General features: G+C 62.1%; 40 protein-coding genes and 1 pseudogene (1 of these 41 running past the window's edge). 30 read left to right on the plus strand and 11 right to left on the minus strand.

Translation table 11 applies throughout. The annotated features are described in order from the left end of the window. The 3 genes from DIE17_RS29060 to groL all read left to right on the plus strand — a co-directional run. Positions 1 to 324, plus strand: partial view of an SRPBCC family protein gene (locus tag DIE17_RS29060; RefSeq protein ID WP_124488740.1) — the 3' portion only. 186 nt of this gene lie to the left of the window's left edge; 324 of the gene's 510 nt are visible here — the last part of the coding sequence; its start codon lies beyond the left edge, outside the window; its stop codon occupies positions 322 to 324. A gap of 373 nt (positions 325 to 697) precedes the next feature. Then, entirely contained in the window at positions 698 to 991 is a 294-nt protein-coding gene (groES, locus tag DIE17_RS29065; protein WP_014897904.1) for a co-chaperone GroES, read from the plus strand. 46 nt (positions 992 to 1,037) lie between these two features. Then, positions 1,038 to 2,678: a chaperonin GroEL gene (groL, locus tag DIE17_RS29070; protein WP_044846298.1), complete on the plus strand. Its 1,641-nt coding sequence runs from the start codon at positions 1,038 to 1,040 to the stop codon at positions 2,676 to 2,678. A gap of 184 nt (positions 2,679 to 2,862) precedes the next feature. Here groL and DIE17_RS29075 read toward each other — a convergent pair whose 3' ends face one another. Continuing rightward, complete coding sequence (locus tag DIE17_RS29075; RefSeq protein WP_044846297.1) at positions 2,863 to 3,729, minus strand: hydroxymethylpyrimidine/phosphomethylpyrimidine kinase; 867 nt, start codon at positions 3,727 to 3,729, stop codon at positions 2,863 to 2,865. Between the two features lie 254 nt (positions 3,730 to 3,983). Between DIE17_RS29075 and DIE17_RS29080 the strand changes: the two genes are divergently transcribed. The 8 genes from DIE17_RS29080 (at position 3,984) to DIE17_RS29115 (ending at position 10,591) form a co-directional block, all read left to right on the plus strand. Then, a complete protein-coding gene (locus DIE17_RS29080; protein ID WP_004186709.1) occupies positions 3,984 to 4,154 on the plus strand; it encodes a rubredoxin in 171 nt (56 codons plus the stop codon). Between the two features lie 104 nt (positions 4,155 to 4,258). After that, positions 4,259 to 5,560: a hypothetical protein gene (locus DIE17_RS29085; protein ID WP_124573021.1), complete on the plus strand. Its 1,302-nt coding sequence runs from the start codon at positions 4,259 to 4,261 to the stop codon at positions 5,558 to 5,560. 182 nt (positions 5,561 to 5,742) lie between these two features. Further along, complete coding sequence (locus DIE17_RS29090; protein WP_044846295.1) at positions 5,743 to 6,321, plus strand: YqgE/AlgH family protein; 579 nt, start codon at positions 5,743 to 5,745, stop codon at positions 6,319 to 6,321. Beyond that, positions 6,318 to 6,767, plus strand: a complete 450-nt coding sequence (ruvX, locus tag DIE17_RS29095; RefSeq protein ID WP_124488742.1) for a Holliday junction resolvase RuvX — start codon at positions 6,318 to 6,320, stop codon at positions 6,765 to 6,767. The genes DIE17_RS29090 and ruvX overlap by 4 nt, the downstream gene beginning before the upstream one ends. Further along, the gene (gene pyrR, locus DIE17_RS29100) at positions 6,754 to 7,269 is read left to right on the plus strand and encodes a bifunctional pyr operon transcriptional regulator/uracil phosphoribosyltransferase PyrR (RefSeq protein ID WP_124573019.1); all 516 of its coding nucleotides are present in this window, start codon (positions 6,754 to 6,756) and stop codon (positions 7,267 to 7,269) included. Before ruvX ends, pyrR begins: the two co-directional genes overlap by 14 nt. Positions 7,270 to 7,343: 74 nt before the next feature. Continuing rightward, positions 7,344 to 8,375, plus strand: a complete 1,032-nt coding sequence (locus DIE17_RS29105; RefSeq protein WP_044846292.1) for an aspartate carbamoyltransferase catalytic subunit — start codon at positions 7,344 to 7,346, stop codon at positions 8,373 to 8,375. Positions 8,376 to 8,427: 52 nt separating this feature from the next. Beyond that, positions 8,428 to 9,714, plus strand: a complete 1,287-nt coding sequence (locus DIE17_RS29110) for a dihydroorotase (protein WP_124573017.1) — start codon at positions 8,428 to 8,430, stop codon at positions 9,712 to 9,714. A 19-nt stretch (positions 9,715 to 9,733) separates the two neighbouring features. Continuing rightward, positions 9,734 to 10,591 (plus strand): lysophospholipid acyltransferase family protein, encoded by an 858-nt coding sequence (locus tag DIE17_RS29115; protein WP_124488744.1) that lies wholly within the window; start codon positions 9,734 to 9,736, stop codon positions 10,589 to 10,591. A 33-nt stretch (positions 10,592 to 10,624) separates the two neighbouring features. On the opposite strand, the gene DIE17_RS29120 is transcribed toward DIE17_RS29115, so the two are convergent. Further along, positions 10,625 to 11,464: a symmetrical bis(5'-nucleosyl)-tetraphosphatase gene (locus tag DIE17_RS29120; RefSeq protein ID WP_124529009.1), complete on the minus strand. Its 840-nt coding sequence runs from the start codon at positions 11,462 to 11,464 to the stop codon at positions 10,625 to 10,627. Positions 11,465 to 11,806: 342 nt separating this feature from the next. On the opposite strand from DIE17_RS29120, the gene rfbB reads away from it, so the two are divergent. The 15 genes and pseudogenes from rfbB (at position 11,807) to DIE17_RS29195 (ending at position 30,556) form a co-directional block, all read left to right on the plus strand. Beyond that, positions 11,807 to 12,868, plus strand: coding sequence for a dTDP-glucose 4,6-dehydratase (rfbB, locus tag DIE17_RS29125; RefSeq protein ID WP_124573015.1), 1,062 nt, complete (start codon positions 11,807 to 11,809; stop codon positions 12,866 to 12,868). A gap of 11 nt (positions 12,869 to 12,879) precedes the next feature. Next, complete coding sequence (gene rfbA / locus DIE17_RS29130; protein ID WP_124529013.1) at positions 12,880 to 13,773, plus strand: glucose-1-phosphate thymidylyltransferase RfbA; 894 nt, start codon at positions 12,880 to 12,882, stop codon at positions 13,771 to 13,773. Further along, on the plus strand, positions 13,758 to 14,309 hold the full coding sequence (gene rfbC, locus DIE17_RS29135) for a dTDP-4-dehydrorhamnose 3,5-epimerase (protein WP_124529015.1): 552 nt from the start codon (positions 13,758 to 13,760) through the stop codon (positions 14,307 to 14,309). Before rfbA ends, rfbC begins: the two co-directional genes overlap by 16 nt. Then, positions 14,302 to 15,201: a dTDP-4-dehydrorhamnose reductase gene (gene rfbD / locus DIE17_RS29140; protein ID WP_124529017.1), complete on the plus strand. Its 900-nt coding sequence runs from the start codon at positions 14,302 to 14,304 to the stop codon at positions 15,199 to 15,201. The genes rfbC and rfbD overlap by 8 nt, the downstream gene beginning before the upstream one ends. Before the next feature lie 173 nt (positions 15,202 to 15,374). Continuing rightward, a complete protein-coding gene (locus DIE17_RS29145; RefSeq protein ID WP_124646482.1) occupies positions 15,375 to 16,070 on the plus strand; it encodes a hypothetical protein in 696 nt (231 codons plus the stop codon). Between the two features lie 86 nt (positions 16,071 to 16,156). Further along, positions 16,157 to 19,567, plus strand: a complete 3,411-nt coding sequence (locus tag DIE17_RS29150) for a glycosyltransferase (RefSeq protein WP_185500342.1) — start codon at positions 16,157 to 16,159, stop codon at positions 19,565 to 19,567. A gap of 188 nt (positions 19,568 to 19,755) precedes the next feature. Then, positions 19,756 to 20,568 (plus strand): ABC transporter permease, encoded by an 813-nt coding sequence (locus tag DIE17_RS29155; RefSeq protein WP_124529023.1) that lies wholly within the window; start codon positions 19,756 to 19,758, stop codon positions 20,566 to 20,568. 17 nt (positions 20,569 to 20,585) lie between these two features. Next, positions 20,586 to 21,968, plus strand: a complete 1,383-nt coding sequence (locus tag DIE17_RS29160) for an ABC transporter ATP-binding protein (RefSeq protein ID WP_124921429.1) — start codon at positions 20,586 to 20,588, stop codon at positions 21,966 to 21,968. A gap of 31 nt (positions 21,969 to 21,999) precedes the next feature. Further along, positions 22,000 to 22,605, plus strand: coding sequence for an acyltransferase (locus DIE17_RS29165; protein WP_185500341.1), 606 nt, complete (start codon positions 22,000 to 22,002; stop codon positions 22,603 to 22,605). A gap of 134 nt (positions 22,606 to 22,739) precedes the next feature. Beyond that, the gene (locus DIE17_RS29170; protein ID WP_124529029.1) at positions 22,740 to 23,807 is read left to right on the plus strand and encodes a hypothetical protein; all 1,068 of its coding nucleotides are present in this window, start codon (positions 22,740 to 22,742) and stop codon (positions 23,805 to 23,807) included. Positions 23,808 to 23,973: 166 nt separating this feature from the next. Further along, a complete protein-coding gene (locus tag DIE17_RS29175) occupies positions 23,974 to 26,196 on the plus strand; it encodes a glycosyltransferase (RefSeq protein WP_124573012.1) in 2,223 nt (740 codons plus the stop codon). Between the two features lie 29 nt (positions 26,197 to 26,225). Then, complete coding sequence (locus DIE17_RS29180; protein ID WP_185500340.1) at positions 26,226 to 27,308, plus strand: glycosyltransferase family 4 protein; 1,083 nt, start codon at positions 26,226 to 26,228, stop codon at positions 27,306 to 27,308. A gap of 73 nt (positions 27,309 to 27,381) precedes the next feature. After that, positions 27,382 to 29,447 (plus strand): annotated as a pseudogene (locus DIE17_RS29185) (acyltransferase family protein). A 95-nt stretch (positions 29,448 to 29,542) separates the two neighbouring features. Next, entirely contained in the window at positions 29,543 to 29,905 is a 363-nt protein-coding gene (locus DIE17_RS29190) for an acyltransferase (protein WP_124573010.1), read from the plus strand. A gap of 333 nt (positions 29,906 to 30,238) precedes the next feature. Continuing rightward, entirely contained in the window at positions 30,239 to 30,556 is a 318-nt protein-coding gene (locus DIE17_RS29195) for a hypothetical protein (RefSeq protein ID WP_124573008.1), read from the plus strand. 189 nt (positions 30,557 to 30,745) lie between these two features. Here the strand turns inward: DIE17_RS29195 and DIE17_RS29200 are convergent, their stop codons facing one another. The 3 genes from DIE17_RS29200 to DIE17_RS29210 all read right to left on the minus strand — a co-directional run bounded on the left by DIE17_RS29200 (position 30,746) and on the right by DIE17_RS29210 (position 34,329). Continuing rightward, positions 30,746 to 31,618, minus strand: coding sequence for a Stf0 family sulfotransferase (locus tag DIE17_RS29200; protein WP_124573006.1), 873 nt, complete (start codon positions 31,616 to 31,618; stop codon positions 30,746 to 30,748). Positions 31,619 to 31,693: 75 nt separating this feature from the next. Then, a complete protein-coding gene (locus DIE17_RS29205; protein ID WP_124529043.1) occupies positions 31,694 to 32,800 on the minus strand; it encodes a glycosyltransferase family 4 protein in 1,107 nt (368 codons plus the stop codon). A gap of 80 nt (positions 32,801 to 32,880) precedes the next feature. Then, entirely contained in the window at positions 32,881 to 34,329 is a 1,449-nt protein-coding gene (locus DIE17_RS29210) for a mannose-1-phosphate guanylyltransferase/mannose-6-phosphate isomerase (RefSeq protein WP_124529045.1), read from the minus strand. 464 nt (positions 34,330 to 34,793) lie between these two features. Here DIE17_RS29210 and DIE17_RS29215 point away from each other — a divergent pair, with 464 nt between their 5' ends. From DIE17_RS29215 to DIE17_RS29230, 4 genes are read left to right on the plus strand one after another with little or no spacing between them, the layout of a single operon-like run. Then, positions 34,794 to 36,089 (plus strand): glycosyltransferase family 1 protein, encoded by a 1,296-nt coding sequence (locus DIE17_RS29215; RefSeq protein ID WP_124573004.1) that lies wholly within the window; start codon positions 34,794 to 34,796, stop codon positions 36,087 to 36,089. Positions 36,090 to 36,138: 49 nt separating this feature from the next. Further along, a complete protein-coding gene (locus tag DIE17_RS29220) occupies positions 36,139 to 37,104 on the plus strand; it encodes an NAD-dependent epimerase/dehydratase family protein (RefSeq protein ID WP_124573002.1) in 966 nt (321 codons plus the stop codon). A gap of 4 nt (positions 37,105 to 37,108) precedes the next feature. Beyond that, positions 37,109 to 38,125 (plus strand): MraY family glycosyltransferase, encoded by a 1,017-nt coding sequence (locus DIE17_RS29225; protein ID WP_124573000.1) that lies wholly within the window; start codon positions 37,109 to 37,111, stop codon positions 38,123 to 38,125. Between the two features lie 12 nt (positions 38,126 to 38,137). After that, positions 38,138 to 40,021: a nucleoside-diphosphate sugar epimerase/dehydratase gene (locus tag DIE17_RS29230; protein ID WP_124572998.1), complete on the plus strand. Its 1,884-nt coding sequence runs from the start codon at positions 38,138 to 38,140 to the stop codon at positions 40,019 to 40,021. Positions 40,022 to 40,103: 82 nt separating this feature from the next. Here DIE17_RS29230 and DIE17_RS29235 read toward each other — a convergent pair whose 3' ends face one another. The 6 genes from DIE17_RS29235 to DIE17_RS37740 form a co-directional block, all read right to left on the minus strand. After that, complete coding sequence (locus DIE17_RS29235; RefSeq protein WP_044846277.1) at positions 40,104 to 41,210, minus strand: MraY family glycosyltransferase; 1,107 nt, start codon at positions 41,208 to 41,210, stop codon at positions 40,104 to 40,106. Between the two features lie 27 nt (positions 41,211 to 41,237). After that, the gene (gene galE / locus DIE17_RS29240; RefSeq protein WP_044846276.1) at positions 41,238 to 42,260 is read right to left on the minus strand and encodes a UDP-glucose 4-epimerase GalE; all 1,023 of its coding nucleotides are present in this window, start codon (positions 42,258 to 42,260) and stop codon (positions 41,238 to 41,240) included. A 14-nt stretch (positions 42,261 to 42,274) separates the two neighbouring features. After that, the gene (locus DIE17_RS29245; RefSeq protein ID WP_124523347.1) at positions 42,275 to 43,411 is read right to left on the minus strand and encodes a glycosyltransferase family 4 protein; all 1,137 of its coding nucleotides are present in this window, start codon (positions 43,409 to 43,411) and stop codon (positions 42,275 to 42,277) included. Between the two features lie 43 nt (positions 43,412 to 43,454). Further along, entirely contained in the window at positions 43,455 to 44,279 is an 825-nt protein-coding gene (locus DIE17_RS29250; protein ID WP_044846274.1) for a glycosyltransferase, read from the minus strand. Then, complete coding sequence (locus tag DIE17_RS29255) at positions 44,276 to 45,532, minus strand: oligosaccharide flippase family protein (RefSeq protein WP_124523345.1); 1,257 nt, start codon at positions 45,530 to 45,532, stop codon at positions 44,276 to 44,278. Before DIE17_RS29255 ends, DIE17_RS29250 begins: the two co-directional genes overlap by 4 nt. Before the next feature lie 103 nt (positions 45,533 to 45,635). Next, on the minus strand, positions 45,636 to 45,828 hold a 193-nt coding region (locus DIE17_RS37740), incomplete at its 5' end, for a hypothetical protein (protein ID WP_221622538.1).

The following is a 45,828-nucleotide window of genomic DNA, read 5'->3' on the forward strand; positions in this document are numbered from 1 at the left end:
CCGTACCGGCTGACCTTCGACATGCGCGTGCTGCGCGTCGAGCGGCTGCATGCGCTCGAAGGCCGCGCGAGCGGCGCGATCGAAGGCGACGGCTGCTGGTCGTTCGCCGGCGACGGCACGCGCACCGTCGTGCGTTACGACTGGCACATCCGCACGCGCGAGCGCTGGATGAACTGGCTGGAGCCGGTCGCGCGCCCGCTGTTCGCCTGGAATCACGACGTCGTGATGCGCGAAGGCGCGAAAGGGCTCGCGCGCCGGCTGGGCGCGACGGTCGAGACCGACGGCCGGACGTTCCAGCCGGTCGCCGGCTGTCCGGACATGTGACGATCTCGCGGTCTGTCCCGGCCTCGTTGGCGTCCGAGCGGCCCTTTTCATGCGATACCGGACGACCGCGGGAACTCGGTGCCTGCCCCGTGTCAAATTGGGGCGATGGTCGGGATATCCCGTATCCTCGTCCGCTCCCGGTGTGCGAGGTTGATGTGTATGTGATTGTTTTGAATGGCCTTTTTTGATTTATCCCCGTTTTTCCGCCGTTCCGCCCCGCACGAAAAAACCTCCCGCTCCCCTTCTTGAATTTGTCAAAACCCGTCCATATAATTAGCACTCGCTGCACGAGAGTGCTAACAATTCTCTGCCGGGCGACCCGCCGGGCAGATTCCCTAAGCGTTCTTCAATCTCAGTCAAGAGAGGAGTGAATATGAACCTTCGTCCTTTGCACGATCGCGTGATCGTCAAGCGCCTGGATCAGGAAACCAAGACCGCCTCGGGCATCGTGATCCCCGAAGCTGCTGCTGAGAAGCCGGATCAAGGCGAGATCCTCGCGGTCGGCCCGGGCAAGCGCGACGACAAGGGCGCGGCGATCGCGCTCGACGTGAAGGTCGGCGATCGCGTGCTGTTCGGCAAGTACGCTGGTCAGACCGTCAAGGTCGACGGCCAGGAACTGCTGGTCATGCGCGAAGAAGACATCATGGCCGTGGTCAACGCGCAGTAAGCGTCCACCGACGGTACATATTCCCAAGAATTCAAGGAGTTAGAAGATGGCAGCTAAAGACGTCGTATTCGGCGATTCCGCCCGTTCGAAGATGGTCGAAGGCGTGAACATTCTCGCCAACGCAGTCAAGGTCACGCTGGGTCCGAAGGGCCGCAACGTCGTGCTCGAGCGCAGCTTCGGCGGCCCGACGGTCACCAAGGACGGTGTGTCGGTCGCGAAGGAAATCGAGCTGAAGGACAAGCTCCAGAACATGGGCGCGCAAATGGTCAAGGAAGTCGCTTCCAAGACCAGCGACAACGCAGGCGACGGCACGACGACGGCAACCGTCCTCGCGCAATCGATCGTTCGCGAAGGCATGAAGTACGTCGCATCGGGCATGAACCCGATGGACCTGAAGCGCGGCATCGACAAGGCAGTCGCAGCGGCTGTCGAAGAGCTGAAGAAGATCAGCAAGCCGTGCACGACGAACAAGGAAATCGCACAGGTCGGCTCGATCTCGGCGAACAGCGACACGTCGATCGGCGATCGCATCGCTGAAGCGATGGACAAGGTCGGCAAGGAAGGCGTGATCACCGTCGAAGACGGCAAGTCGCTGGCTGACGAACTCGACGTCGTCGAAGGCATGCAGTTCGACCGCGGCTACCTGTCGCCGTACTTCATCAACAACCCGGACAAGCAAGTCGCCGTCCTCGACAACCCGTTCGTGCTGCTGCACGACAAGAAGGTGTCGAACATCCGTGATCTGCTGCCGGTGCTCGAGCAAGTCGCGAAGGCTGGCCGTCCGCTGCTGATCATCGCAGAAGACGTCGAAGGCGAAGCGCTCGCAACGCTGGTCGTCAACAACATCCGCGGCATCCTGAAGACCGTTGCGGTCAAGGCGCCGGGCTTCGGCGATCGTCGCAAGGCGATGCTGGAAGACATCGCGATCCTGACCGGCGGTCAAGTCGTCGCGGAAGAAACCGGCCTGACGCTCGAGAAGGCAACGCTGGCAGAACTGGGCCAGGCGAAGCGCATCGAAGTGGGCAAGGAAAACACGACGATCATCGACGGCGCAGGCGAAGCCGTGAACATCGAAGCGCGCGTCAAGCAAGTTCGCACGCAAATCGAAGAAGCGACGTCGGACTACGACCGTGAAAAGCTGCAAGAGCGCGTGGCCAAGCTGGCCGGCGGCGTGGCAGTGATCAAGGTCGGTGCTGCGACCGAAGTCGAAATGAAGGAAAAGAAGGCACGTGTCGAAGACGCACTGCACGCAACGCGCGCAGCTGTGGAAGAAGGCATCGTGGCAGGCGGCGGCGTTGCGCTGATCCGCGCTCGCACCGCGATCGCAGGCCTGACCGGCGCGAACGCCGACCAGAACGCCGGCATCAAGATCGTGCTGCGCGCAATGGAAGAGCCGCTGCGCCAGATCGTCACGAACGGCGGCGAAGAAGCGAGCGTCGTGGTGGCGGCAGTGGCTGCAGGCACGGGCAACTACGGCTACAACGCAGCAACGGGCGAGTACGTCGACATGGTTGAAGCCGGCGTCGTCGACCCGACCAAGGTCACGCGCACCGCGCTGCAGAACGCAGCTTCGGTTGCAGGCCTGCTGCTGACGACGGACGCAGCTGTCGCAGAACTGCCGAAGGAAGACGCACCGATGCCGGGCGGCATGCCGGGCGGCATGGGCGGCATGGGCATGGACATGTAATCGACTTCGGTCGATGGTGTCCGGGGCGCGCAGCGATGCGCGCTCCAGCCAAAGAAAAAGACCCGCAGCGATGCGGGTCTTTTTTTATGTGCGCGCAAAAAGGGGCGGACATTCGCGGGCGGACCTGCCGCCCCCGCGCGAGGGTGAGCCACGTGCAACGGCGGCGCGGGGCCGCCGTGCGGGTTCAATGCCGGGCGATCCGCGGGGAGGTTTTGCTGCTTTCCGTCACCGGGCGTCCGCCTTCCTCATCGTTGCTGCGGGCCCAGAAGAACCGGTCGGGCAGGTACGCGCCCATGCCGGGCCGGAACGCGTCGCGCACGGCCTGGTACAGGTATTCCTGCGCCTCGCGCACCGCTTCGGGCGGTTCCTGGCCATTCGCGAGCAGGGCCGCGATCGCCGCGCCGAGCGTATCGGTGATGCCCATCAACCGGTGCGGCGAACGATCCCACATGTCCTCGCGAAGCTGGCCTTCCTCGCCGTACAGCGTGTTGACGAGCCGGTGCGAGCCCGTCTCCGACGACAGGATGTACTCGCAGCCCTGCGACAGCAGGTGCGACACGGCCGCGTCGAGATTCGGCGCCTCGGCATCGCCGTCCGGCTGCGCGAGCGCGATCAGCGTCGCGTGGTCGGCGACCAGCAGCGTCGTCTGCGGCGCGAGCAGGTCGGCGATCGATTCGCGCAGGTCGTCGGCGGCGAGCACGTGCTCGTCGTCGAGCGTGAAGTCCGGCGCGAGCACGAGCGGCACGCCGTCGTAGTCGGCGACCACTTCGGCGATCGCGCTCACGACTTCCGCGCGCGTCGCCGCGCCGATCTTGAACGCGGCGACCGGCATGTCCTCGAGCAGCATGCGCGCCTGGGCGGCGACGACATCGGGATCGAGACCGGTCACTTCGTCGCAGGCGGCCGAGTCGCGCACGGTATAGCCCGTCAGGACGGACACGCCGTGGCAGCCCATGCTCGCCAGTGTCATCAGATCGGCTTGGAGGCCGGAGCCGCCGGTGGGATCGGACAGGCCGAAGGTGAGGACGATCGGAGGGGCGTTGCTGGACATGTAAAAATGGGGCAAGAAAAAAACGGGGAAGCGACGGAACTGCGGACGGCGAGGCGAAGTGGGCGTTTGGGCCCTGTGTTGCCCGGCAGGCCGCACTTTCCAGCCATTATGCGGCGGAATCCGGCCCGCACGACGGATTTTTTAGCGCAGCGCAACGTAGTCGCCGTACTCCAGCGCGATTGCTAGGCAGTCCGGCCCCGACACGGTACCATCATGGCTCCCGAATTTACCGACTTTTCCCGACGCGGCTTAAGATGGAATACAAGAGCTGGATGTGCCTGATTTGTGGCTGGATTTATGACGAAGAAGCCGGGCTGCCCGAAGAGGGCATCGCCCCGGGCACGCGCTGGGAAGACGTCCCGATCAACTGGACGTGCCCCGAATGCGGCGCTCGCAAGGAAGACTTCGAGATGGTCCAGATCTGACCGGACCCTTGGCCAACGGACACCCGGCTGCGGCCTCGCGGTTGCCCGGTGCTTGCGCGCCGAGGCCGGCGCGAGCGACTTGACGATGACAGGCGCGCGTGTCCATGACGGCCGATCCGGCGAACGTTCCCCACCCTGACGCATTACCCAACCCGCGCGGCGGGGCCGTGCGCGCGGCCGACGCGTGGCTCGCGGCGGCCGCCGACGCATTCGAGCGTCGCGACGACGCGGCCGCGCCGCTGTCGGCCGCTGCCGCCGTGCTGGCGGAGGCCGGCTGGCTGCCGGCTGCCCGATTCGCGGGGCAACTCGCCGCCGCGGCGCCGCTGGTCGCCGCCGAACCGGCTTGCGCCGCCTGGCGCCTCGCGTTGCGCGATTTCAGCGCGGCGGTCGGGCGCCACAATCTTCGCGAGCTGGCCTGCTCGCCCGTCCTGTTCGACCATTTCCGTGCGCTGCGTGCGCAAAGCTCGGCCGACCTGCACGCGAGCGTGCCGCTCGACACGCTGGCACTCGTCGGGCGCGCGACGCCGCCGGCGACGCTGCGCGCGTTGCCCGACGCATTCGCGAGCCGCGCGCGGGCCCGTTACGAGCAGGCGCTGCTCGGCGTGCTGCGCGCGCCGCACGGCACGCCGGACGCGGCGCTCGACGAGCTCGACACGACCCTGACCGCGCTGGCCGACGACGCGCCGTACGACTTCTGGCGGCTCGCCGCCGCGTGCCTGCGCGCGCTGCGCGCGAGCGCCGCGCCCGAACTGAAGCGTTTCCTCGCACGGACCAACCTGCTGCTCGGCGAGCACGCGCAGGGCAGGCGCCGCGCGCCGCCGGCGCTCGTGCGCGAGACGGTTGCGTTGCTGTGGCGCGATTTCGCGCTGTTCGGCGCGGCCGCGGAAGACGTCGCGCTCGTCGACGTGCTGCACGACTATGGGCTGACCGTGGACTGGCACGTCGCCGGCACGCCCGCGTCCGAGGCGCTGTGGGAAGCCGGCGCGGCGCAGGCCGAGCATGAGGCGGTCGCGGCGGCGCCCACCCGCATGCTCGGCGTCGTGACCGTCAACGCGCACGCGTATGAGGATTTCCTGCAGACGGCCGACGCGTCGATGGCCGATCTGGCCGTCGATGCGGCCACGGCCGATGCGGGGGCCGCATGGCGCGCGTCCGCGGCCGCCTACCGGGTCGGTACGGCCGCATGCGCGCTCGGGCTCGGTCACGCGGCGCTGCTGGCCGACACGCTCGGGCTCGCGTGGCGCCGTGCCGCACACGGCCTGCCGCTCGCCGACGGCGGGCTCGACGCGCACGGCCGGGCATCCGACCTGCTGCGCGGCGCGCTGCTGAAGATCGCCGCGGGGGTGGCGCCGCCGGACCTGACCGCGGCGTCCGAGGCGCTCGGCGCGGCGCTTGCCCCGAGCTGACGCGCAACGGGGCGCGACCGCGGCGGCAGCCCTTGCCACGCGGGCCGGCAACACGCTGCCGACAGCGCCCGCGCGCGTGTTAGAGTGCCATGTGATCCGCGCGCGTCGTTGCCAGCGTCGTGCGGCGTTGCTTGTTGATCGCGGCCCGGTCAGGCCGCGGCGTCTTTGCTAAAATTCAAACCATGTCAAAGCCTTCCGATCGCATCAATCTCACCAACCAGTTCCTGATCGCCATGCCGAACATGGCGGATCCGACGTTTTCAGGAACGGTGGTCTATCTTTGCGATCACAGCGAGCGCGGTGCGCTCGGCCTCGTCATCAATCGGCCCACCGACATCGACCTCGAATCGCTGTTCAGCCGCATCGACCTGAAGCTCGACATCGAGCCGCTGCTGCACATTCCCGTGTACTTCGGCGGCCCGGTCCAGACCGAGCGCGGCTTCGTGCTGCACGAGCCGGTCGAGGGCGCGAACTACAACTCGTCCATGTCGGTCGAGGGCGGGCTCGAGATGACGACGTCGAAGGACGTGCTCGAGGCGGTCGCGACGGGCACCGGCCCGAAGCGCTTCCTGCTGACGCTCGGCCATGCCGGGTGGGGCGCCGGGCAGCTCGAGGAAGAAATTTCCCGCAACGGCTGGCTGACGGTCGCCGCCGATCCGCGCATCGTGTTCGACACGCCGGCCGAGGAGCGTTTCGAAGCCGCACTTGGCCTGCTCGGCGTCAGCTCGTCGATGCTGTCCGGCGAAGCAGGGCACGCATGAGCGGCGCGAGCGCGCGCGATGCGACGCTCCTGGCGTTCGATTACGGCGAGAAGCGGATCGGCGTCGCGATCGGCAATGCGCTGACGCGCTCGGCCCGCGCCCTCGTCGTGATTCCCAACCTGAACCGCGAGCACCGCTTCAAGGCGGTCGGCGAACTGCTGGCCGAATGGCGGCCGGACGCGCTCGTCGTCGGCCTGCCGATGCATCCGGACGGCACGCCGCACGACATGACGCAGCAGGCGAAGCGTTTCGGCAACCAGCTGAACGGCCGCTTCGGGCTGCCCGTCACGTGGGTCGACGAACGCTATTCGTCGGTCGAGGCCGAGGCCGGGCTGCGCGAGCGCAACGTGCGCGGGCGCGCACGCGCCGAGATACTCGATGCCGAGGCCGCGCGCGTGATCCTTCAACAGTATCTCGATCAATTGTCCGACCATGAGCACCATTGATGCCGACGCGCTCTACTGCGTCCTGCTCGACCAGATCCGCGACGCATACGGCACGGCCTTCGCCGAGCCGGGCGGCCCGCGGCTCGCCGGCATTCACAGCGGCGGCGCCTGGCTCGCCGAGCGCCTCGCGCGCGATCTCGGCGCGCCGGGATTCGGCGTCGTGAACGTCGCGCTGCATCGCGACGACTACGCGAAGAAGGGGCTGCACAGCCAGGCGAGCCCCACGTCGCTGCCGTTCGAGGTCGACGGCGCGCGCATCGTGCTCGTCGACGACGTGCTGTACACCGGCCGCACCGTGCGCGCCGCGCTCAACGAACTGTTCGACTACGGCCGTCCGGCCGCGGTCGAGCTTGCGGTGCTCGCCGATCGCGGCGGCCGCGAACTGCCGGTCGCCGCGCGTTTCGCGGGCGGCACCCTCGACGTGCCGGCCGATGCGACGCTCGTGCTCGCGCGCGACGAAGCCGCGCAGCTCACGCTGCGCATCGAGGCCCACGGCGCCTGAGCGAACCGCGCAACCGTATCCCGGGCCGCCGGTTCGTACCGCGGCCCGTTTGCATAGTTGGAATCACGCACACCATGACCACCGACACCACTGGCCGCACCGGCAATCCCGCCGCGGCCGCGAGCCCCGAGCGGTTCCGCTACGGTTTCCTGAAGGGCAACCCGCAGCTCACGAAAAACGGCGAGTTGAAACACCTGCTGTCGATCGAGGGCCTGCCGCGCTCGATCGTCAACCACATCCTCGACACGGCCGAGCAGTTCGTCAGCGTGACGGACCGCGAGGTGAAGAAGGTGCCGCTCCTGCGCGGCAAGTCGGTATTCAACCTGTTCTTCGAGAACTCGACGCGCACGCGCACGACCTTCGAGATCGCCGCGACGCGCCTGTCGGCCGACGTGCTGAACCTGAACATCAACGCGTCGTCGACGAGCAAGGGCGAGTCGCTGCTCGACACGATCAACAACCTGTCGGCGATGCATGCCGACCTGTTCGTCGTGCGCCATGCGTCGAGCGGCGCGCCGTACCTGATCGCCGAGCACTGCGCGCCGCACGTGCACGTGATCAACGCGGGCGACGGCCGGCACGCGCACCCGACGCAGGGCCTGCTCGACATGTACACGATCCGTCACTACAAGCGCGACTTCACGAAGCTGCGCGTGGCGATCGTCGGCGACATCCTGCATTCGCGCGTCGCGCGCTCGGACATCCACGCACTCACCACGCTCGGCGTGCCGGAAGTGCGCGCGATCGGCCCGCGCACGCTGCTGCCGGGCGGCCTCGAGCAGATGGGCGTGAAGGTGTTCCACAACCTCGACGAAGGCCTGAAGGGCGTCGACGTGATCATCATGCTGCGCCTGCAGAACGAGCGGATGAGCGGCGCGCTGCTGCCGTCCGCGCAGGAATATTTCAAGACGTGGGGCCTGACGCCCGAGCGCCTCGCGCTCGCCGCACCCGACGCGATCGTGATGCACCCGGGCCCGATGAACCGCGGCGTCGAGATCGACTCGCAGGTCGCCGACGGCCCGCAGTCGGTGATCCTCAACCAGGTCACGTTCGGTATCGCCGTGCGGATGGCGGTGATGGGCATCGTCGCCGGCAACAGCGACTGAGCCCGCTTTCGCGCATCCTTATTCACGCAATCAACGCATTTACAGACAGCGCATGAAGATTCATATCAAAGGCGGCACGCTGATCGACCCGGTCGCCGGCACCGAGCGGCAGGCCGACGTATTCGTCGCGGACGGCAAGATCGCCGCGCTCGCGGCAGCAGGTACGGCGCCGGCCGGTTTCGACGCGGACAAGACGATCGACGCGTCGGGCCTGATCGTCGCGCCCGGTCTCGTCGACCTGTGCGCGCGGCTGCGCGAGCCCGGCTACGAGCACAAGGCGACGCTCGCGTCCGAGATGGCCGCGGCCGTCGCGGGCGGCGTGACGACCCTCGTGTGCCCGCCGGACACCGACCCCGTGCTCGACGAGCCGGGCCTCGTCGAGATGCTCAAGTTCCGTGCCCGCAACCTGCGCCAGGCGAACGTCCATCCGCTCGGCGCGCTCACCGTCGGCCTCAAGGGCGAAGTGATCACCGAGATGGTCGCGCTGACCGAATCGGGCTGCGTCGGCTTCACGCATGCGAACGTGCCGGTGCGCGACACGCAGGTGCTGCTGCGCGCGCTGCAATACGCGAGCACCTACGGCTACACGACGTGGCTGCGGCCGCTCGACGCGTTCATCGGCCGCGGCGGCGTCGCCGCGAGCGGCGCGCTCGCGTCGCGGCTCGGGCTGTCCGGCGTGCCGGTCGCGGCAGAGACGATCGCGCTGCACACGATCTTCGAACTGATGCGCGTGACGGGCGCGCGCGTGCACCTTGCGCGCCTGTCGTCCGCGGCCGGCCTTGCGCTCGTGCGCGCGGCGAAGGCCGAGGGGCTGCCCGTGACGTGCGACGTCGGCGTGAACCACCTGCACCTGATCGACGTCGACATCGGCTACTTCGATTCGCAGTTCCGGCTCGATCCGCCGCTGCGCGGCGAGCGCGATCGCGAAGCGATCCGCGCGGCGCTCGCCGACGGCACGATCGATGCGATCTGTTCCGATCACACGCCGGTAGACGACGACGAGAAGCTGCTGCCGTTCGCCGAAGCGACGCCGGGCGCGACGGGGCTCGAACTGCTGCTGTCGCTCACGGTGAAGTGGGCCGATGAAACGAACACGCCGCTCGCGCAGGCGCTGCGCCGCATCACGGCCGCGCCGGCCGACGTGCTGCAGTTGCCGGCAGGCCGCCTGGCCGAAGGCGGCGCGGCCGACCTGTGCGTGTTCGACCCGCGCGCGCACTGGCGCGTCGAGCCGCGCGTGCTGAAGAGCCAGGGCCACAACTCGCCGTTCCTCGGCTACGAACTGCCGGCCTGCGTGCGTGCGACGCTCGTGGCGGGGCAGGTCGCGTTCGAGCGTCACTGAACCCAGCCGGATCTTCGCCATGACCGCTCTTCGCAAGCTGCGTCTCGTCTTTCACCTGCTGCGCGGTATGGCGATCGTCGCGCTGCGCTTTTCGCATGTCGGCCCCGCGCGGCGCCTCGAACTCACGCGCCGCTGGTCGCTCAAGCTGCTGCGGATCTGCGGGATGCGCCTCGTCGTCCACAACGACGGGGCGCGTCTCGACGCGGGGGCGCTCGTCGTCGGCAACCACGTGTCGTGGCTGGACATCTACACCGTCAACGCGTGGCGGCCGACGCCGTTCGTGTCGAAGGCCGAGGTGCGGCAATGGCCGGTGGTCGGCTGGCTGGCGGAGAAGCTCGACACCGTGTTCCTGCAGCGCGAGAAGCGCACCGAGGCGATGCGGGTCATGCACGAGATGGCCGACCGGTTGCGCAACGGCGGTGTGATGTGTGTGTTTCCGGAGGGCACGACGTCGGACGGGCAGGCGCTGCTGCCGTTCCACGCGAACCTGTTTCAGGCCGCGGTGTCGGCCGGCTGCGCGGTGCAGCCGATCTGCCTCATGTACGAGGACGCGCAGCGGCGGCAGTCGGTCGCGCCGGCCTATACGGGCGAACTGTCGCTCGGGACGTCGCTCGACATGGTGCTGCGCGGCGGCCCGCTCGTCGCGCATCTCTACGTGTGCGAGCCAATCGCGCCGGGCGGTGATCGGCGCACGACGTCGGCGGCGGCCCGCGATGCGATCGCCGCCGCGCTGGCGACGTTGCAGGAGAAGGTCGGCAAGCCGTCGGCCGAGTCGCTCGCGGAGCTGCAGAAGCATGCATATCCGGCGACCGAGCTCGGTGGCGGTGCGGCGGGTGAGGCGGCGGCCGAGGAGCCGGTGCCGGGGCGGGAGGGGTGATGCTTCATTCCGCCCGCACGCCGCGCGTGCGGGTCATTCGCCGCCCGGCGTGCGGCACGCGTCGCACTGCACCTGCGTGACCGTACGCTGTGCCGGGTCGGCCGTCAGTCGCACGGCCGACAGCTGATTTCCCCATACGCACCCCGAATCGAGCGCGACGACGTTGTCGCGCAGCATCAGGCCGAGCGCGGCCCAGTGCCCGAACACGACCGTTACGTTTTCGGTGCGGCGCGCCGGTACGTCGAACCACGGCAGGTAGCCCGGTGGCGCGCTGTCGGGGCCGCCGTTCGCCTTGAACTCCATCGCGCCATCGGGCGTGCAGAACCGCAAGCGCGTGAACGCGTTGAACGCGACGCGCATCCGGTCGCGTTTTTTCAGGTTCGGACTCCATTGATTCGGTTCGTTGCCGTACAGGCCTTGAAGCGTGTCGCGCCAGTCGGGGGCGCGCAGTGCGCGCTGGAGTTCGTCCGCGAGTTCGAGCGCGAGCGATGTGTCCCATTGCGGCAGTACGCCCGCGTGCACGAGCAGCATGTCGTTTTCGAAGTGCGCGAACGGGCGGTGGCGGACCCAGTCCAGCAGCGCGTCGGCGTCGGGTGCGTCGAGGATTTCGCCGATCGTGTCGCCCGGGCGTTCGGTGCGGATGCCGGCTGACACCGCGAGCAGATGGAGGTCGTGGTTGCCGAGCACGACGGTCGCGCGCGGGCCGAGGTCGACCAGCGCGCGCAGCGCGGCGAGGGAGTCGGGGCCGCGGTTGACGATGTCGCCGGCGATCCATAGCGGGGTGTCGGCGGGGGCTGAAAGCTTTTCGGACAGCGACTGGAAAGCTGAATGACAGCCTTGGATGTCGCCGATGGCGATGGGGGGGCGGGTCATGAGAGGCAGTTGTTACAGGTCTTGACACTGGATGGGAAAAGGCGCACTGCGGAAGCGCGCCCATGCACAATATTGTGCCAGTTTAACGTATTGATTTAAAACATAATTTCATGCGTTCTGCCGATGCGGACCACTGTTTCAAGTTGTTAGCAGCGTGGCTTTTGCGGAGGCTTGCTTCCTATAATTGCGGCTTCCTCGACAGAATTAGCATTTCATGACTTTGACGGTCACGGTGAGAAGTTAGAATTCCCGCCTTGAGCGACGCGTACATCGATGCCGTCGCTGTTCGAAATGATGGCGGCTCGTACTTGAGGCCTGCCGTGTATGACTAGAGGGAGCCTCATGATCCTGGTGACGGGGGGCGCGGGTTTTATCGGCGCCAATTTTGTACTCGACTGGCTGCGTCAATCCGACGAGGCCGTGCTCAATGTCGACAAGTTGACCTACGCCGGCAATCGTCGCACGCTGCAGTCGCTGGACGGGAACCCGGAACACGTGTTCGTACGGGCCGATATTTGCGACCGGGCAGCACTCGATGCGCTGTTCGCGCACCACAAGCCTCGCGCAGTCCTGCATTTCGCTGCGGAAAGCCACGTCGATCGCTCGATTCACGGGCCGGCGGATTTTGTTCAGACCAATGTGGTGGGCACGTTCACGCTGCTCGAAGCCGCACGGACATACTGGAACGGCCTCGGCGAAGCGGACAAATTGGCCTTTCGTTTTCTGCACGTATCGACGGATGAAGTGTTCGGCTCGTTGTCGGCGACTGATCCGCAGTTCTCGGAAACCACGCCGTATGCGCCGAACAGTCCTTATTCGGCGACCAAGGCCGGCTCCGATCATCTTGTGCGCGCCTATCATCATACGTACGGCCTGCCCACGCTCACCACGAACTGCTCGAACAATTACGGCCCGTACCAGTTCCCCGAGAAACTCATTCCGCTGATGATTGCCAATGCGCTCGCCGGCAAGCCGCTGCCCGTCTACGGCGACGGGCAGAACGTGCGCGACTGGCTGTATGTCGGCGACCACTGCAGCGCGATTCGTGAAGTGCTCGCGCGCGGCGAGCCCGGCGAGACGTACAACGTCGGCGGCTGGAACGAGAAGAAGAACCTCGAGGTCGTGCATACGCTGTGCGATTTGCTCGATCAGGCGCGTCCGAAGGCAACCGGTTCGTACCGTGATCAGATCACCTACGTGACGGACCGTCCCGGCCATGATCGTCGTTATGCGATCGATGCGCGCAAGCTCGAGCGCGATCTCGGCTGGAAGCCCGCCGAGACGTTCGAGACCGGTCTCGCGAAGACGGTGCGCTGGTATCTCGACAACCAGGTATGGGTCGACGAGGTGGCCTCGGGCGAATACCTCAAGTGGGTTGAAACCAACTACGCGGAACGCGCGTAAGGGGAACGGACATGGCGCGCAAGGGCATCATTCTCGCCGGCGGTTCCGGCACGCGACTGTATCCGGTCACGCACGTCGTATCGAAGCAGCTCCTGCCGGTGTACGACAAGCCGATGATTTACTACCCGCTTTCGACACTGATGGTCGCGGGCATCCGCGATGTGCTGATCATCTCGACCCCGCAGGATACGCCGCGCTTCGAAGCCATGCTCGGCGACGGCAGCCAGTGGGGGATGAACATCCAGTATGCGGTGCAGCCGTCACCGGACGGCCTTGCGCAGGCTTTCATCATCGGCCGGGATTTCGTCGGTAACGATCCTTCGGCGCTCATCCTCGGCGACAACATCTTTTACGGGCACGATCTCGCGAAGCAACTCGAGCGCGCATATGCGGCCGAGGCCGGGGCTACGGTGTTTGCCTACCACGTGCACGATCCCGAGCGTTATGGCGTCGTCGAATTCGATGCGTCGTTCCGTGCATTGTCGATCGAGGAGAAGCCCGCGAAACCGCGTTCGAACTACGCGGTCACGGGGCTGTATTTCTACGACAACCGCGTGTGCGACATCGCCGCCGACATCAAGCCGTCGGCGCGCGGCGAGCTGGAAATTACCGACATCAACTCGCGATATCTCGCGGATGGTGCGCTGAACGTCGAAATCATGGGGCGCGGTTACGCATGGCTCGACACGGGTACCCACGATTCGCTGATCGAAGCGGCAAGCTTCATCGCGACATTGCAGAAGCGGCAGGGACTGGTCGTTGCATGCCCTGAAGAGATTGCGTACCGCAGGCACTGGATCGACGCGGAGCAGGTGCTGAAGCTGGCGCAACCGCTGTCGAAGAACGCTTACGGGCAGTACCTCAGGAACCTTCTCACGAATCAGGTCGCATGGCTATCCAGGTAACGGCAACGGCGCTGCCCGAAGTCAAGATCATCGAACCGAAGGTGTTCGGCGACGCGCGAGGGTATTTCTACGAGAGCTTCAACGAGCGCGAATTCGCGGAGCAGATCGGGCCACGCATCGAGTTCGTTCAAGACAATCATTCGCGTTCGACGAAGGGCGTGTTGCGCGGGCTTCACTATCAGATCGAGCACGCGCAAGGGAAGCTTGTGCGTGTGGTGGAAGGTAAGGTATTCGATGTCGCGGTCGATATCCGGCGCAGTTCGTCGAACTTCGGCAAGTGGGTTGGCGTGATGCTGTCGGCGGACAACCATCGCCAGCTTTGGGTGCCGCCCGGCTTCGCGCACGGCTTCGTTGTGCTATCGGCGGCAGCGCAGTTCCTTTACAAGACGACTGATTACTGGTTCGCCGAGCACGAGCGCTGCATTGTATGGAACGATGCGGAGATCGGCATCGAGTGGCCCATCGATGGCGAGCCGCTACTGGCAGCGAAAGATGCGGCGGGCAAATGTCTGAGCGAGGCCGAAGTCTATGCGTGAGGGCCACATGCGTCCTGCCCCGACCATTCTCGTGACGGGTGTCAACGGGCAAGTGGGATTCGAACTATTGCGTACGCTGCAGGGGCTCGGCCATGTGGTGGCGTGCGACCGGACGATGCTCGATTTGTCGGATCTGGATCAGGTGCGGGCCGTGGTGCGTGACCTGAAGCCGGCGGTCATCGTGAATCCTGCGGCTTATACCGCCGTGGACCAGGCCGAAACGGCCATCGATGCCGCACGGCGCCTGAATACCGATGTGCCGCGCGTGCTTGCGCAGGAAGCGTTGCGGCTCAACGCGTTGCTCGTTCATTACTCGACCGACTATGTGTTCGACGGCACGAAGGAAGGGGTCTATGTCGAAACGGACGAGACCAATCCGCAGAATGTGTACGGCCTGACCAAGCTTGACGGCGAGCGGGCCATTGCAGCGACGGGTTGCGATCACTTGATATTGCGTACGAGTTGGGTCTACGGGCGTCGAGGCAAGAACTTCCTGCTCACGATGCTCAAGCTTGCTGCCGAGCGATCCGAACTGCGGGTTGTGGTCGATCAACTCGGGGCGCCGACCTGGTCGAATTCGATTGCCGCTGCAACCGCACATATTCTGGCGCAGTGCCTGGCACCGAATGCCGGTAACGTTCGAGCGCCACAATCGGGTGTCTATCATCTTGCTGCCGGCGGGGAGACATCATGGCATGGCTTTGCGCAGGAAATTTTCCGACTGGCGCTGGGCGACAAGGCGCCGCGAGTGTTGCCGATCGCCGCGAGCGAATACCCGACGCCGGCGCGGCGCCCCGCAAACTCGCGCATGTCCGGGGCGAAACTGGCCGGTACGTTCGGCATACGGATGCCGGCATGGAATGAGGCGCTCCGACTATGTCTGGATTCCTGAATGGATGGCGATCTGGTTGCGGTTGGGCAAAGCGACCGTTGCGATAAACTAATCGGCTCCGTGTGCGTTGCCCTGTCGGTCCGCCGGCGAGTGCGCCGCAATTGCGTGCGGATGTCTCGAGGTCGGATGCGTCGGCATTGTCGATGGGAGACAATGCCCGGCGAATCGATTCAATGAATGGTGCTGTAGCGATGGACTCAACGTCACAAAATTTTGCTTCCGGCGAGCCTGCTCAGTCGGCCGATGCTCTCGCGGTGCTGCAGACTCGCATAGAGGAGCTCGAGGCCGAGCTTGTCCAGGCGCGGGCGCTGGCTCGTGAGGCAACGATGCGTGCGCGGCGGAACAGTTATCAGGCATCCGCAGCGCAGGCGCATGCAGATGCGGCAGAGCGCCAACTGAGTTCGGTTCTGTCCAGTTCGTCCTGGCGCATCACCGCTCCGGTTCGCGTTGTGGCGCATGTCGCGAAATCTGCAATCCGGTTCGCGCGTGATCCATCGTGGTCGGTATTGAAGCGGCGCAGCATCTCGCTGCTTCGCGAAGCAGCGCGCCGGAGCGCATTGGCGCGGGCGGTGGTGTTTTGGGTGCGCGATCGCCATCCGCGACTTTGGGCGCGACTTGCGCCGCTGGCGGCTCCTCGCTTTGCCGGGGCGCAGTCCATCTCGGTTACACGCTGGAAGGAAGGGAGCGTGTCTCGCCGGAACTACGCTGAACTGGTTGCCGCACGGGCGCCGCAATGTGATCGAGCCACCATCGATGGTTTTCTCGACGCAAGCATGAGAGGCGTCGACTCCCGAAAGCTTGCCGGACGCCTTGCCGAAATCTGTGCCGCTACCATGCCGGGCCGCGATAGCGGAACGGCTGCGCCTTGACTGCGACGAAATCAGGTAGCAGTTCTTACATCATGCACAACGGAGTAACACGCGCAGTGGGTTCATCAAACACCGTATCGGGAATCATGGCCGACATCGAGGGTAAGTCATTCCCTGCGCAGTCACGGCGAACGGGCGCCATCCATCAGTTTCATTCCGGAAGTGCCGTTGCGGATGCCGTGACCAATAGTATGTTCATGATCCAGGCGCTGCTGCGCGAGCTGGGTTTCGAATCCGATATCTTTGCCGAACACGTCGCGCCGGAACTGACGGGCAGTATCCGCTATTTCAGGGAGTACGCCGAGTCCAAAGAAGACGTAATGTTGTTGCATCATTCGATGGGACATGATCAGGACGAGTGGGTCATGAATCTGTCGTGCACGACGATTCTGATCTATCACAACATTACGCCCGAATCGTTTTTCGACGAGCGTTCTCCTTTCAGACATTATTCGGCCAAGGGCCGTGCCCAACTCGATGCGTTTCGTGAGCACTTCGCGGCAGCAATCGCGGTGTCCGATCTCAATGCGCGAGAGCTGACCGAACGCGGCTACGAAAAGGTTACGACGATTCCGCTCCTGATCGATGCGGCAAAGATTCGCTCGGCAGAATGGAACGATGTGCTCGTTCAGGAGCAGTCACAGGTGATGACGGTCTTGTTCGTCGGCCGCATCTCGCCGAACAAGGCGCATCGGGATCTCGTCGAAGCAGCGGCCCAACTGCGGGCAATGATGCCCCGGCCGTTCCAGTTCGTGTTTGTCGGGGGGTACGGAGAAGAGGAGCCTTACTATCTCGAACTGCGGCAACTGATCGACGAGCTCGAATTGGGCGAGATCGTTCGGTTTGCGGGGAAGGTTCCTGATGCGGATCTTTATGGCTGGTACCGGGCGGCAAGTGCGTTTCTGTGTCTCAGCGATCATGAGGGGTTTGGTGTTCCGCTAATCGAGGCGATGACTTTCGACGTACCGGTGATCGCGTATGCGAGTAGCAATATCGAGTCGACGCTTGGCGGCGCCGGGCTGCTCATTCACGACAAGCACCCGCAAGCCGTCGCCGCGCTTTTGCGCGCCGTATCCGAAGACCGCGCGCTGCGTCGCGCGATAGTTGTCGAGCAGCGCAAGCGGGTTCGACAATTTGAGCGTCCCGCGCTGCTGGAGCAGTTGCAGCAGTTCCTGCGCCAGCACGGTGTCGAGATTCCGCAGCCGATCGACACGTACCCTCGTACCGATGGGGAGCGTCCACCACGCTATCAAGTCGAGGGGCCGTTCGAGACGTCATACAGTCTCGCACTGACCAATCGAGAACTGGCTTTCGCACTGGACCGTGCAAATCCGGGTGAAGTCGGCTTGTTTGCGACTGAGGGGCCGGGCGACTATGCGCCAGACGTTCGAAAAATCAGCGCGATCCGCGGGCTTCCCGAGCTCGCGGCGCGTGGCAGCAAGCGCAGTGGTGCGGACGTTGTGGTCCGCGACCTCTATCCGCCGCGCGTTCACGACATGGACGGACTGTACAATTTCCTGCATTTCGCATGGGAAGAGTCGGAACTGCCTGCTGCCTGGGTCGGTGCATTCAACGAGCATCTCGATGGAGTGGCCGCGATATCGACGTTCGTCGCAAAGGTCATGCGAGACAATGGCTATGCAGGGCTGATTGCTTCTGTCGGCAATGGCGTCGATCATGTCGCCCGAGCCGAGCGGCTCGAATATCGCGGCCCGCTCGGAAAGGGCTTTCGTTTTCTGCACATATCATCCTGCTTTCCGCGCAAGAGTGTCGACGTGTTGCTCGACGCGTTCGCGAAGGCCTTCACCACGCGCGACGATGTATCGCTGACTATCAAGACGTTTCCCAATCCTCACAATAAGGTTTCTGCCCAGATCCAGGCTTTGCGCCGGCGCTACCCCGACTGTCCGGAGATTGTCCTCGTCGAGGAAGACCTGAACGCTGGCGAGATCGTGGACCTTTACCAACGGTGCCACGCATTCGTGGCGCCGTCTCGCGGGGAGGGTTTTGGGTTGCCCATGGGCGAGGCGATGTGGTTCGGTCTACCCGTTATCACCACGGCGTTTGGTGGCCAGGCCGACTTCTGTACGGCCGAGACCGCGTGGCTTGTCGACTTTACGTTCGAGCGCGCCAAGACGCACCTTGGGTTGTTCGACTCCGTCTGGGCGGAACCCAACGTCGACAGTCTTGTCGCTCAACTGAAAGCGGTGCGTGAAGCGACGGCTGAAACACGTGCCGAAAAGGCGGAGCGCGGTCGTGCATTGCTCGAGTCGCGTTTCACGTGGGACCGTTGTGCCGAGCGACTGATGGCGCTGGAAGCGTCGGTCCGGCGTCTGGAGCCTGGGTCCGCTCGGCGAATGCGGCTCGCATGGATTTCGTCGTGGAACACGAAATGCGGAATCGCGACCTATTCATCATTCCTGGTCGGTGGTCTCGATCCGGCATGGTTCGATGTCAGGATTCTCGCCTCGCGCGATCCCGCCGTCGTCATCGAGGACGGTCCGGGAGTGACGCGCTGCTGGACGGATCAGCGTGGCCGCATCGACGACTTGCTGGCAGAACTCGATCGATGCCGGCCGGACGCGATCATGTTGCAGCACAACTTCGGCTTCTTCAGCATGCCTTCGACGTCTCGAATCGTCGAGTATGCGAACGCACACGACATTCCGATCGTGATTACCTTTCACTCGACGAAGGATGTCGATACGCCGGACTATCAGGCATCGCTGTCGGAAATCGCTGGCGCGCTGCGTGGTGCCGACCGCTTGCTCGTGCATAGTATCGACGACCTGAATCGGCTGCGGATGTTGGGCCTCGTTGATAACGCGACGCTGTTTCCGCATGGCGTGCATGCACGCGAGTCGTCCGACCGGCTTGCGTGCCGGACGGCGTTGAACATTCCCGCCGATGCTCCGGTAATTGCAACGTATGGATTCCTGCTTCCGCACAAAGGCCTGGAGGAGATCATCGAAGCGTTCTCGATGATGTCAAAAGAGCTGCCGCAGGCGCGTCTGTTAATGGTCAACGCGCTGTATCCGGTTCGCGATTCGGAGTTGACGGCGGAACGATGCAGCAATCTGATCAAGACGCTCAATCTCGAAGGCCGTGTGCAGATGATTACCGACTTCCTGCCCGATCGCGAGAGCTTCGCGTATCTGGATGCGGCCGACCTCGTCGTGTTTGCATATCAGGATACGGCCGAATCGGCGAGCGGTGCCGTGCGGTACGGACTGGCTGCCAATCGGCCGGTGGCCTGCACACCGATACCGATCTTTGACGATCTCGGCGACCTCGTACATCGGTTCTCGGGCACCGATGCGCGCGCGATTTCCGCTGATCTGGCTACGCTGCTCGGCGATTCCTCGCTGCTGCGAAGCAAGGCCGGTGCTCAGGCGGCGTGGATCCAAGCCCGGTCGTGGGACGAGATGTCGGCGCGGCTCGGCGGGATTGTCCGCGGGCTCGTCGCCGAGCGGTCGTCTGTCAGCCGAGGTGGCTGATAAAATGATGAGTTTGCCAAGCGGGAGCCGGGCAAGGGACGCGTGTCACCGCTGTTGATCGCCATCTCCGTCGGCCCCGTGCAAAAGGGCTAAAAGGCGCCTGAGTTCGTCGCGCAACACGTTCGCGAGGCGCGTGTCATTCGAGTCCGCCTTCGAAGGGACTCTAATTAATTGGGTATCGAAAACCGATGCAGGACAAAGCACATCACTCCGTCGGGAGTTCACTGAGGTTGGCGTGGATGCTTGCGAAGCGAGATCTGAAGAATCGCTACGCCAGCTCGTACGCGGGTACGGCATGGAACGTCGGCGTACCGCTGCTTTACTCCCTCATCAACGTGGTCGTGTTCTCGATCCTGATGCGGGGACGAATGGGGGCCCAATACGGTGACATTCCGTTTGCCCTTTTCTATTTCGTGCCATTCTCGCTGTGGACAGTATTCACCGAAGTGACGGGGCGCAGCACCGGCATCCTGCGGGAATACAGCTATCTCATCAGCAAGATCGCGTTTCCGGTCTGGGTCTTGCCGCTGATTCCACTCACGTCGGCGCTGATCAGTCAGGGCATCATTTTTGTTTTCGTAATCGGCCTGTTGATCATTAAGGGTGTCGTGCCGGGAGCCATGATCTGGATGTTTCCCATTATCTGGGCTCTCTCGCTTGCGATTTCGATCGGCTTTGCCTATGGCATCTCGGCCATTTCGGTCTATGTCCCGGACATGGTGCCGATCGTTCCGCTGTGCACGAACATCATCTTTTGGCTCACGCCGATCCTGTATCCGGCGACGATGGTGGAGGCATCGCGCATGATCTGGATGCGCAACATCGTCATGACGCTCAATCCGTTCTACTACATGGTGGAGACATCTCGGCAAGCCGTGTTTCCCGGGATTCCGTTCAATTGGGAATATGTCGGAATTCTGATCGTTGTAGCGGTGGGTGCCGTTGCGATCGGTGCATATATTTTTCGCAAGCTGAAGCCTGGCTTCGCAGACGTCCTTTAAAGGTCAAGAGTTAGTTCATGTCGACACAAGATCGCTCCAAGGTTATCGAGCTGAGCAATATCAGCAAGATCTACCGTTCGTATTCTTCGCCGCGACATCGCTTGCTCGAGTTGATGTCGGCGGGCAAGAGGCAATATTTTCGCGAAACTCGTGCGCTGGACGACGTTTCATTCTCGCTTGAGAAAGGCGACCGATTCGGTGTAGTAGGGGAAAACGGCAGCGGCAAGAGTACGCTCCTGAAGGTCCTGGCCGGCGTACTCAATCCGAGTACCGGTTTGGTCAATGTCTCCGGGCGCGTATCGGCGCTTCTCGAACTGGGCGCAGGGTTTAATCCGGAACTGTCTGGACGCGAAAACATCGTCCAGTTCTGCATGCTGCATGGCATGCTGCAAGAGCAGGCCATTGCCGCTCAGCCGGAAATCATCAGGTTCAGTGAACTGGGCGATGCAGTCGATCATCCCGTCAAGACATACAGCAGCGGGATGGCAGTGCGGCTCGGGTTTGCATGCGCAGTCTACGTGCAACCCGACATTCTGATCGTTGACGAGGCGCTGAGCGTCGGCGATGCATACTTTCAGAACAAGTGCCTGCACAAGATCCGCACGATGCTTGATGAAGGGACGACGTTCATCTACGTGACGCATGCTGCGGATTCGGTGCGTGCACTTTGCAATCGAGGCCTCTGGCTCGAGAAAGGGCGCGTTCGACTGCTCGGCAGTTCGAAGCAGGTCGGCGCCGCATACCAGAGTGAAGTGTTCAGCCGGATGGTACGAGCTGGTATCGACGTCACCGAAGTCGATGATGACGACGTCTCGGCGGATACGCAAGCCACGGCCGGCGAACCGGTGACGACGCGTACGCATGTGCGCCCCGACAAGGCCCGGACGCGCGCATTTTCATCGCGTGTCGAGCCGTTGCGTACCGGCACCGGCGAGATCCGGATTGACGATATCAGCGTCATCGATCCGGAGGGCAATGAGTGCGACACCATCGACATCGAGAAGAAGATGCGCGTTCGCGTTTTCTTTCACGTGGTATCGCCGCCTCCCGAGCGCAGTTCCCTCGCGCTTGGCATCACCGATTCATCGGGGCGACAAATCCTGCATTTCAGTTCCGCAGTACAGGACGTGTCCCCGTCGGAGGCGACACCGCATATCCAGCATATGATGGAATTCACCTTCGCGAACCCGTTGTGTCCCGGCGAGTATGGATTGATCGCGGGGGTCGGTGTGACCACGGAGCATCCCGAAAATCGAGGGCAGAGTCTCGTCACGACCGTGATTGATTACTGCGTAGGCGGCGCGCGGTTCGCAGTGCGATTCCCCGACGAAATGGTGAAGCGGGATTTGTGGGGCGTTGTGCACGTGGACTACGATGTTTCGATGCATTCGCTCGATTGAGCGATCGCGTCGTTGCCAGTCGGATATTCACATGTTTGAGCGTCTTAGGACAAAAATCCGGGAACGATTGATTGAAGCCGTGACCGATCGTGTCATCTCGCGTCTTGCTGAATCGGCGGACTTCATGGCTCAAGTTACCCGGCGCGTGGCGGCGGAGCAATCGTCAAACGCGTCGCAGTCCGTGCCATGGGAGTCAGATTCCGTCGTCGAGCGCCTCATCGAGCGGATGACGCCGGGAATCGCGCAGCGACTGGTCATGACGCCGGTCGTGTTCGGCGGTGAATGGGACCGCATCTCGCTCGGAGAGGGCGTGCAATTGGTGAACACGCTGATGAATGTGTCATCAGGGCGCATCGTCATTGGCGATCAGACGTTCTTCGGTCATAACGTCAGTTTGATTACGGGCACGCATCCGTTGACTGAGCAGATGTCCGCCCGGCACGACTATCCGCGGGAAGGGCGCGATATCGTGATTGGGAAAGGGGTTTGGATTGCATCCAACGCGATCGTCGCGGGCCCGTGTACGATCGGCGACCATGCGGTGATCGCTGCGGGCGCAGTCGTGACGTGCGACGAAGTCGAGGCGGGTTGGCTGTACGGTGGCGTTCCAGCGCGCAAGATCCGGAAGTTGATTTGAGTGTACGCACGGAGCTTCAGGGCGACCTCGATACAGCAGACCTTTCGCACTGTCGAACGGAAGCCAGGGACGGAACTTCGTGAGCACCGCGCCTAGTCGCGGCAGAGAATCATTGAGCGTATTTTGAGAGTTGATTGAATATGAAGGCTGAAATTAGAAAGGTGGTGCGAGCCGTTGCGAACTGGCCGGTAGTGGGCCGACTCGTACGCATCGTGGTCGCCGCGATACGGCTCCCTGAGTTCCGCGCCGACGTCATGCATCGTCAGGACGTTTATGAACGAGATCAGCTTCCGATGCTCTTGCGCACGTTGTCGGAGTTGAACGATCGTCAACGGTTGATCGATAACGACCAAGACAATCTCGTACGATCGGTGCCCGTTGCGTTGCGACGGCTTCATGCGGACGTCAAACAACTGAAGGCCGTACTCGAAGAGCGCAAGGCGTCGGACCATGAGGCATTGGCGAAGCAGCGCGAAAGTGCGGACGCACGCCTGCCGGAAGTCGAGGCGCTTGTACGTCGCCTGGACGAGCGCTTGGGCGGCATGGACGACTCTGTTCGATATCTGCTTGGCCGCGTCGAATTCGTTCGCCGGGAATTGATGTTCGAAATGCGCTATGGCGCTTCGTCGCCGGGCGAGAAGGAAGACACGCTGAAGGCGAAGACAGAAATCATCGCGAAGGAGAAGGTGGCCGCAGCAGCCAGCAACGGTCAGTTGCGCCTTAATCTGGGTTGCGGCCATATCGCGCTGGACGGCTATTTGAATGTCGACCGCCGAGCATTGCCGGGTGTCGATATCGTCTCGGAGGTCGACGAACTGCCATTCAAGAATGGTGAGTTGACTGAAATTTTCTCCGCGCACTTGCTTGAGCATTTTCCTCAGGAGCAGATGGCCCGCGAGTTGTTGCCATACTGGTTCGGCCTTCTGAAGCCGGGTGGCGAGTTCCACGCGGTCGTTCCCGATGCACAGGCGATGATGAAGAACTACATCGACGGTGATTACCCGTACGCGTACCTGCGCGAGGTGACGTTCGGTGGTCAGGATTACGACGGCGATTTTCACTTCAACATGTTCACCCCTGAATCCATGTCGGCCATTCTGAAGGAGGCGGGGTTTGTCGATATTTCGGTGATCCAGACTGGACGACGCAACGGGAACTGCTACGAATTTGAAATCGTGGCGAAACGTGCGATACCGGCCTGATGCAACGTCTGCGATCGAGTGCAGTCGTCACCTGCCTTCGTTCGGTCAGGCCCTCGATGGCCGTGACGAAACGAAACGGCAAGCATACCGAACCACCGAATGTGCGAACGACGCCGCTTTGTCGAGTATCACCATCAAACACTGTACCGAAATATCGAGGTAACCCATGTTGAGCTTTTCGATTGTCATAAATACGCTCAATCGTGCCGCATTGTTGCAGAAGACGTTAGAGAGTTTTCGCTGGATTCGGTACGCTGGTGACTTCGAAGTCATCGTAGTGAACGGGCCGTCGACTGATGGGTCGGCGGACGTGATTTCGTCCTGGTCGTCGTTCATCCGCGCCGGGACGTGTCCGGTCGCGAACCTGTCGGTTTCTCGAAACGTCGGCATCTGCATGGCCGAAGGTGACGTCGTTGCCTTTATCGATGACGATGCGATCCCGGAGCCGGAATGGCTCACACAACTCGCGGCAGCTTACGACTCTCCAGAAATCGGCGGTGCGGGTGGGCTCGTGTTCGATCAGACGGGTTACACATTCCAGTATGAGTACAGTACCGCCAATCGCTTGGGAAATTCGAACTGGGCCGCAAAGAAGAGTGCCGAGCATCTATGCTTTCCGGGATCCTATGAATTTCCTTACCTTCAGGGGACAAACGCATCATTTCGTCGGTCAGCCCTGATGGAGGTGGGCGGCTTCGACGAGGAGATCGAGTACTACCTCGATGAAACGGAGCTGTGCTGCCGATTGGTCGACGCCGGATACGTCATTCGTCAGTTGTCGAACGCGTACGTGCACCATAAATTTGCGCCGAGCCATGTTCGCGACGATCACAAGATCACGCGTTACCGGTATCCGGTGATCAAGAACAAGATCTATTTTTCGCTCAAGCACGCACGCAAATATCTGCCGCTGGAAGAGATCTTCGACGACAACCGGAAGTTTTCGCAAGGACACCAAAACGATATTCGCTTCCATATAGACGGCGGCCGTCTTGACAAGTCGGAACTCGACAAATTCAAGGAGGAGAATGCCCGCGCCTGGGATACCGGCGTTGAACATGGATTGAACGGGCACGCGGAACTGATCACCGCCGAAAAGAAGGCACGTGTCGCTGGCGAATTCAAGAAATTCCAGACATTCGGTGATTCGAGTCAGGACGCAATTGTGTTGATCGCGCGCGATTATCCGCCGGCGCAAGCAGGTGGAATTGCCACGTTCAACAAGGATCTTGCCGAAGGGCTCGGCTCGGAAGGCCGAATCGTTCACGTGATTACACAGAGCCCGGATTTCAATCGTGTCGATTTCGAAAATGGGGCGTGGATTCACCGTATCGTAACGAAAGAGATGGGGCGTTCCAGCGATGCCGTCGAGAGGAATATTCCCGCCCACATCTGGAACTGGTCGGCAACGGCGCTCGAGGAAGTCGAGCGCATTGCGTCGCATCGCAAGATCGGCGTGGTCGAAGCACCGATCTGGGACTGCGAGGGATGCGCATTCCTGTTCGACGGTCGTTGGCCGGTAGTGACGAGTTTGCACACGACGCTGCACTTCTGGATTCAGACGCATCCCGAGTACGCCGCCGATGCCGCGTGGATGAAGTCGTTCGGCAAGCCGATGCTCGCGCTGGAGCAGGAAATGATGACTCGCGTAAACGCGGTTCGCGCCAATAGTCGGGCGATCGTGACCGAGATCGAGGCAGCGTACGGATTCAAATTCGATCAACAGAAGACGATCGTCGTGCCGCACGGCCTTGCGGCAAATGCGCCCACGTCGAAGGGGAAGCCTACGTCAAACCCCGATGTTGTCACGCTGCTGTTTGTCGGTCGACTTGAGCCGCGCAAAGGCATTGACGTGTTATTGGAGGCGCTTCCGGATGTACTCGCAGAAACACCGAACCTGAAGGTGCGGGTGATCGGTGATGACACGCTGCCGGGTCCGACCGGACGTCCCTTCAAGGACGTTTTTCTCGATTCGGATGCCGGGCGCAAGTGGGGCGATCGTTTGTCGTTCGAGGGCCGTGTGCCGGATGAGGTGGTGCGCGCGGCTTATGCCGAATGCGACGTCTTTATCGCCCCGAGTCGATTCGAATCGTTTGGTCTCGTGTTCCTCGAGGCCATGCGCGAAGGAAAGCCTGTGATCGGATGCGCCGCGGGCGGGATGCCAGAGGTGGTTTCGCACGATGTCAACGGATTACTAGTGACACCAGGTGACGCGAAGTCGCTGGCGCAAGCAATTCGGCGGCTTGTCGACTCGTCCGAACTGCGTGAGCGTATGGGGGCTGCCGGAAAACGCCTGTTCGCGGAGCGGTTTACGGCAACGCGTATGGCATCCGAGAGTTCGGCACTTTATTCGCTTGCGATCAACAACCACCTCAATTCGGTTGCGTAATGAAAGTCTCATACGTGAACGGAATTTGCGTGAAGAACGACGCAATTTCCAACAGCATCCGTGACGAAGTACGCGCTTTGCGCAAGAGCGGTGTCGACGACGTTCGCTTGTACGCGTACGCATGCGAGTATGAAGACATTCCGTCGACGGTGGTGTCTGACGTCAGGGATATTGCGTTCGATCCGCATTTTCTGGCGAGTGATGTCGTCATCTTTCACTTCGGCATCTACTATCCGCTGTTCGATCTGTTGTCGATCGTTCCGGCGAACGCACGACGTCTGGTGGTGTTTCATAATGTCACGCCGCGGGAGTTCGTCAAACCGGAAAGTCGTGCACTGATCGACCAGTCCTTTTCGCAGATGTCGAATATTGCGTGGGCCGATCACGTCATCTGCGTGAGCGATACGAATCTCGAGGTGCTCCGCAAGGCTGGTATCAACACGCCTGCCACGGTGTTGCCACTTGCAATTCACTCGATGTCGCACCCTCCATCGAGAAAGCCGAGCGTTGTGGATAACATCGTACGCATCGCGTTCATCGGCAGGTTCGTGAAGTCGAAAGGGCCGCATGAGTTGCTGATGGCGCTCAGCAACGTATTGGCATCGAACCCGACATGCGGACTCAAAGTCGATATGGTCGGCAATCTGTTGTTTTCGGATCCTGAACTTCTGGCGCAGATCGAGACGATCATTGCCGCGCTGGTGCGACAGTATGGCCGACGCGTCGACGTTAACATTCATGGCAACGCTTCGGAAGAGCAGAAGCACGAGATCCTGCAGGATGCCGATTTGTTCGTCTTGCCGACCTATCACGAAGGATTCGGAGTACCGATTGTCGAGGCGATCTCCAACGGATGCTATGTCATCGCCTACGACAACTCCAACGTACCGTCGGTGACGAACGGCTTCGGTCGACTCGTCGACACGGGCTGCATTAACAGTCTTTCCGCAGAGCTTGCTCAAGCAGTGGAGAAAGTCACGTCGGCTGCATGGCGCGGTCAGGGTGGCGAGAGTTATGAGACGTTTGTCAGACATGCGACCCGGTATGCTGAGCAGTTTTCGCCGAGCAGGGTAGCAAGGAATTTCGTCAATCTCGTAAGCAAGATCCAATAATTCAAGGCGGCCTGCCTGTGTGGGATGCCGCTCGGGCAGTGATAAAGGCGTCCAATTTTTAAGATAACTAGCAATGGCGAGTGCGAAGACAGCCTATTTTCCATATATCGACGGCCTACGTGCATTGGCGGTATTGTCCGTCATGCTTTTCCACCTGAACGCCCATTGGCTTCCTGGTGGATTTTCCGGGGTCGATATCTTTTTCGTGATCTCCGGATTCGTCGTCAGTTCCTCGGTCGCGAATCTCGGTTCGATCTCGATCGGGCGATTTCTGCTGTTGTTCTATGCACGGCGGATGCGGCGAATTTTGCCTGCACTGATCGTCGTGTTGCTGGTAACGGGACTCGTTTCCGCATTGTTCATCCCGTCGTCGTATCTGAGTGATAAGAGCCAAAAGACCGGTCTCTATGCATTCTTCGGCCTGAGTAACTTCATTTTGGGCTCGGTCGGCAACGACTATTTTTCTCCGACCGCTGAATTCAACCCATACACGCACACTTGGTCGCTTGGCGTTGAGGAGCAGTTCTATCTGGCCTTTCCGTTTTTGTTCTGGGCTTGGCTCGCCCGAAAGAACTGGCGACATCTGTCGGTCATTCTGATTGCTGCGGCGTTCGGTGCGTCATTCGTGTGGGGGCACTGGCTCGGGCAGGCGAATCAAACGCAAGCGTTCTATTTCATTTTCGGTCGATTCTGGGAGCTGGCCGCTGGCGTTTTGCTGTACCAATGTTTCGCGCTCTCCGGGTTCATCACGAATGAATCGACTCGAGCGCCTGCTACCGCGGGCGTCAAGATAGGGGCATGGATCTCATTAGCGACGGTGATGGCCGGACTCGTGATTTCGAAGTCAGATCATTATCCGTTTCCAGGCGCGATCGTTCCAGTAATCGGCACGGTCGGCCTGCTGGGATTTTTGTATCGTCGCGAGCATGCGGGTTTCATCTCGACGGTACTTGAAAGTGGTCCGGCTCGTTTTGTGGGGCGAATTTCCTATTCGCTCTATTTGTGGCACTGGCCAGTTTACGTGGTGTTGCGCTGGACGGCGGGGCTTGAGTCGCCGCTCGCGATTGTTTGCGCCATTGTGCTGACGTTCGCGTTGGCGATGGCGTCATACCGATTCATTGAGGAACCGTTCCGACATGGATTGTCGGCAGCCCGAATTCCCCGCCTCGTCATCGTGGGATGTGGACTTTGCCTGATGATTGGTGGCGCGGGGCTGTCGTCAATGATGGCTGAAGCTCAACCTAAGTTTTCCTTGAGCACCGTGTGACTAGACACGGAGACGATTGGTATCCGTATGGAACCGACACGAGTCCCGCTTTCCCCGGTTGTCATACCGACGTCGCGCCTCAGGACGTGCAAGGCGGGCAGCTCTGGGTCTATTCGCGTAAAAACTGCGATCTGCCGGCGAGGAGTTCGCATCGGGTCTTCGTAATCGGCGACTCTCATGCGATGGCCTATTCGGGAATGTTCAAGCAATTCGTGGTGCAAACAGGTGTAACGGTTTACGCTTACAACAATGCCGGTTGTCCGTTTCTTAGTTTGCAGCCGTGGCGCGAGGACGGAAACCCGGTCTGCCATCAGTACGGCGATTCGGCGTTGAAGGATATGCTGGCGAAGCTGCAGCCTGGTGACGTGGTTTTCCTGCCCTCATTGCGTTTGCCCCGAATGATCGATCAATGGGCTTATTTTGGCGATGAGACTGCGCGCAATCAGTTGTTTGGTGACGAGGCAGTCAAAGGCCGAACTCGATCAGTCGAAGAGGCCATTCCGATACTGCAGGATATAGAGAAGCGTGGTGGCAAAGTTGTGCTGGAAGCGCCAAAGCCGATTTTCCGTATGGTTCCATATCGTTGCTCGGATTGGTTCAATCGGCACAATCCGATTTGTGAGCGCGGTCCGTTGATCAGTCGTAGTGAAATCGATGAAATGCGAGCTCCGATTCTGAAATCGTATGAGCAGATGGAAGCGAAGGTGCCGAATGTATATACTTGGGATCCGCTGCCGATGCTGTGTTCGGATAAGGCGTGTTCAGCATATGACGGCAGAAGACCCCTGTTCTTCGACGGAGACCACATTAGCGGATATGGCAACTTGCGCGTACTACCGGGCTTCGAATCGCTGATGTTGAAGTTGTTGTAATAGGTTCGAGTCGGCAAATTTGGGTCGTGCGTCACGCGTATCGCAGATATTTGCGATACGCGTGACGTGGCGGTAAAGGGCGATCGACGGAAATCATGGCCACTGTTCCGGAGCACGGAGTTCGAATCCCCCGCCTTGCTGAGATCAATGGGCTGCGCGGAATCGCCATTCTTGCGGTTGTCTGGCATCGCTTGAGTTTTGTGCTTGTGCCGACGCCGCCGCGCCTTTGGGGTACGCCTACTGAGCTGGTACTATGGAATGGTTGGATGGGCGTGAACCTATTCTTCATCCTTTCGGGTTTCGTGCTCTATTTGCCGTATGCAGCCGGTAAACGGAGCTTCACCGGGCGCGAAGATGTTGCTCAGTTCTACAGGCATCGCTTCCTTCGCCTGATGCCAATGTATTCTGGTCGTGGTGGCGACGTTCGCTCTGAGCGGACAATTCGTCAATGCAAATGAACGGGCGATCCGTGAGATCGTCCGGTGCCTGACCTTTACGTTCCCGCTTTTTCCGGATACGTACTCGCCATCTTCGAATTGGGCGCTCCGGTCCATCGGAACGGAAGTGCTGTTCAGCCTGATATTTCCACTCCTGGTCGCGATTGCAGAGCGGATCGGCTTGACGCGACTGCTTGGCTTTGCAATTGTTTTCTCATTGTGCGTCAGGCTGCTCCGGAGAATTTACTACCCGGTATTCTTCGGACCGGACTGGATCATCGACGCACTTCTCATTGGCCGACTCGATGAGTTCGTTATCGGCATGTGGCTTGCGCGCTCTTATGTGATCGGACAATGGTCGCCGCGTTCTGCCTCTTGTTGCGACGGCGTTGCTGGTTGTGGCAACTTGCGGTTTTACCGGGTGACTTCGACAAACGGATTCCGGCGGAATGGACGGCCGTCCTGAACAACGTGCTCGATATCGCGTCGGCGTTGTTTATCGTCACTGCGCTGAGCGACGGGTCGCTGCTCGCAAGGTTATTGCGTTCCCGTGTGTTGCAGGTGTTCGGCATGGGATGCTATAGCGTCTATCTCTGGCATCTGCCCGTACTGCGCGCGTTGCAGATCGATCTCGGCGGGGCGGGGGGCGATACGCATCGCCTGCTTCATTAGGGCGACGGTATTTCTTTCCGCGATGACGTATCGTTTCGTGGAGTTCAGGGCCGTCAATTCGTGGCGGCAGCTCTTTCTTGCTGAGCCGCGCGAAGACCGAATGCGCTCGATGATCAGGGGCGCAGGAGGATGAACTCAGGTAGCTATTGTGTTGATTGCAGGGTACCTGCGTGTCGGCAGATATCTCGCTTATTTGGGATCCTCGGTTCGCCATCGTTGGTTGCCGAAGAAATCGACCCAGCGCTCTAGGCCGGCGCCGAGCATTGCACGATTATCACGCCGTCCGATGTTGAGAAAATCTCTAGTAAAGCGCTCACGAATATCTCGATAAACGTCGCTCATTCGGTCGGATATTTTATCCAGGCCTCCGCTGCGGCTCAAATGGGCGCTGGTTATCTCGTGCGCGGGAGCGTTGAGATGATCGGCCATCGCCGTAAGGAACTTGGACGGCGAAGCTATTAGTGATTCGTACGTCATCCGCAGCGGTTGGATGCCGGTCTTGTCGAAATACGCGTCCCAGTTAGCTTCATGTGATAAAAGCATCATCAGCTTCGTCAGGATCGCGAAGAAGTCGTATCGAACTTCCGGCGGAGATGTGCCTGAATCACTGCCTGCCGGCATGTGCCATACACCGGTTTCGTCCGCAATGTAGAGGGATACGGCTTGCTTGATCGAATTTTCTCGCCGGATATAAACCCAGCGATGGTTGGGCAGGATGTCGTCCAGCGTTGCGTAGCCGTCAACGCTGCTTGCCAACCAGTCATCGAGGTGCGCACGATGATCGTGCATGATCTTTGAACCGAAAATACCATTGGCACTTCGATCGAGCACCAGCGTTTCAAAATTTTCTTCGAAGCGTTCCCCAGGTGTTACACCAAATGGAGACTGTTCGGAGTAGGGATACTGGAAGTACTCGGTCGGTCGTCCAATGCCGGCGCCGGTCAATGCATTGGACAAGACGGTACTGCCGCAGCGAGGGGTAAATGCGATCGTAAAGGTTCTGTGTATGCCGGCTTGTTCCAGCCGGCTCAGGAGCGTTGTTTTATCAATGCGCTGCGACATCGTTTGCTTGCAAGGGAATTGATTGGCCTGAGGCGATTCGGCCGCGCTGGTGTCTCCGCCGTCGCCGTCGCACCCTTACCGGGACAATTGATGGTAAAGATCGACGTAGCGATCGATCATCTGTCCGGCGGTTAGATTTTGCTCGAATCGCTGGCGTGCATGTTTACCAAGTGTTGCAGCCAGGTCGGAATCGTTCCACAGGGTGGTCATTGCAGCGCGCAGGGCGGCGGGATCGTTCGGGGGAACAACCAGTCCCGTCTTGCCCGCGACATTCACATACGAGGTACCCGTGCCAATCTCGGTGGAAACCAACGCTTTGCCGAACATTGCTCCTTCGACTAGCGAGATGCCGAATGCCTCGGCGCGGAGGTGCGACGGAAACGTGAGCCCGTGGCACATACTCAGAAGGGCAACCTTGTCTTCGTCGGGCACCGCGCCGACGAATATCGCGCGGTCACCCAGCCCGAGGCGTGCGGCTTGGGCCTTGAGCTCGCTCTCGACTGGCCCGGCTCCGACGATTACCACCTTCATCGACGTACTGACGAGCGCATCCAACAGGATGTGCAGGCCTTTGTAGTAGCGCAAATTGCCGACGAACAGGAAGAATTTTGAACCTACCCGGTTGTGCCAATAGGCGACTCGCTCTGGGTCGACCGTAGGGTAGCGAGTTTCATCGAGACCGATCGGAATGACGTCAACCTTGTCCTTGAATTGACGCAATACGGGGCTTGTCTCGAGGTAGTTTGGCGATGTCGCCACGATTCGATCGACGTCGCGCAGAAAGAGGCGCTGCAGTGGCTTGTAAGCCTGAAGCAGAACCTTCTGCCGCGTGATGTCGGCATGGTACGTGACGACAGACGGCTTCCGACAACGCGTGGCGAAATGGACGACATCCATGAAGGGCCACGGAAAGTGGTAATGGATGACATCGGCCCGTCGGGCAAGTTCGGCAAAGCGCTGGAATGCCGCAATCGAGAATGGAGAGGACGCAATCTGGACGTTCACCTTGGCTCGATGGTGAACATGGTCGCCAAAGTCGACGGAAGTCGTGTCCGTGCTAACGGTCAGGACTTCACTGGTGATTCCATGCTTGCTAGCGCCCGAGCATACCTGGCCGATTAGTTCTTCTACCCCTCCCATCGAGTCCGGGCGGTAGGTCTTGTAGAAATGTAAAACGTGCATATCGCTTCAGGTCACCAAAGGAGCGCAAACGGCAGGGGGGCGATATCGTATCGCCCCCTTGAGTATTGCGCCGCTTGGCGTCAGGTTGCAGGCGCCCGTCCGTAGACGTCCTCGAAGCGGACGATATCGTCTTCCCCGAGATATTCTCCGCACTGCACTTCAATGAGTACGAGGTCGACGACACCCGGATTGATCAGCCGATGTTTGTGCCCAGCGGGAATGTATGTCGACTCGTTCGGTTGTAGCGAAATGACGCGTTCACCGTTGACGACGTCTGCACATCCGCGCACGACGATCCAGTGTTCGCTGCGATGATGGTGCATCTGCAACGACAACGACGCCCCGGGCTTGACGACGATGCGCTTCATCTTGAAGCGATCACCTTCTTCGAGCACCGTATAAGTGCCCCACGGACGATGAACTGTCCGATGGATTCGATACGCGTCGTGATTCGATTGCTTCAACTGCGCGACGATTTGCTTGACGTCCTGCGCGCGGTCGCGCCGGGCGATCAACAGTGCGTCGGGCGTGTCCACGACCACGAGATCCTCGACACCCACGGCACCGATCATCCGGTCTTCGGAACGGAAATAGCAGTTCGACGTATCGTGCAGAAGGGCGGCACCTTCAATCCGGTTGCCTTGATCGTCGGGCTGGGTCAGGTCGCTGATGGCGAGCCAGGAGCCGATGTCGCTCCAGCCGATGTCGCACGGCACGACTGCCGCCTTCTTCGTGCGCTCCATCACGGCGTAGTCGATCGAGATGTCCTTTGCCGTTTCGAATGCTGTGCGCGTGAGTTCCACGACGTAATCCTCGCCGATCGAGGTCCAGCTTCCGTCGGGAACGGCTTGCTTGACCGGCTCGGCAACGTCGATCGCCAGCGTTTCCATTTCGTCGAGCATCGTCTGGGCGGCGAAACAGAAAATGCCCGCATTCCACGCATGCTGACCGTCAGTCGCAAGCTTTGCAGCCACTTCGGCGTTCGGTTTCTCGACGAAGCTGACGATGTCGCAAGCGTCAGTTTCTTCACGCGTGCCGCGGTCGTACTGGATATAGCCGAAGCCCGTTTCAGCGCGGGTCGGCTTCACGCCGAACGCCACCACCTTGCCGGCATTGGCTGCGTCCGATGCCTTCTGGACTGCCGCATTGAACGCTGCGAGATCGTTGATCAAATGGTCCGCCGGCATGACGAGCATGACCGCTTCCGGACCATGGCGCTCACGCACGACCAGCGCAGCGGCTTCGATCGCTGCCGCGGTATTGCGCGAAACCGGTTCGAGTACGAACCCCATCTTCACACCGTCGTGGCGAATTTCAGTGCATTCGTCCTTGGTCAGGAAGTATGTATCGCGATTCGTGACGAAGACGATTTCCTCGACGCCTGGAATGCCGCACGCGCGAAGGTAAGTCTTTTGCAGTAATGATTGACCGTCCGCCAGCTTGAGCAGGGGTTTCGGAAACGCTTCGCGCGATACCGGCCAAAGGCGGGTGCCCGCGCCACCGCAGATGATGATGGGAACAATGCTCATGTGAACTTAAGCGGCAGGAATCTATGGTGCAATGGACGATTGTAGCCGAGATTCCGCTAGCTCCCGCCCCATCCGACGCATTAGGTTACAAACTTTTTGTGGTTCGCCGACGGGGGCGAGTCCTGTACCAGCCCCACCGGGGCTGCACCGGACTGCTTCGGCGGCTTCTGGGTTGGCATCGACCCGGGATGCACGGGCTCGCACCATCATTGACTACATTTGGCGACATAATCGCGCCCTTTTCGAGCCTGAACCCGCGCCGCACGTCAGCGCGCTGTCCGTGTCGGAGGAACTGGGGCGGCGTCGTGCAGTACGTCGCAGTGGTGAGGTGCGCAAGGTGATTGTCGGGCACGCTTTCATGACAGGCGGAGTGTTAAGCTATTGCCCCCGTCCGTGGCTGCTATTGCTTCACATGACATCCGTATTCCGTGGGTTTCGTTCCCACTCGGCACGATTCGTTGCGGGTGCTGCACGACGAGGATCTCGCAATCGAAGCAAAAGCGCGCAGCGATCGATGTTTAACTGCCGCCTCTGGCAAACCTCAAACAGTCTCCAATCAGTCGTTAGTGGACCGCATGAAGCTCGTTTTTGATCTGAATTCGCTGCGACCTCCGAGAAGCGGTGTCGGTTACTACACCCAGCATTTGCTGGAAGGACTGCGAACGCAACGGGATATCGAAGCTCTGGCAGGATGGATCGGTCCGAAAGTATACGAGGACGACAGCCTTAACGAATTGATGTGCGATCAATCCGCGCTGAAAAAGGCGGCTCGGCTGACCCGCGGGCCGGTAGCGTCAGCAGTTCGTGCGGCGCGGAATGTTCCAGGAGTCTATGAGGCCCGCACATTGCTCAGAGGGTTTGCTTCGGCGCGGCCGCGCGATGAGTTTGCAGCTCGCGGTTATATCTATCATGAGACAAATTTCATCGCGTCCCGCTATCGCGGACCGACCGTCGTTACGATTCATGATCTATCGCATCGTCGCCATCCGGAATTTCATCCCAAAGCCGCCGTTAAATACGTAGACGATGGACTACCTCGGACTCTGGAGCAGGCGCGGGCCGTGATTGCAGTGAGCCACTACACGAAGCAGGCCATTCATGAGATCTACGGTCTGCCGGACGACAAGGTGATCGCGATCCATCTTGGCGTGGAGCCCTGTTTTAGGCCTCGGGGCGAGGAAGAATGCGAGTCGGTGCTATCGCGTTCTGGATTGCGCTACCAGGGCTTCGTACTATCGGTATGCACACTTCAGCCCCGGAAGAACCTGCGCCGTCTCGTGGAGGCGTTCTCGCGCTTGCCGGTTGCGGTCCGCCAGGCGTTTCCCCTCGTGTTGATCGGCGCCGAGGGTTGGATGAATTCGGAGCTGATGCGGGAAATCGAACCGTTGGCCATGCGCGGTCAATTGATCGCACCCGGATATGTGTCCCGCAACGATCTCGTGCAGTTGTTCGCATCCGCGGCGGTATTTGCGTACCCTTCGCTTTACGAGGGATTTGGTCTGCCGGTGGCGGAAGCGATGGCGAGCGGCGTGCCCGTGCTGACCTCGAACGTCACCTCGTTACCCGAGGTGGCTGGAGGAGCGGCATGGGAGGTCGATCCGTATGCTGTTGACGCGATCGCGGATGGCCTTGAACGCACGCTGGACAATGAGTCACTGCGTGGCGAACTGGTTGCGAAAGGCTTGCGCCGGGCAGCCGACTTTACGTGGTCCGCAACGGTCGAGAAAACGTGCGACGTGTACCGTTCGGTGGCGGCGTGAATACTGCAACAGCGCGACATGCAGTCGTGCCGTTCATTGGAAGGTATGCGTGATGCGAATTGCGATCAGCGGTGCAAACGGATTCGTGGGTCGCGCCGTCAGTTTACGTGCCAACGCACAAGGCAATCACGTGATCGGGCTGGTGCGTCGGCCCGGTGTGTGCGAGTCCTACGTTCATGAGTGCGTGATTGGCGACGACAACTTTGCCGGTGTTGCGAATGGTTTCGCTGGGCTCGACCGTTGCGATGCCGTTATTCACCTAGCCGCCCGCGTCCATGTTATGCGGGATCGAGTTGCGAACCCGCTTGCTGCCTTCAGGGCGGTAAATGTCGAAGGGTCCTTGAACGTCGCAAGGGCGGCATTGCGAGCTGGTGCTCGCCGCTTGGTATTGGTAAGCAGTATCAAGGCGCTGGGAGAGGGGGAGCCGGGACGGCCGTGGCGCGAGGACGACGAGGCGATGCCGACAGATCCGTATGGCATGTCAAAACTCGAGGCCGAACTGGCGATCCGGGAATTCGGGCAAACGCAAGGTCTTGAAGTCGTCGTTGTGCGACCGCCCCTCGTCTATGGCCCAGGCGTCGGCGCCAATTTTCTGGGGCTGATGAAAGCGGTCGACATGGCGATTCCGCTTCCGCTGGCGAGCGTCACCGCTCGCCGCAGTCTCGTGTATGTCGAAAATCTGGCCGACAGCCTGCTTCGATGCGCAAGCGATCCACGCGCTGCCGGTGAGTGCTTTCATATCGCCGATGACGACGCTCTTTCCATCGTGGAGCTATTGCGCGCGCTCGGCGATGTGCTCGGCAGGCCGACGAGGCTGTTTCCAGTGCCGGTTGCGGCGTTGCACGCACTTGGCAAACTGACTGGTCGACATGCTGCTGTCGACCGTCTAACGGGTAGCTTGCGGCTCGATACCGCCCACGTGAAACGCACGTTGGACTGGCAACCTCCGTTCACGACGCAGCAGGGACTCGAAGCGACCGCTACATGGTATCGTTCGCGCGGTACCCAAATATAAACACATGCTTCTCGCAACTCCCTCATGGATCACTGCAGCTGCGGTGACGTTCGCCGCCGTACTTGCGTCCACGGCCATCCTGCGCATGCTGCTCGCGACCGGCCTCGCGTGGCGCCTTGCCACCGACATTCCGAACGACCGTTCGCTCCATACGCTGCCGACGCCGCGCGTCGGCGGATGGGGCATCGTACCGGTCTGCGTCGTTGCGCTGCTCGCGCTGGCGCCGCACTTGTGGCTGATCGCCGTCGCCGCCGCCGGACTCGCCGCGATGTCGCAGATCGACGACCGGCGCGGGCTGCCCGCCCGCGTGCGGTTCTCGGCGCACCTCGCGGCGGTCGTCGCGCTGATCGCCGTGTTCCCGGCCGACGCACCGTGGTGGCTGCTGGTCGGCATCGGCTTCGCGATGGTGTGGCTGACGAACCTGTACAACTTCATGGACGGCGCCGACGGCCTCGCGGGCGGCATGGCGCTGTTCGGCTTCGGCGCATATGCGGTCGCGGCGCTGACCGGCCCGATGCCGTCACCGGATCTGGCCGTGGCCGGCTCGGCTGTCGCCGGCGCCGCGCTCGGCTTTCTGCTGCTGAACTTCCATCCGGCCCGGCTGTTTCTCGGCGATGCGGGTTCGATTCCGCTCGGATTCCTGGCTGGTGCACTCGGCTATTGGGGCTGGCGGGCCGGCGTCTGGCCGATCTGGTTCCCGGCGCTGGTGTTCGCGCCCTTTATTGCCGACGCATCTGTAACACTTTTGAGACGTCTGTTACGTGGCGAAAAGTTCTGGCAGGCGCACCGGGAGCATTATTATCAAAGGATGGTCCGGGCGGGCGTAGGTCACCGCCGGACCGCTCTTTATTGGTACCTCATCATGCTCGCAGGCATAATCGTCGCCGTGTGGGCAAAGGGCCGCCCGGAACTGCAGCAGTGGCTGTCGTTCTTCGCGTGGTACGGCGTCCTGGCATGTATCGGACTGGTAATCGACATGCGCTGGCGCCGGTTTCAGTCGGCCGCCGAAAATAACTCTTGAGGTTTCCTGCCGATGTTGCGATCCAAAGCATCATGGCTTTCGCTGAGCGCTTTCCTGTTTGACCTGACGGCGGTTACCGCCGCGTGGTTGTTCGCCTATCTCGTCCGATTCAACGGCAGCGTTCCGTCCGATTTCATGGGCGGCGCGCTGACGGCGCTCGTCTGGGTGCTGCCCGTCTACGCGCTGATGTTTCACGTATTCGGCCTGTATCGCGGCCTGTGGGTGTTCGCGAGCCTTCCGGATCTGGTTCGGATTTCGAAGGCGGTGATTGGCGGCGGCGTGATCGTGATGATCGGCGCCGTGATGTTCCAGCCGTCGCCGATCATCCCGCGTTCGGTGTTGCTCGTGTCGCCGCTGATGCTGTTCCTCGCGATGGGCGGCGCCCGTGCGCTGTACCGCGCAACGAAGGAGTTCTACCTGTACGGCGGGCTCGTCGGGCAGGGCAAGCCGGTGCTCGTGCTCGGCGCCGGCACGGCCGGCGCGAGCCTCGCGCGCGAACTGTCGCGTTCGGGGGAATGGCGTCTGGTGGGCCTCCTCGACGACGATCTGACCAAGCAGGGGCGCGAGATCTACGGCTACAAGGTGCTCGGCTCGTTCAACGACCTGAAGCACTGGACCGATGCGATGAAGGTCGAATACGCGATCATCGCGATTCCGTCGGCATCCGTCGAAACACAGCGCCGCGTTGCGACATTGTGCGTGCGCGCCGGCGTGAAGGCGATGGTGCTGCCGTCGCTGACCGCGCTGATGCCGGGGCAGGGGTTCCTGTCGCAGGTGCGCAATATCGATCTCGAGGACTTGCTCGGACGCGATGCCGTCACGATCGACACGCCGCACGTCGAGGCGCTGCTGCGCGGCCGCGTCGTGATGGTAACCGGTGCGGGCGGTTCGATCGGTTCCGAGCTGTGCCGGCAGATCCTACGTTTCAAGCCGGCGCAACTGGTCGCGTTCGATCTCTCCGAATATGCGATGTACCGGCTCGCCGAGGAACTGCGCGAGCGCTTCCCCGACCAGCCTGTCGTACCGATCATCGGCGACGCGAAGGATTCGCTGCTGCTCGACCAGGTGATGTCGCGCTATGCGCCGCATATCGTTTTCCACGCGGCCGCGTACAAGCATGTGCCGCTGATGGAGGAGCACAACGCGTGGCAGGCGCTGCGCAACAACGTGCTGGGCACCTATCGCGTCGCCCGCTCGGCGATCCGCCACAACGTGCGCCATTTCGTGCTGATTTCGACCGACAAGGCCGTCAATCCGACCAATGTGATGGGCGCGAGCAAGCGGCTCGCGGAGATGGCGTGCCAGGCGTTGCAGCAGACGAGCGAAGGCACGCAGTTCGAGACGGTGCGTTTCGGCAACGTGCTCGGCAGCGCCGGCAGCGTGATCCCGAAGTTCCAGCAGCAGATCGCGAAGGGCGGCCCGGTGACGGTCACGCATCCCGAGATCACGCGCTTCTTCATGACGATTCCTGAAGCGTCGCAACTCGTGCTGCAGGCGTCGAGCATGGGGCACGGCGGCGAGATCTTCATTCTCGACATGGGCGAGCCGGTCAAGATCGTGGATCTCGCGCGCGATCTGATCCGTCTCTACGGCTTCTCGGAAGGGCAGATCCGGATCGAATTCACGGGGCTGCGTCCGGGCGAGAAACTCTACGAGGAACTGCTCGCGGACGACGAGACGACCACGCGCACGCCGCATCCGAAGCTGCGGATTGCACGTGCGCGGGAAGTGCCGGACCATCTGCTCGACGAGTTGTTGCCGTGGCTGATGCAGCACCGCGTGCTGAGCGACGACGAGGTGCGGCGGGATCTGCGGCGCTGGGTGCCGGAATATCAGACGACCGTCGCCCCGGTGCTGCAGAGCGTGCCGATGGCGCGAGCCGTATCGAACGAATGAGCGCTCGCGGACGCCGCCCACGTTGGCCCCGAGCATGAAAAAAGCGCCCCGCGAGGCGCTTTTTTCGTTTTGGGTGCTGGACTCACTGCCCGCGTCTTTCCTTTCTCACCACCATCCACCGCGGCACCTTGAACCTGACGATGCTGAGATAAAGCCACACATACGTCAGCGCGAACAGCACGACAAAAACGAACAGGTGCACCGTGTGCCGCCAGAACAGCGTCGCCGGAATCACCGCAACGAGGCACAGCAGCCAAAGATAAGGCGACGTCAGCGAATTGCGCCGCGTGAGGTCGTGCGCATGCTTCGTCCCGACGGCCCAGCGCATCAGCCGCTTGTACACGAGCATATGAAGATGCACGCCGTCGGGAATCCCCGGCGACATCCCGCGGATGAACTTCTTCCGGTAGATCGAGAAACACGTCTCGAAGATCGGATACATGAACAGCAGCACCGGATACCACGCCGACACTTCGCGATTGCGCATCACGAGCATGATCGCGAGTTCGGCGAGCATGAAGCCGATGAAATACGCGCCGCCGTCGCCGAGGAAGATCAGCCCCGCAGGGAAATTCCACAGGAAGAAGCCGAGCACGGCGCCCATCATGATGATCGACGCCGACATCACGACCGGGTCGTTGACGTGGAATGCGACATACGCAAGCGACGCGAACATCATGAAGCTGACCATCGACGCGAGGCCGTTGAAGCCGTCGATGATGTTGATCGCGTTGGCCAGGGCCGCGACCGCGAGCACCGTGATGAACGCCGAAATGGCCACGTAGCCGAGCAGGAAGTCGAGCGGCGGCACGCTGATCCGCTTGACCGCGATGCCCAGCAGCCAGAACGCCAGCGCGGCCGCGCCCATCGTGCAGAGCAGCCGCGCGCGCGGCGACACGCGCTTGGTCAGGTCCTCGACGAGGCCCGACAGGAACGCCGGCATCCCGCACGCGACGATTCCGAGAATGCTGCCGGCGATCGTTGGATAGCGCCGCGACACGAGTAGCGCGGCAATGACGACCCCGGCGAGGATCCCGATGCCCCCGACGCGCGGCACCGGCCGCACGTGGAATTTCTGCACGCCGGCCAGGTCGCTGTCGACCGAGAATTTCTCGTGCAGATGCGCATAGCGCACGATGAACAACGTGACGAGCAGGGAGACGATGAAGCCGGACGCGAAGCTGAGCATGGGATCGCTCGAAAAATGGACAGCGGATTATACAAAACCGCGGGGGTTCCCCTCCTGCCATTTCCAGTGGTCGGCGCACATCTCGTCGATCCCGAGCGTCGCGCGCCAGCCGATGAGGTCGGCCGCGGCCTGCGGATTCGCGTAGCACTCGGCGATGTCGCCCGGGCGGCGCGCGACGAGTTCATACGGCACCGGGCGGCCCGACGCCTTCTCGAACGCGCGCACGACTTCCAGCACGCTGTAGCCCTGGCCGGTGCCGAGGTTCACGACGAAGCTCGCATCGCGCTTCGCGAGCGCGTCGAGCGCGGCGATGTGCCCCTTCGCGAGATCGACGACGTGGATGTAGTCGCGCACGCCGGTGCCGTCCGGCGTCGGGTAGTCGGAGCCGAACACGCGCAGCTTCTCGAGCTTGCCGACCGCGACCTGCGCGACGTACGGCATCAGGTTGTTCGGGATGCCGGCCGGATCCTCGCCGATCAGCCCGCTCGCATGCGCGCCGACCGGGTTGAAGTAGCGCAGCGTCGCGATGCGCCACGACGGGTCCGATACCTCGAGATCGCGCAGGACCTGCTCGGCGATCAGCTTCGACTGGCCGTACGGGTTGGTGGCCGACAACGGGAACGATTCGTCGATCGGCGAGCGCTCCGGCACGCCGTACACGGTCGCCGACGAGCTGAACACGAACTGCCGGACGTTGCGCTCGCGCATGATCTTGAGCACCGAGAGCAACCCGCCAAGGTTGTTCTGGTAATACTCGAGCGGCTTCGCGACCGATTCGCCGACCGCCTTGAGCGCCGCGAAATGGATCGTGCCCGTGATCGGATGCGCGTCGAACACCTTCGCGAGCGCGGCTTCGTCGCACACGTCGACCTGGTGGAACGCGGGCGTCCTGCCGGTGATCCGCTCGATGCGCCGGACGGACTCGGCCTTGCTGTTGACGAGGTTGTCGACGATCACGACATCGTAGCCGTTGTCGAGCAGCTCGACGGCCGTATGCGAGCCGATATAGCCCGCACCGCCGGTAACGAGGATGGTGCCTTTAGCGGTCATGCTGATGCGCTCCTTCAGAGTGTGATGCCGGTCAATGTATGAATGGTCTGCCGGTAGCGTTCGACGACTTGCTGCTCGTCGAATTCCGCGCTCACCTTGCGGCGGCCGCACGCGCCCATCGCGTCGCGTCCGGCGGTCCCGAGTTCGATCATGCGGATCAGCTGCTCCGCGAGGCTCGCACTGTCGCGCACGCGGCACAGGAAGCCGGTTTCGCCGTCGGCGACGACGTCGCGGCAACCCGGCACGTCGGTCGCGACGATCGGGCGGCCCATCGCGGACGCTTCCATCAGCGTGCGCGGCACGCCCTCGCGGTACGACGGCAGCACGACGCAGTCGGCCGCCGCGATGTGCGGGCGCACGTCGTGCGCCTCGCCAAGATACTCGACGACACCTTCGCCGACCCACACGTCGACGTCCGCGCGGCCGATCGCACTCGGATTGTCGACGCCGAGCGGCCCGAGCAGCTGGAAGCGCGCATCCGGGTAGCGATCCCGCACGACGCGCGCGGCCTCGACGTATTCGCGCACGCCCTTGTCCCACAGCAGCCGGCCGATCAGGATGAACACGGGGCCTCGGCCGGCGGGCAGCGGCACCGGTGCGAACTGGTCGAGATCGACGCCTTCGCCGTGCAGCAGCCGCGCGCGCTCGGGGTGCGCGAGCAGCTGCTCGTCGGTGAAGGTCGCGAGATCGTCGCGGTTCAGGAACCAGACTTCACGCGGAAAGCGGAACGCGAACCGGTACAGGCGCTTCGCGACGCTCGCCGCACGGCTTTTCTGGATGAACACATAGCCGAGGCCGGTCGTGACCGCGATCGACGGCACGCGCGCGAGCCACGCGGCGATCGACCCGTAGATGTTCGGCTTGATCGTGTAATGGAACACGAGATCGGGCTCGAGCGCGCGGTAATGGCGCACCAGCGCGGCAAGCGTGCCGAGATCCTCGCGCGGACTCGTGCCTTTCGACGCGACGGCGAGCGCGACGTAGCGGCAGCCCATCTGCTCGAGCAGCGGCACCGTGCGGTCGTGCGGCGCGATCACGATGACCTCGGCGCCGCGGGCGACGAGCGCACGGATCAGCCCGTGGCGGTACGTGTAGATCGCCCAGGCCGTGTTGCAGACGAGCGCGATGCGCAGCGAGGAGGTAGCGGACATGAAAAAAAGCAAAAAATAAAGCGTCGAAAATGCCGGAGGCGGGCTACGCGGACGGCCGCGCCGCGAACAGCGTCTGCTTGATCCGCTGCAGCGTACGGTACGGCGTCACGAAATGCAGCAGGTTCTTGGCGAGGCCGGCCCAGTCGTACGGGTTCAGCACGTTGAAGTGCCGCAGCAGCAGCGATAGCGTCGATATCAGCTGGCGGCGGCGCTTGGTCGCGCTGATCCCGCCCTCGTTGAGCTCGTAGTAGAGGCCGAGCTCGGGCAGGTTCGCGCAATCGTAGCGTTGCATTAACCGTAAAAAAAGATCGAGATCCTCGGCCGCGCGATACTTCGCGCGGTAATTGCCGACTTCGCGCACGGCGTCGATGCGCAGCATGACCGACGGATGCACGAGCGGCGAGCGCAGGAAGCGCGTGCGGCGCAGCGTGCGCGGGTCGGCGGGCGGGGTCAGCATGAAGCGCGGCTCGCCGGCACGCGACACGACCTGGGTCCACATGCCGACGCAGGCCACGCGCGGGTGCGCATCGAGATACGCGCGCTGCTTCGCGAGGCGCCGCGGCGCGGCGAGGTCGCCGGCGTCGATGCGGGCCGCGAAGCGGAAGCCGCGCGCCGCGAGCGCGTCGATGCCGGCCTCGAGCGCGCGCTCGATGCCGCCGTTGCGCGGCATGCGCAGCACCTCGACCGCAAGGCCGGGCAGGTCGGGCGCCACGATCGGCGGCGTGCTGCCGTCATCGACGATCAGCACGTGCACCGGCGCGTCCTCGCGAAACGACGCGAGGGTGCGCACGACGTCGTCGTGGCCGTTGTAGGCCGGCATCAGCACGGCCACGTCGTCGAGCGGGGGCGGGCAATCGGGAGACGTCATGGGCGCAGCTTGAAACGAATGTAATAAAAATTAACGGCGGCGGCGGCGAGATAGCCGGCCGCCAGCCCGACGAGCGCGCCGTACAGGCCGAGCCGGGGGATGGCGAACACGTTGACGAGCGCGGCGATCGCGAGCGCGAGCACCCATTTCGCCAGCAACACGAATTTTGCTTGATATTTGAGAACGATAAGATTGCCTATCGCCTCGATGCCGGCCGGCACGGACAGCCAGACCGCCCAGCGGAAGATGTCGACCGACGCCTCGTAACCGCGGCCGAACACCTTGCCGACGATGAGCGGCGCGGCCGCGTCCAGCACCAGCGCGCCGGCCATCATCAGGCCGGCGGTCATCGCGATCAGCCGGACGATGTTGCGGCGCAGCCGCGCGACGTCCTGCACGCGGTACACGAACGCGGGCGCGATGGTCTGCGCGAGCATCAGCGCGAGCGTGATCCAGTTCTCGTTGAGCTGCTGGGCCGCCGAGTAGCGGCCGAGATCGGCGAACGACACGTGACGCTCGAGCATCAGGCGGTCGAGCTTCAGGAACAGGTACATGCAGATCAGGCCTAGCCAGAACACGGTGCCGGCGGTGGCAAAGTGCCTGAACAGCGGTTTGTCGAACGTCCAGCCGAGCGCGCCGCCGTTACGATGGCGGAAGTAGAGCAGCAGCGCGAAGCCGATCACGGCGGCCTCCAGCGCCCACAGCCACGCGAAGCGGGCAGGGCCGGCGGCCGCGCGGACCAGCAGCCAGACGAGCAGCGCCTTCGCCAGCGCGGTGAGCATGCTGGTCACGAGCTGCGGCTTGCTGTAGGTCAGGCTCTGCAGCCACGCGTTGATCACGCCGACGAACGGCTCGCGGAACACCATCGTGACCGCGAGGCCCGCGAGCATCGCGCCGACCAGCGGGTCGAACGCGCCGGCGCCGATCGCGATCCAGGTCGCGACGAGCGCGACGGCGGACACGCCGATGCGCAGCACGAAGGCGCTGCCGAGCACCGCGCCGAGTTGCGCGGGCGGGCGCTGGACGATGGTCGGAACCAGGATTTCGGCGCCGCACACCCAGGTGAGCGGCGCCAGTACGAGGAGAAGCGTATTCGCATACTGCCATTTGCCGAACACGTCCGGCCCGAAATAACGGGCCAGAAGACCGCTGATCGCGATCGCGACGCCGATCTGCGTGAGCCGTTCGAGCCCCAGCCAGACGAGATTCGCGACGGCCTTCGCGACGTCCGGGTTGCCGAATCGCTTCAGCATGCGGGGCAGCCGCGCGAGCGGGAGGCGGCCGGCAGGGCGCCCGAAGGCGGCGGGTTGGCGGCGGCGGAGCGGCTAGGCATTAAAATGGACAAAATACGCGTCATCAAAACCCGCGATTATAAGTGGGATCGGGGCCGCTCCAGCCGTCCCGTTCCTTGTTCCGCAAGGCCCGCATGTACGATGGCCGGCATGCGCGAAAGGCGGCCAGATTATTTTCCATGCACGCAACCCAGAGAGAATCGATGATCTCCCAATCCATCTTCAAGGCATATGACATTCGCGGTGTGGTCGGCAAG

Source organism: Burkholderia sp. Bp9099, from assembly GCF_003857805.1.
Lineage (GTDB): Bacteria > Pseudomonadota > Gammaproteobacteria > Burkholderiales > Burkholderiaceae > Burkholderia.

Bases quoted from the DNA above. Each gene is read 5' to 3' on its own strand.
- DIE17_RS29105 (WP_044846292.1), top strand. From the start codon at position 7,344: ATGACCACCGACACCACTGGCCGCACCGGCAATCCCGCCGCGGCCGCG.
- DIE17_RS29085 (WP_124573021.1), top strand. From the start codon at position 4,259: ATGACGGCCGATCCGGCGAACGTTCCCCACCCTGACGCATTACCCAAC.
- rfbD (WP_124529017.1), top strand. From the start codon at position 14,302: ATGCGTGAGGGCCACATGCGTCCTGCCCCGACCATTCTCGTGACGGGT.
- DIE17_RS29250 (WP_044846274.1), bottom strand. From the start codon at position 44,279: ATGACGTCTCCCGATTGCCCGCCCCCGCTCGACGACGTGGCCGTGCTG.
- DIE17_RS29175 (WP_124573012.1), top strand. From the start codon at position 23,974: ATGTTGAGCTTTTCGATTGTCATAAATACGCTCAATCGTGCCGCATTG.
- groL (WP_044846298.1), top strand. From the start codon at position 1,038: ATGGCAGCTAAAGACGTCGTATTCGGCGATTCCGCCCGTTCGAAGATG.
- rfbA (WP_124529013.1), top strand. From the start codon at position 12,880: ATGGCGCGCAAGGGCATCATTCTCGCCGGCGGTTCCGGCACGCGACTG.
- DIE17_RS29205 (WP_124529043.1), bottom strand. From the start codon at position 32,800: ATGCACGTTTTACATTTCTACAAGACCTACCGCCCGGACTCGATGGGA.
- groES (WP_014897904.1), top strand. From the start codon at position 698: ATGAACCTTCGTCCTTTGCACGATCGCGTGATCGTCAAGCGCCTGGAT.
- DIE17_RS29080 (WP_004186709.1), top strand. From the start codon at position 3,984: ATGGAATACAAGAGCTGGATGTGCCTGATTTGTGGCTGGATTTATGAC.
- ruvX (WP_124488742.1), top strand. From the start codon at position 6,318: ATGAGCGGCGCGAGCGCGCGCGATGCGACGCTCCTGGCGTTCGATTAC.
- DIE17_RS29115 (WP_124488744.1), top strand. From the start codon at position 9,734: ATGACCGCTCTTCGCAAGCTGCGTCTCGTCTTTCACCTGCTGCGCGGT.
- pyrR (WP_124573019.1), top strand. From the start codon at position 6,754: ATGAGCACCATTGATGCCGACGCGCTCTACTGCGTCCTGCTCGACCAG.
- DIE17_RS29225 (WP_124573000.1), top strand. From the start codon at position 37,109: ATGCTTCTCGCAACTCCCTCATGGATCACTGCAGCTGCGGTGACGTTC.
- galE (WP_044846276.1), bottom strand. From the start codon at position 42,260: ATGACCGCTAAAGGCACCATCCTCGTTACCGGCGGTGCGGGCTATATC.
- rfbB (WP_124573015.1), top strand. From the start codon at position 11,807: ATGATCCTGGTGACGGGGGGCGCGGGTTTTATCGGCGCCAATTTTGTA.
- DIE17_RS29120 (WP_124529009.1), bottom strand. From the start codon at position 11,464: ATGACCCGCCCCCCCATCGCCATCGGCGACATCCAAGGCTGTCATTCA.
- DIE17_RS29160 (WP_124921429.1), top strand. From the start codon at position 20,586: ATGTCGACACAAGATCGCTCCAAGGTTATCGAGCTGAGCAATATCAGC.
- DIE17_RS29190 (WP_124573010.1), top strand. From the start codon at position 29,543: ATGGCCACTGTTCCGGAGCACGGAGTTCGAATCCCCCGCCTTGCTGAG.
- DIE17_RS29255 (WP_124523345.1), bottom strand. From the start codon at position 45,532: ATGCTGAAGCGATTCGGCAACCCGGACGTCGCGAAGGCCGTCGCGAAT.
- DIE17_RS29245 (WP_124523347.1), bottom strand. From the start codon at position 43,411: ATGTCCGCTACCTCCTCGCTGCGCATCGCGCTCGTCTGCAACACGGCC.
- DIE17_RS29155 (WP_124529023.1), top strand. From the start codon at position 19,756: ATGCAGGACAAAGCACATCACTCCGTCGGGAGTTCACTGAGGTTGGCG.
- DIE17_RS29150 (WP_185500342.1), top strand. From the start codon at position 16,157: ATGGCCGACATCGAGGGTAAGTCATTCCCTGCGCAGTCACGGCGAACG.
- DIE17_RS29165 (WP_185500341.1), top strand. From the start codon at position 22,000: ATGTTTGAGCGTCTTAGGACAAAAATCCGGGAACGATTGATTGAAGCC.
- DIE17_RS29090 (WP_044846295.1), top strand. From the start codon at position 5,743: ATGTCAAAGCCTTCCGATCGCATCAATCTCACCAACCAGTTCCTGATC.
- DIE17_RS29200 (WP_124573006.1), bottom strand. From the start codon at position 31,618: ATGTCGCAGCGCATTGATAAAACAACGCTCCTGAGCCGGCTGGAACAA.
- DIE17_RS29210 (WP_124529045.1), bottom strand. From the start codon at position 34,329: ATGAGCATTGTTCCCATCATCATCTGCGGTGGCGCGGGCACCCGCCTT.
- rfbC (WP_124529015.1), top strand. From the start codon at position 13,758: ATGGCTATCCAGGTAACGGCAACGGCGCTGCCCGAAGTCAAGATCATC.
- DIE17_RS29075 (WP_044846297.1), bottom strand. From the start codon at position 3,729: ATGTCCAGCAACGCCCCTCCGATCGTCCTCACCTTCGGCCTGTCCGAT.
- DIE17_RS29230 (WP_124572998.1), top strand. From the start codon at position 38,138: ATGTTGCGATCCAAAGCATCATGGCTTTCGCTGAGCGCTTTCCTGTTT.
- DIE17_RS29235 (WP_044846277.1), bottom strand. From the start codon at position 41,210: ATGCTCAGCTTCGCGTCCGGCTTCATCGTCTCCCTGCTCGTCACGTTG.
- DIE17_RS29145 (WP_124646482.1), top strand. From the start codon at position 15,375: ATGAATGGTGCTGTAGCGATGGACTCAACGTCACAAAATTTTGCTTCC.
- DIE17_RS29195 (WP_124573008.1), top strand. From the start codon at position 30,239: ATGGTCGCCGCGTTCTGCCTCTTGTTGCGACGGCGTTGCTGGTTGTGG.
- DIE17_RS29110 (WP_124573017.1), top strand. From the start codon at position 8,428: ATGAAGATTCATATCAAAGGCGGCACGCTGATCGACCCGGTCGCCGGC.